The sequence below is a fragment of the Myxococcus eversor genome (assembly GCF_010894455.1).
Lineage (GTDB): Bacteria > Myxococcota > Myxococcia > Myxococcales > Myxococcaceae > Myxococcus > Myxococcus eversor.
In genome coordinates this window covers 512102-569349 of sequence record NZ_JAAIXY010000003.1, presented here as the reverse complement: position 1 = coordinate 569349, position 57248 = coordinate 512102, and the positions used below count along the sequence as shown (strand labels likewise).

Annotated in this window: 46 protein-coding genes (2 of these 46 running past the window's edge); 27 read left to right on the top strand and 19 right to left on the bottom strand. The window is 70.0% G+C overall.

Going from position 1 to position 57248, the window contains the following annotated elements; translation table 11 throughout:
- Both G4D83_RS09180 and G4D83_RS09175 read right to left on the bottom strand, forming a co-directional pair.
- Positions 1-964, bottom strand: partial view of a hypothetical protein gene (locus tag G4D83_RS09180; protein WP_176433324.1) — the 5' portion only. Its footprint begins 107 nt before the window's first position; 964 of the gene's 1071 nt are visible here — the first part of the coding sequence; it begins with the start codon at positions 962-964; its stop codon lies beyond the left edge, outside the window.
- Positions 965-1115: 151 nt separating this feature from the next.
- Positions 1116-2861 carry a GTPase domain-containing protein gene (locus tag G4D83_RS09175; RefSeq protein ID WP_163864293.1) on the bottom strand — a complete coding sequence of 582 codons (1746 nt, stop codon included), beginning with the start codon at positions 2859-2861 and terminating at the stop codon, positions 1116-1118.
- 107 nt (positions 2862-2968) lie between these two features.
- Between G4D83_RS09175 and G4D83_RS09170 the strand changes: the two genes are divergently transcribed.
- Entirely contained in the window at positions 2969-4336 is a 1368-nt protein-coding gene (locus G4D83_RS09170; RefSeq protein ID WP_163864292.1) for a thioredoxin family protein, read from the top strand.
- A gap of 9 nt (positions 4337-4345) precedes the next feature.
- Here G4D83_RS09170 and G4D83_RS09165 read toward each other — a convergent pair whose 3' ends face one another.
- Both G4D83_RS09165 and G4D83_RS09160 read right to left on the bottom strand, forming a co-directional pair.
- Positions 4346-5512, bottom strand: coding sequence for a metallophosphoesterase (locus G4D83_RS09165; protein ID WP_163864291.1), 1167 nt, complete (start codon positions 5510-5512; stop codon positions 4346-4348).
- Positions 5513-5527: 15 nt separating this feature from the next.
- The gene (locus G4D83_RS09160; protein ID WP_163864290.1) at positions 5528-6652 is read right to left on the bottom strand and encodes a response regulator transcription factor; all 1125 of its coding nucleotides are present in this window, start codon (positions 6650-6652) and stop codon (positions 5528-5530) included.
- A gap of 496 nt (positions 6653-7148) precedes the next feature.
- Here G4D83_RS09160 and G4D83_RS46780 point away from each other — a divergent pair, with 496 nt between their 5' ends.
- From G4D83_RS46780 to G4D83_RS09140, 3 genes are all read left to right on the top strand, one after another.
- Positions 7149-7970 carry a hypothetical protein gene (locus G4D83_RS46780; protein ID WP_275902357.1) on the top strand — a complete coding sequence of 274 codons (822 nt, stop codon included), beginning with the start codon at positions 7149-7151 and terminating at the stop codon, positions 7968-7970.
- A 479-nt stretch (positions 7971-8449) separates the two neighbouring features.
- Positions 8450-11176 carry an Lnb N-terminal periplasmic domain-containing protein gene (locus tag G4D83_RS09145; RefSeq protein WP_240356224.1) on the top strand — a complete coding sequence of 909 codons (2727 nt, stop codon included), beginning with the start codon at positions 8450-8452 and terminating at the stop codon, positions 11174-11176.
- 706 nt (positions 11177-11882) lie between these two features.
- A complete protein-coding gene (locus tag G4D83_RS09140; RefSeq protein WP_163864288.1) occupies positions 11883-12380 on the top strand; it encodes a YajG family lipoprotein in 498 nt (165 codons plus the stop codon).
- Between the two features lie 21 nt (positions 12381-12401).
- Here G4D83_RS09140 and G4D83_RS09135 read toward each other — a convergent pair whose 3' ends face one another.
- Positions 12402-13076, bottom strand: a complete 675-nt coding sequence (locus tag G4D83_RS09135) for a dienelactone hydrolase family protein (protein WP_163864287.1) — start codon at positions 13074-13076, stop codon at positions 12402-12404.
- Between the two features lie 80 nt (positions 13077-13156).
- Between G4D83_RS09135 and G4D83_RS09130 the strand changes: the two genes are divergently transcribed.
- Both G4D83_RS09130 and G4D83_RS09125 read left to right on the top strand, forming a co-directional pair.
- Complete coding sequence (locus G4D83_RS09130; protein ID WP_163864286.1) at positions 13157-13687, top strand: GreA/GreB family elongation factor; 531 nt, start codon at positions 13157-13159, stop codon at positions 13685-13687.
- Positions 13688-13696: 9 nt separating this feature from the next.
- Positions 13697-14602: an MBL fold metallo-hydrolase gene (locus G4D83_RS09125; RefSeq protein WP_163864285.1), complete on the top strand. Its 906-nt coding sequence runs from the start codon at positions 13697-13699 to the stop codon at positions 14600-14602.
- Here G4D83_RS09125 and G4D83_RS09120 read toward each other — a convergent pair whose 3' ends face one another.
- A complete protein-coding gene (locus tag G4D83_RS09120; protein ID WP_163864284.1) occupies positions 14603-15319 on the bottom strand; it encodes a class I SAM-dependent methyltransferase in 717 nt (238 codons plus the stop codon).
- 127 nt (positions 15320-15446) lie between these two features.
- On the opposite strand from G4D83_RS09120, the gene G4D83_RS09115 reads away from it, so the two are divergent.
- The 9 genes from G4D83_RS09115 (at position 15447) to G4D83_RS09075 (ending at position 26891) form a co-directional block, all read left to right on the top strand.
- Entirely contained in the window at positions 15447-16556 is a 1110-nt protein-coding gene (locus G4D83_RS09115) for a vWA domain-containing protein (RefSeq protein ID WP_163864283.1), read from the top strand.
- Complete coding sequence (locus G4D83_RS09110; RefSeq protein ID WP_163864282.1) at positions 16553-17998, top strand: choice-of-anchor D domain-containing protein; 1446 nt, start codon at positions 16553-16555, stop codon at positions 17996-17998. Before G4D83_RS09115 ends, G4D83_RS09110 begins: the two co-directional genes overlap by 4 nt.
- Before the next feature lie 2 nt (positions 17999-18000).
- Positions 18001-19458 (top strand): hypothetical protein, encoded by a 1458-nt coding sequence (locus G4D83_RS09105; protein WP_163864281.1) that lies wholly within the window; start codon positions 18001-18003, stop codon positions 19456-19458.
- Complete coding sequence (locus tag G4D83_RS09100; RefSeq protein WP_163864280.1) at positions 19455-22592, top strand: IPT/TIG domain-containing protein; 3138 nt, start codon at positions 19455-19457, stop codon at positions 22590-22592. Before G4D83_RS09105 ends, G4D83_RS09100 begins: the two co-directional genes overlap by 4 nt.
- Complete coding sequence (locus G4D83_RS09095) at positions 22589-23737, top strand: hypothetical protein (protein WP_163864279.1); 1149 nt, start codon at positions 22589-22591, stop codon at positions 23735-23737. Before G4D83_RS09100 ends, G4D83_RS09095 begins: the two co-directional genes overlap by 4 nt.
- A gap of 135 nt (positions 23738-23872) precedes the next feature.
- Positions 23873-24361 (top strand): hypothetical protein, encoded by a 489-nt coding sequence (locus tag G4D83_RS09090; protein ID WP_163864278.1) that lies wholly within the window; start codon positions 23873-23875, stop codon positions 24359-24361.
- Positions 24362-24484: 123 nt separating this feature from the next.
- Positions 24485-25210 (top strand): SDR family NAD(P)-dependent oxidoreductase, encoded by a 726-nt coding sequence (locus G4D83_RS09085; protein WP_163864277.1) that lies wholly within the window; start codon positions 24485-24487, stop codon positions 25208-25210.
- Complete coding sequence (locus G4D83_RS09080) at positions 25207-26052, top strand: dihydroneopterin aldolase (protein ID WP_163864276.1); 846 nt, start codon at positions 25207-25209, stop codon at positions 26050-26052. Before G4D83_RS09085 ends, G4D83_RS09080 begins: the two co-directional genes overlap by 4 nt.
- Before the next feature lie 89 nt (positions 26053-26141).
- Positions 26142-26891, top strand: coding sequence for a queuosine precursor transporter (locus G4D83_RS09075; RefSeq protein WP_163864275.1), 750 nt, complete (start codon positions 26142-26144; stop codon positions 26889-26891).
- A 6-nt stretch (positions 26892-26897) separates the two neighbouring features.
- Here G4D83_RS09075 and G4D83_RS09070 read toward each other — a convergent pair whose 3' ends face one another.
- The 6 genes from G4D83_RS09070 to G4D83_RS09045 form a co-directional block, all read right to left on the bottom strand.
- Positions 26898-28211: a hypothetical protein gene (locus G4D83_RS09070; protein WP_163864274.1), complete on the bottom strand. Its 1314-nt coding sequence runs from the start codon at positions 28209-28211 to the stop codon at positions 26898-26900.
- Between the two features lie 95 nt (positions 28212-28306).
- Positions 28307-29095, bottom strand: coding sequence for an ATP-grasp domain-containing protein (locus tag G4D83_RS09065; RefSeq protein ID WP_163864273.1), 789 nt, complete (start codon positions 29093-29095; stop codon positions 28307-28309).
- A complete protein-coding gene (locus G4D83_RS09060; protein ID WP_163864272.1) occupies positions 29092-30003 on the bottom strand; it encodes an alpha/beta fold hydrolase in 912 nt (303 codons plus the stop codon). Before G4D83_RS09060 ends, G4D83_RS09065 begins: the two co-directional genes overlap by 4 nt.
- Positions 30003-31127 carry an alpha/beta fold hydrolase gene (locus G4D83_RS09055; protein WP_163864271.1) on the bottom strand — a complete coding sequence of 375 codons (1125 nt, stop codon included), beginning with the start codon at positions 31125-31127 and terminating at the stop codon, positions 30003-30005. Before G4D83_RS09055 ends, G4D83_RS09060 begins: the two co-directional genes overlap by 1 nt.
- Positions 31128-31129: 2 nt before the next feature.
- Positions 31130-31558: a hypothetical protein gene (locus G4D83_RS09050; protein ID WP_163864270.1), complete on the bottom strand. Its 429-nt coding sequence runs from the start codon at positions 31556-31558 to the stop codon at positions 31130-31132.
- Positions 31559-31678: 120 nt separating this feature from the next.
- Positions 31679-32428 (bottom strand): SDR family NAD(P)-dependent oxidoreductase, encoded by a 750-nt coding sequence (locus G4D83_RS09045; RefSeq protein ID WP_163864269.1) that lies wholly within the window; start codon positions 32426-32428, stop codon positions 31679-31681.
- Positions 32429-32879: 451 nt separating this feature from the next.
- Here G4D83_RS09045 and G4D83_RS09040 point away from each other — a divergent pair, with 451 nt between their 5' ends.
- The 3 genes from G4D83_RS09040 to G4D83_RS09030 are packed head-to-tail and all read left to right on the top strand — an operon-like array spanning position 32880 to position 38503.
- Positions 32880-34559, top strand: coding sequence for a right-handed parallel beta-helix repeat-containing protein (locus tag G4D83_RS09040; protein WP_205522596.1), 1680 nt, complete (start codon positions 32880-32882; stop codon positions 34557-34559).
- A 55-nt stretch (positions 34560-34614) separates the two neighbouring features.
- The gene (locus tag G4D83_RS09035) at positions 34615-36594 is read left to right on the top strand and encodes a PAS domain S-box protein (RefSeq protein ID WP_163864267.1); all 1980 of its coding nucleotides are present in this window, start codon (positions 34615-34617) and stop codon (positions 36592-36594) included.
- Positions 36584-38503 carry an ATP-binding protein gene (locus G4D83_RS09030; RefSeq protein ID WP_163864266.1) on the top strand — a complete coding sequence of 640 codons (1920 nt, stop codon included), beginning with the start codon at positions 36584-36586 and terminating at the stop codon, positions 38501-38503. The genes G4D83_RS09035 and G4D83_RS09030 overlap by 11 nt, the downstream gene beginning before the upstream one ends.
- A gap of 18 nt (positions 38504-38521) precedes the next feature.
- Here G4D83_RS09030 and G4D83_RS09025 read toward each other — a convergent pair whose 3' ends face one another.
- The 3 genes from G4D83_RS09025 to G4D83_RS09015 form a co-directional block, all read right to left on the bottom strand.
- The gene (locus tag G4D83_RS09025; protein ID WP_163864265.1) at positions 38522-43537 is read right to left on the bottom strand and encodes a hypothetical protein; all 5016 of its coding nucleotides are present in this window, start codon (positions 43535-43537) and stop codon (positions 38522-38524) included.
- A gap of 159 nt (positions 43538-43696) precedes the next feature.
- The gene (locus tag G4D83_RS09020; RefSeq protein ID WP_205522595.1) at positions 43697-44794 is read right to left on the bottom strand and encodes a bifunctional methionine sulfoxide reductase B/A protein; all 1098 of its coding nucleotides are present in this window, start codon (positions 44792-44794) and stop codon (positions 43697-43699) included.
- A 231-nt stretch (positions 44795-45025) separates the two neighbouring features.
- Positions 45026-45919 (bottom strand): GspE/PulE/PilB domain-containing protein, encoded by an 894-nt coding sequence (locus G4D83_RS09015; RefSeq protein ID WP_163864263.1) that lies wholly within the window; start codon positions 45917-45919, stop codon positions 45026-45028.
- Between the two features lie 320 nt (positions 45920-46239).
- Here G4D83_RS09015 and G4D83_RS09010 point away from each other — a divergent pair, with 320 nt between their 5' ends.
- From G4D83_RS09010 to G4D83_RS08995, 4 genes are all read left to right on the top strand, one after another.
- Positions 46240-46980 (top strand): MotA/TolQ/ExbB proton channel family protein, encoded by a 741-nt coding sequence (locus G4D83_RS09010; protein ID WP_163864262.1) that lies wholly within the window; start codon positions 46240-46242, stop codon positions 46978-46980.
- 128 nt (positions 46981-47108) lie between these two features.
- Positions 47109-47597: an ExbD/TolR family protein gene (locus G4D83_RS09005; RefSeq protein ID WP_163864261.1), complete on the top strand. Its 489-nt coding sequence runs from the start codon at positions 47109-47111 to the stop codon at positions 47595-47597.
- 24 nt (positions 47598-47621) lie between these two features.
- Positions 47622-48203 (top strand): ExbD/TolR family protein, encoded by a 582-nt coding sequence (locus G4D83_RS09000; protein ID WP_163864260.1) that lies wholly within the window; start codon positions 47622-47624, stop codon positions 48201-48203.
- Positions 48204-48286: 83 nt separating this feature from the next.
- Positions 48287-48946: an HAD family hydrolase gene (locus G4D83_RS08995; RefSeq protein WP_163864259.1), complete on the top strand. Its 660-nt coding sequence runs from the start codon at positions 48287-48289 to the stop codon at positions 48944-48946.
- A 19-nt stretch (positions 48947-48965) separates the two neighbouring features.
- On the opposite strand, the gene G4D83_RS08990 is transcribed toward G4D83_RS08995, so the two are convergent.
- Positions 48966-49757: a helix-turn-helix transcriptional regulator gene (locus tag G4D83_RS08990; RefSeq protein ID WP_163864258.1), complete on the bottom strand. Its 792-nt coding sequence runs from the start codon at positions 49755-49757 to the stop codon at positions 48966-48968.
- 162 nt (positions 49758-49919) lie between these two features.
- Here G4D83_RS08990 and G4D83_RS08985 point away from each other — a divergent pair, with 162 nt between their 5' ends.
- The 3 genes from G4D83_RS08985 (at position 49920) to G4D83_RS08975 (ending at position 52162) form a co-directional block, all read left to right on the top strand.
- A complete protein-coding gene (locus tag G4D83_RS08985) occupies positions 49920-50534 on the top strand; it encodes a putative glycolipid-binding domain-containing protein (RefSeq protein WP_163864257.1) in 615 nt (204 codons plus the stop codon).
- An 89-nt stretch (positions 50535-50623) separates the two neighbouring features.
- Positions 50624-51175 carry a hypothetical protein gene (locus G4D83_RS08980; RefSeq protein WP_163864256.1) on the top strand — a complete coding sequence of 184 codons (552 nt, stop codon included), beginning with the start codon at positions 50624-50626 and terminating at the stop codon, positions 51173-51175.
- Between the two features lie 165 nt (positions 51176-51340).
- Complete coding sequence (locus tag G4D83_RS08975) at positions 51341-52162, top strand: hypothetical protein (RefSeq protein WP_163864255.1); 822 nt, start codon at positions 51341-51343, stop codon at positions 52160-52162.
- A 69-nt stretch (positions 52163-52231) separates the two neighbouring features.
- Here the strand turns inward: G4D83_RS08975 and G4D83_RS08970 are convergent, their stop codons facing one another.
- Positions 52232-52453 carry a DUF5683 domain-containing protein gene (locus tag G4D83_RS08970; RefSeq protein WP_163864254.1) on the bottom strand — a complete coding sequence of 74 codons (222 nt, stop codon included), beginning with the start codon at positions 52451-52453 and terminating at the stop codon, positions 52232-52234.
- Between the two features lie 261 nt (positions 52454-52714).
- On the opposite strand from G4D83_RS08970, the gene espC reads away from it, so the two are divergent.
- Positions 52715-55123 (top strand): serine histidine kinase EspC, encoded by a 2409-nt coding sequence (gene espC, locus G4D83_RS08965; RefSeq protein WP_240356231.1) that lies wholly within the window; start codon positions 52715-52717, stop codon positions 55121-55123.
- Between the two features lie 28 nt (positions 55124-55151).
- On the opposite strand, the gene G4D83_RS08960 is transcribed toward espC, so the two are convergent.
- The gene (locus tag G4D83_RS08960; RefSeq protein ID WP_163864252.1) at positions 55152-56135 is read right to left on the bottom strand and encodes a quinone oxidoreductase family protein; all 984 of its coding nucleotides are present in this window, start codon (positions 56133-56135) and stop codon (positions 55152-55154) included.
- Between the two features lie 98 nt (positions 56136-56233).
- Between G4D83_RS08960 and G4D83_RS08955 the strand changes: the two genes are divergently transcribed.
- The gene (locus G4D83_RS08955; protein ID WP_163864251.1) at positions 56234-57199 is read left to right on the top strand and encodes an AraC family transcriptional regulator; all 966 of its coding nucleotides are present in this window, start codon (positions 56234-56236) and stop codon (positions 57197-57199) included.
- Positions 57200-57213: 14 nt separating this feature from the next.
- On the opposite strand, the gene G4D83_RS08950 is transcribed toward G4D83_RS08955, so the two are convergent.
- Positions 57214-57248: the 3' portion of a serine hydrolase domain-containing protein gene (locus G4D83_RS08950; protein WP_163864250.1), read on the bottom strand. The gene runs 1252 nt beyond the window's last position; the window shows 35 of its 1287 coding nt (coding positions 1253-1287); its start codon lies beyond the right edge, outside the window — the gene reads right to left on this strand; it ends in the stop codon at positions 57214-57216.

The following is a 57248-nucleotide window of genomic DNA, read 5'->3' as shown; positions in this document are numbered from 1 at the left end:
CGCCGACGACCGAGGGCTGATGCGTGAGCGACTCCGGGTGTCGCACGAAGATGTTGTAGCCGACGATGCAGCCATCCGCGCGCAGCACGGTGATTCCGTCCGTCGCCATCATCCCGCGCAGCAACTGCCCGGTGGCGCGCACCGCCGTGGCCGCCGCGTCGGTGGGGTCCGCGTGATAGCGGTCCAGCAGCGCCACGATATCCAGCGGGCGCGGCAGGATGATGCCGTCCACGAAGAGCGTGGAGCCCGCGCGCTCCCGGGGCAGCACCGCCACCAGGGCCCCATGGGACGACTGCATCACTTCGAAGAGCACCCGCCGGAAGAACCCCCGCGCTCGCTCCAGGCTGGCGCTCGCCACGCCGTCGGTGATGGCCTCCGCCAGCTCGTTCAGCACCGCGGGAGGCGAAGCGCCCTCCACGCGAGCACCTGACAGGTACACGTGCCGGCACAGCCCGCCGCCCGCGCGCAGCTCCAGCATGTTGTCCGCGAGCTGGAGCACGCCCACCACACCCGCCTGAGGCTCCTCCGTCCGTCGCAGCCGCTCCAGCGGTGACTCCGCGAGCGGAAACGGGTCCGTGCGGAACACGCCGTAGGCGAAACCCTCCGGCACCCTCAGCAGATACAGCGCCCACCACCGGCCCTGTCCCAGCGGCGCGCACTGCTTGAGCGCCCGCTGGACGGTGGCCCGCGAACGAGGCCCGATTCCGATGGCGATGGGGTCATGCCCGCCCAGCAGCGCGAGCATCTGCCCCAGGTCGTCCCCGATGAACGCCATGGGGAACAGGGGCGCGCCTTCCTCGCGGTAGCGCGACAGCGTGACGATGAGCTCGCCGAGGGAGTCGGCCGTCTGCGCGCACGTCATCCCCGCTTCGTCCAGGAACGTACTGACAGCGTCGGTCAGCAGGTGGCGGAAGGAAAGGACGGGAGGTGGGGAGCCCGGTGCGCCGGAGTCCGAGCCATTCATGACGCTCCCAGCATGGCGCATTGTCGCCGCACACGCACGGGCCGAATATCGACCATCCTGATGGTCCGCGTGACCTCGCCTCGATGTCTCGGTGCGTACGCCTCACCGCTCACGGGGACGGGAAGACGACGGCTCGCCTCCCCGCCAGCCGTCAGGACAGCTCGGCTCGCGTCGCTTCCAGCCGCGCGGCGGTCCGGTTCCAATCCTCCGCCAGCCCGTCCAGTTGACCCAGCACGTCCGAGAAGAATCTCTTCTCCAGCGCATGGGCCAGCGTGGTGCCGTGGGCATCCGCCCACTTCCGGGTGACGCGGGCGCGCACCTGGGCACCCAGCAGGTCCACGAAGCGCTCCATCAGGGGCGTGGACAACAAGGTGCCCGCCCACACCACCGCGTCATGACCGAATCCACCCGTGGCCACCGTCACCACCGCCGCCGCGCCGGACGGCACTGAGTACACCAGCGTCGTCAGCGCCTGGAGCAGCTCCTCGCGCATGCCGCCCTGCAGCTCACCCGCCACCAATTCGCGGCAATAGGCGTACAGCGTGGCGCGGTCCGCCGAGTGGGCATGCAGGGACTCGAAGCCCAGCGGCTCCTCCAGCTTCGCCAGCGTCACGGGCCCGAAGGCCTCGGCCAGCTTCTCGCGCGTCTCGGCGTCTCCCCGCCACGCGGCGACTTCCGGCGCGAAGGCATCCACCAGCCGCCGCACCCCATCCGTCATCGTCGCGTCCACCGCGCGCGTGGGCGTCTCCGAGCCCTCCGGCTCAGGGCCCGTGAAGGACTGGCGCACCTTGCGACTCACGTACGTGAGCGCCGTGGCCAGCCCCCGGAAGGGCAGCCGCACCCACTTGTGGAACTGGCTGCGCGCATCCAGTTCATCGCGGAAGGCGTCGATGAGGATGTCCGCGGGCACCGCCTTGAGCGCCGCCGCGCTGCCCACGCCGTCCAGCTCGTGCCGCAGTCGCTGTCGCAGCCGCTCCGGCTCGCTCGCCGCGCGAGTGGACGCGCGCGCCACCGCCTCCAGCTCCGCGCGAGCGTCCGCGAGTGACGCCTCCAGCGCCCGGGCCTTCAACTCCCGCGCGTGTTCGGCCTCTCCCAGAAGCGAGTTGAGCGGAGGCCGCCCATCCAGCGGCTCCGTCGCGAGGGGACGCAGGCCCGCCTCGACGTCTGGCTGGTGCGGCGCCAGGTAGCGCGCGAGCGGTGGATGACCCACGTCGGAGGCCAACTTGTCCAGGTGCCCGCGCGCCACCTCCTCGCGAGACGCCTCGTTGTAGACGAGCAGGTACGGCCGGCCATGTCCCACCGCGGCGCGCAGGAAGTCCACCAGCGCCGCGTTCTGGTACGTCTGCCGGCTCACCACGAATACGAGCACGTCCACGGTGACGAGCAGCGCCTCCGCGCGCTCGCGATTCTCCCGGTACACGCTGTCGAAGTCCGGCGTGTCCATGACGAGCAACCCGCGAGGCACCGCGTCCGCGAGCACCAGGTACAGCCGCCCCGCCGGCCCCGGCTGGTCCACGGGCGCCAGCTCCCCCGGAGCGACGGGCACCGTGTCATAGCGGCGGGTGAGGAAGTCCTTCAGCGCCCCCGTCCATGTCTCCGGGTGGGCCGCCGCGAGGCACTGCTTCGTCAGTCCTCCCTCGGGCCTCGCGGGCGACAGCGGCGCGCCCACCAGCGCGTTGAACAGGGTGGACTTGCCCACGTTGTTGGGGCCGGCGATGGCCACCAGCAGCAGGGGCGCGTCGGCGGAGCCCAGGCGGGGGAGCAGGTCCCTGCGCAGCCGCTCGGCCAGACGACGGGCCAGGTCCGCGTCCGTGCCTTCCGGGAAGCGCTCGGGGGCGGGCAGGGCATCCAGGGCGGACGCGAGGGACTCGCGCAGGCTGTAGGGGTCTCTCGTCATCGGAGGTTCACTCACACCAGAGCATGTGCGGGGACGGGTTCCCAGTTGCTTGCGAGGTGGATGTCGCTGGGGGACAGAGTGGCGGTGGCGCGGTAGGGTCCCCCGCCATGCGCACCCACGCCGCCTGCCTGTTGTTGCTGGGGCTCGTTGCCTGCACCGCCGCGAACACGAACACCCCCGTGTCCGCGGACGCGACGCACGCCGGAGCTCCCCTGCCGTTCATCGAGGATGACTACGCTCGCGCCATCGCCGAGGCGAAGTCGAAGGGCATCCCCCTCTTCGTCGATGTCTGGGCGCCGTGGTGTCACACCTGTCGCTCCATGAAGGCGTATGTCCTGTCGGACAAGTCGCTGGCCCGCCACGCCGACCGCTACGTCTGGTTGGAGGTGAACACCGACCTGACCCAGAACGCGGCCTTCCAGGAGAAGTTCCCCATCGAGTTCTGGCCCACGCTGTACGTCATCGACCCGCGCGAGGAGAAGCCGCTCCTGCGCTTCGCCGGCAGCGCCACGGTGGAGCAGCTCGTGAAGCTCTTCGAGGACGGTGAGCGCGCCTACAAGGGTGGCATCACCGGCGCGGAGGCGCTCTTGGCGCGCGGTGACGCGCTCTATGGCGAGGGGCGCTCGGCGGAGGCGGCGGAGACGCTGACGGAGGCCCTGGCCGAGGCGCCCGCGGACTGGAACCGCCGGGGCCGTGCCGTGGAGTCGCTGATGACGGCGATGTATGGAGCGCAGCAGGTGGAGCCGTGCGCGAAGAAGGCGCTGGAGCTGCTGCCGGGCACGCCGCGCTCGCTGTCGTGGGCCAACGCCTCGATGATGGGCCTGATGTGCGCGCTGTCGATTCCGGACCAGGCCGCGAGCAAGGAGCTGCGCACGGCCCTGGAGGCCAAGGTGGTCGAGGCCATGGGGCCTCCGGTCATCGAGATGACGGCGGATGACCGCTCCGGCCTCTACGAGATGCGGGTGGGCGCGCGCGAGGCGGAGAAGGACGAGGCCGGCGTGAAGGCCCTCGCGGGCGAGTGGCTGGCGTTCCTGGAGGCCGAGGCCGCCAAGGCACCCAACCCCGAGGCGCGCGCCGTCTTCGACTCGCACCGCATGTCGGCGGCGATGAAGCTGGGCACGCCCGAGCGTGCCGTGGCCGCGCTGGAGCAGAGCGAGAAGGACCTGCCCCAGGACTACAACCCGCCCGCGAGGCTGGCCACGCTGTACCGGCTGCAGGGACGCCTGGATGACGCGCTCGCGGCGAGTGACCGTGCGCTGGAGCGCGTGAAGGGCGCCCGCCGCATCAACGTGCTGTCCAACCGCGTCGACATCCACGTCGCGCGCAAGGATGTCGCCAGCGCCACGAAGACGGTGGAGGACGCCGTCGCTTATGCCAAGACGCTGCCGGCCTCGCAGGTGTCGCCGCGCATGATGAAGGGCCTGGAGAAGAAGCTCGCCGGGCTCCAGGCGGAAGCGCAGCCCGCGCCGAGGTAGCCGTCGGGTTCAGCGCGCTGTTGCTCGCACGGCGGCGCGCTGCTCCAGGTCGAACAGCTCGTACGCGTCGACGGGACAGTGGCTCATCCCGCCGTCGACGAAGACGAGCACCGCCTCCGCCGCGCCCGTAGCCGGCGGGGCACCGTGCGCGCAGTCCACCCGCGCGCCGTCCGTCACCAGGTGGCGCACCACGCCGTCGAGCGCCGCGCCCGAGGTGACGCCCATCAACTCGCGGATACGCTTGTCGCGGGTGTGCCCCACCACCTGTGTGAGCCCTGGGGGAAGTCTCCGAGGGTCGAAGCGTCGGCGCGGCGTTTGTCGCGTGCGCTCGGCGTCCTCCGGCTTCGTGCTGGGGCGCTGGTAGAAGATGCCCGTGCCCTCGCCTCGCGCGGCGTCGCCCGGCTGGTGCAGTCCGGGCACCTCTATGCGCCCCCGCGTCCATGCCTCCACCGCCGCGTCCATCGTCGCGTTGAGCGCGTGGGCGACAGCGTCCGCATCCGCGCGGCGCTCGCGAGGCAGGCCCGTCACGTCCAGGTCCTCGTGCGTGACGCCCGCGTGCAGCACCAGCAGCCCGGGGCCCGCGGCGTGCGCGGTGCGAAAGCGACGGACGCGCAGGAGGTGCTCCACCCAGGCTCGCTGGGCCCGCAGGAAATTGCCGAAGTCGCGGGCCACCAGCTCCGCCGTGGGGACATCGGGCCAGCGCTCCAGGAAGGCGCGCTCCCCGGCCTCGTCCGTCTGCCCCTTCTGGTAGACGCGGTCCGCTTCCGCCTGGGCGGTGGCGAAGCGGGCGTCGTCGAAGTCGGCCAGCTCTCCCACCCGGCCCAGGTCATGGTTGCCCAGAATCAGGACGACCTGGTCTGCGGGATGCGCGGCGAGCCACGCCACCAGCGCCAGCGCGCTGTTCGCCGCGTGCATGCGCTCCTCGGGACGGCCCCAGTCGAAGTGGTCTCCCACCGAGACGAGCTGCACGTCGGGCTTCAGCCAGCCGTCGGCGCCCAGGAGCCCGTGGTGGTCGAGGATGGCGAGGACCTTGTCGAAGTCCGCCTGCGGGTCACCCAGCGCGAGCCGTCGCCCGCGGGGAACTCCGTCCGCGGGCGCGGAGCGGGGACCTGCCTCCACCGCCTGTCGGGCATGAGCGTGGGCGGCCTGGAGGCGGGCGTCTGGGGAGTCGTTCACCCGCCCATTCTAGGGTCAGGACGTCTGGAAGAAGCGGGCGATGAGCGCCGAGCGGCTCTCCACGTGCGCCTTGGCCAGCAGGTGCGTGACGTGGACCTCCACGGTGCGCTCCGCGCAGCCCAGTCGGCCGGCGATGGACTTGTTCGTCTCGCCCTGGACGATGTGCGTGAGGACCTCGGACTCGCGCGCGGTGAGCGACCAGCGCGCGGCCAGGGCCTGCACGCGCGCGGCGGCGCTGGAGGCGGTGCCCGTGTCGATGGCCAGGTAGTGCGCGGGAAGGCCCGTGGTGCGCAGCGGCGTGAGCGTCAGCGGGCCCGAACAGGGGATGCCCTGCGCGCCCCGGCGAAGTTGCTCTATCAGCTCCGGCTCGCCGCGCTCCAGCCACACTCGGCCGGCGCTGTTGGCGTGCACCACCCGGCCACTGCCGCTGACCACCCAGGCGGCGCGCCCGAGCGCCTCCATCGCCACTTCCAGCGCGGTGGACATCAGCCCGGACTCGCGCAGCCGCGTCTCCATGTTCAGCCGCCGCTGCAACGCTGGCGTCAGGGCCTGGAGCACCCGCTGCTCGCGTTCGGTGAAGGGCTCCTCGCGCGCCAACCCCAGCCAGCCCAGGAGCGACGGCCCCTCGCAGACCAGGGTGCGCAGGAAGGCCATGCGCTCCATGCCCAGCTGCCGGTACACCGCGCCGGAGCGGGTGTTGACCCTGTCGCGCTGGGCGTCCAACTCCGCCTCATTCAATCCCAGACGCCGCGCCACCTCGTATGCGGGCTGGTCATGCAAGGGCATCTGCCGCGCCTCCGACTCCTGCAACGAGCGGAAGTGCAGCGCCCGGTTGCGCTGGGCCGGTGCGGGGCGGGCTGGATCATACCAACCCCAAAGACTCTCCCGGTCCGACAGGAAGGTCTCCAGCGCGTCGAAGACCACCTCGGGCTGTTGGGGAAAGCCCGAGCTGAAGGAATAACTGACATGGAAGCGGTCAGGCCCCACATCCACGCCATAGGCCACCGCGCGCTCCGCCTTGAGCGTGTCGCGCAGTGCGCCCAGGACCGTGGGGAGGGACTCCGAGCTCGGCTCCGCTTCTGCGAGCAGGGCTTCCAGGTCCGCCAGGATACGCTGTTCCTCGGAATTCAAACGAATCACGATATCCTGAGTATAGGCTGGCAATGAGTGGCTTCCACTATCCTACCAGGACGTCGAAGTTGTGAGTTGTTTAGCATTTATCGGCGACATGCCCTGAAGTCTGAGGCGTCCGGGTGGAAGCCGACATCAGGGCTTCCCCGCATGGATTTCGCGATGCGCACAGCGCGACAATGAGGTGCAGGCCCACCGGGGGGGAGGGCCTTTCGCGGTAGGTTTCATGTGAGCGCGCGCCGGGGATCGACAGTCGATGCCCGGCGCGTCGCCCTTGAACCCCGCGATTTCCCTCACATTGGCGCGAAGCCCGCGACGCACCCCTGGCGCGTCCGCTTCGCGCTTTGACGCACGGCGTTGGTCGCAAGGCCGCGAAACAACACCCGTCCGCGCCCGGCACGTCGCTGGCTATAAGATTCATGACAAATGAATTCCTACCGTGTGATTGCGCGGTGTCTGTCCATGCGCTCGTGACGAACGAGTGCTCATTCAGGGGGTGTCTGAGATGACGTTGAAGCACACCGGGAAGATTGCGTTGGGAATGGCCGTGCTGCTGGGTGTGACGGGCTGTCGGACACCGGGGGCGATGGGGAGTGGAGGGATGAGCGCGTCGGAGGGGTCTTCCGACGGTTCGGGCTCGGGCTCGGATGGATCCGGGTCGGATGGCTCGTCGGATGGATCCGGGGACTCGTCGAACGGGTCGGGGGACTCCAGCAAGTCGGAGGCGGGCTCCAGTGGGGATTCGAACCACAGCTCCGAAGAGGGGGGCTCCAGCGAGTCGCGCTCCAGCAAGCAGAGCGACACGGGGAGCAGCGAGTCGGAGAGTGGTGGGGAGGGGAAGGACTCGCGCTCGGAGACGAGCAACAGCGAGAACAACGACGGGCGCGTGGTGTCGGCGACGACGGTGGCGGCCACGGTGATTGGGTTGGGGGTGGTCATCTGGCGCGTCGTGGCGGCGGCCGAGCGGCGGCGTCGGGCTCCGCCACCCCCGGAGGAGGTGGGGCGCGCGGCGCAGGTGTACTTGCGCTCTCGGACGCATCAGCTTCGGGAGGACCTGGCGCTGGGGGCGGGGCCCACGGTGGAGGACCTGGCGTCGGCGGCGAGCATCCGTCGGGAGAACCTGGGGACCTTCGGGCGGCTCCTGCGAGCGAACCGGCAGGAGCTGCTGGCGATGGCGGACACGCGCACCCTGACGCCCGAGCGGGCGCTGGCCTGGTTGGCGAGGGTGGGTGAATTGGCGCGCGCGGATCCGCGGCTCGACGAGGACCGACGTGCCTTCCTCGCGGCGCATGGTGACGAGGAGGCGACGGCGGGGGTGATGGAGTGAGCCGCCGGGCGGCGTGGCTGCTGAGTCTCGCGTTCACGCTGCCCGCGTGGGCGGCACCCGTCGATGTCGGAGCGCCGCCAGACAGGGCGCATGAAGTTCCTCCGCGAGGTACGACGCTCCAGGTCGCGGCGGTGCCGAGATACAACGCGCATGCGCTGATGCGCGCGGAGGCCGCACCGCAAGGCGCCGCGACAGAGGCTGATGAGGGGCCGCGAGATGACGCGCAGGCCCCTTCGCCTCAAGGGCCGGTGCCAGAGGTCGCACCTTCGCCACGTGAAGGCGCGCACGCCCCGATGCGCGTCGAGGCCTCATCTCGGGCGCCAGAGGTCGCCCCTTCGCCACGTGAAGGCGCGCAGGCCCCGATGCGAGTCGAGGCTTCATCTCGAGCGCCAGAGGTCGACCCAGCGCCAGGTGAAGACGAGCAAGCGACGACGCAGGTCGAGGCTCCCACGCGCGGTGAGACGGAGCGCTCTCGCTCCTTGAAGGAACGCGTGCACGCCCTGGAGCGGGCCGGAGTCCTGCTGCGAGGCGCCGCCTCGGACGACGCGTTTCTGGTGCGTGAGGTGGAGGCGGGCCTGGGCGCCTTGCCTCCGGCGATGCGCCGCTTTCCGGGAGGCCCGCTGGAGTTCGTCCTCCACCCGGAGCCCGCGCCCCTGGGACTGGGTGACGGAACCGCCGCGCGTCCAGACTGGTCCGAGGAGCGAGCCCGCTTCCACCTCTACCGGTACGCACCGTCCACGGAGCGTCGCGCGACGTTGCGCCTGTCGCGCCTGACGGATGACGAGTCGGAGCAACTGTGGCGCCGCCGCGCCGTGGTGCACGCGGTGGTGCAGCGCTGGGACGACGCCTGGCAGTGGAGCCAGTCCGCGAACTGGCGTCGCCTGTCGGGATGGATGAAGCCCTTCGAGCGGCCGTTGGTCTGGAAGGAGAAGGCACGCCTGCACTACGCCGGGGCCTTCAGTCGCGAGCGGGGCCAGAGGAGCGCATCTCTCGACCTGGTGACCTTCGCCGAGGAGTTCTTCCTCCCCGTGGAGTCCCTGCGTGACGACGCGCTCTCCGTGGATGAGCAGGTGCGCTGTCAGGAGTTCTCCAAGTCGCGTGCCCTCGCGGAGGCGGTGGAGGCCACGGGCCTCGGCGCGCCGAGCTCGCGCGGAGCCTGTCCCGCCTTCGATGCCTGGGCGGAGCTCGACCTCCTGTCCCACGTGGAGGTCCTCCTGGTCGCGGCCACGGGACGCCAGCCCGAGTCCCTCTTCGGTCACCTGCTCTTGCGCCCGGTCTGGAGCGAGGGCGCTCAAGTGCGAGGCCCCTCCTTCGAGCGCGTCGTGCAACTCGTGGCGCTCACGGGAATGGAGCCCAGGGGCCTGGGCTACGTGGTGAAGGGGATGACGGGCAGCTACGACACCGTCTTCCTCACCGGGACGATGGGCGACCTCACGCACGAGTCGTTGGAGTTGGAGCAACGCACCATCCGCCGCTTCCGGCTGCGCCTCACTCGCGGCGAGGAGGAGCGGATGCTGGAGCGCATCTGGGAACTCGAGCGACGCGGGTACATGGGCTACTACTTCTTCACCGACAACTGCGCGAGCGCGCTCCTCTTCCTCCTCAATGGAGTCCTGGAGCACGGGCGACAGGTGCGTCCCCCCGGCTTGATGTGGGTCCTGCCCACCGCGACGCTCGACGTGCTGGCGAAGCTGGAGGTGCTGGGCAAGGAAGGCGCCGCCGGCCCCCTGCTGGAGCTCATCCCCGATGCCTTCGAGTCCACCGGAGACCGCGCCGTCCGCGCGGACGCCCTGCGCAGAGAGACCCTCGAATCCCTCACGGGCCAGGTCGATGCCTCCCCATTGTCGCGGCTGCTCCACCTGCACGCGCGCCTCCAGTCACCCGAACCCGACACGAGACACGAGGCCTACGGAGCGTTGCCGGAGACGGTGCGCGCGGTGCTCGACTCCGCATCGCCCCAGGTCCGGGCCTCCGTGCGCGAGACGCTGCACGCCTACGTCGCCCATGCGGTGCGAGTGGAGCGAGCGGCGTTGGACCGGTTGGAGGGAGAGCGATTGCGCATCGAACGCCAGCGGTTGCTCGCGGTGAAGACGCCCCTGAAGGGCTCCGCGGAGGCGGGAATCCGCGAGCGTCAGCGGGTCTTCGAGCGAGAAGACGCGCTCCAGCGGAAGCTGGCGGTGCTGGACCGCACGGCGCTGTTCCAGGAGGCGCTGGCCACGGCGCCCCGCCGTCCGCCGACGCCGAGGGAGCTGAAGGTCCTGGTCCGCGCCGAGCGCACCGAGGCCGCCTTCATCCGGGCCACCGAGGCCCAGGGTGAGCTGAATGACGGCGTGTTCGCGGACGTCGACGCGGTGGCCTTCCTGGGCGCGGACCGTCGTCGCAAGGTGGAGGCCGAGACCCGGTGGGCGGACACCGCGCTGCGCGAGTCGGGCGCGGCGCGCACGGTGGTGAGCGTGGGCATGGACTTCCCCGACGTGGGCGCGGCGCGGCCCGTGGTGAGCGTGCGCACCGCGGGAATGGCGGAGGCGTTGGGTGACTCGCGCCTGCATGGCTTCCAGTCGAGCAGCGAGCTGCGCGTCCTGGACGGTGAGCTCTCACTGGAGCCGCGCTGGGGCCCTCCGCGCGTGGTGTCCACGGACATGACGCTGGTGGGCTACCGCACCTTGCAGCGGGACTTGCCCCAGTTCCGCCAGTCCGCGTGGGACTCGCTCGGGTGGGGCGCGGAGGCCCGCGTGGCCTCGGACACGGCGCGGGCCATGCCCTACCGGGCCACCGTGCAGGCGGAGGCGCTGGTGGTGCTGGATGCGGGGGCGCGCTTCTCGCGCTTCACGGCGGTGGGCGTGGGAGGGCTCGCGCGGATGCACTGGAGCGAGCAGGCCCTGACACCGGCGGCGGGGCCTCGGCTGTCGCTGACGCACCGCACGGGCCTTCCGGGCTCCGGCGCCAACGCGGTGAGACTGGAAGCGGCCTATGCCCCCACGTGGCGGATGGGCGATGCCCGCCTCACGCACGAGGCGGGCGCCTGGCTCCAGGTGGAGTGGTTCCTGGGCCGCGCGGGGCCCTTCGGCGTGCTGCTCACTCCTCGCGCACAGGCTCGCTGGGAGGGCTCACTCGCTCCACGCGCACTTCGCGAGTCACGGTCTCCGTCGTCGTGGTTGTCCGGTACGTTGGACCGTCGGCTGGCACTGGGTCTGGAGTTGCGCTGAAGTCCTCCGTCAACAACTCGCTGGAGTAGGGGCCCGTGGCGGCGCCGATGAACGTGCCGATGACGAAGAGGGCCGTCCACCCCCAGAACCCCAGCCCGCCGAAGATGCGCAGCTGGTGGGGGCCGGCGAGGAAGGAGAAGAGCGCGATGAACGCCGGCAGCGCGATGGAGGTGACGAGGGCCGCGCCAAGCGCACGCCTCATCGTCCGTGCGTGGAACCCGCCGAACGCACCGGCAATCAGGCCGTTGAAGAACGGCACGAAGAAGACGACGAAGCCGGTGACGAGCATCGTCGCCACGCTGACGATGAAGCGGTTGTTCTTGAAGTAGAACTCCTCGTTTCTCATGCCGATGCCCGCGGGCAGCTCGGAGTAGCGGAGTTCGCGATGCACATCCCGCACATAGGGGGGCGGGTTGGTGGTTCTGTCGGAGCGAGTCAATTCGACCATGGCTTTCGAGCCTCCCAGGGGCGGGCGCGGCACCTCCGCCGCCGTCCTTCAGGTGTGGGGTCGGCGACAGACATGTGGAAGGGCCGCTCCCTCCAAGGGAGAGCGGGCCGCCCTGCGGACCCCTGGTGCTTGCCTGGGACAAGCCAGGGAAAACAGGCGGAGCCACCCGAGAGGGCGGACGCCGTGGGGCTTGGCGGCTCGCCGTCTGCGGCTATGCTGCCGCGCCCGTTAGTCCCCTCACGTCCGTACGGAATTCCCATGAGCCTCCGCCGAGCCCTGCTGACCATCGTCCTGACCTCCACCTCGCTGCTGACGGCCTGTGCCCTGCGGCCGACCTACAAGGAGCTGGTGGCGCCGCCGAACGCCGCCAACATCACTCCCGGGCAGATGGTGGCGCTGCGCGTGGTGGACGGCTCCGGCAAGCCCGTGGAAGGGGCCCGGGTCCGCGCGGGCGAGGGCCGCACGCGCCTGAACGTCCTCAGCGACGCGGATGGTCTGGTGAAGCTGGAGGCGAACGAGGCGCTGCTGAAGGAGAACCCGTTGGTGGAGGTCGTGCTGCCCAAGGGCGTGACGTCGTACCGCCTGCAGCTTGCGCCCTCGGGTGAGGCGCCCGCCACTCTGGAGACCGCGCCCCAGGCGCCCGCCGCTCCGGAGCCGGCTCCCGCGACGGAGACCCCGGCCACCGACGCGCCCGCCACCACCCCGGAGGCCGCGCCGAGCCCCGTGCAGCAGCCGTCCGCGACGCCCGGCACCTGAGTCGAGCCCTCCGCGCGAGGCTCAGCCGAGCTTCGCGTGGAGGAAGTCCACGGTGCGCTTCCACGCCAGGCGCGCATCCTCGGGCGAGTGGACCTCCGGCCGCGTGTCGTTGAAGAACGCGTGGCTGGCGTCGTAGCGGTGAATCTCGGCGGGCACGCGGGCGGCCTTCAGCTTCTGCTCCAGCGCGTCCACGCGGTCCGGGGTGCACCAGTCGTCGTTCTTCGCGAAGTGGCCCAGCACCGGCGCGCGGATGCGCGTGACGTCCACGGCCTCCGGAGGAATCCCGTAGAAGGGGACCACGGCGTCGAGCCCCGGGTCATTGACTCCGGCCAGCAGCGTCAGCGCGCCGCCCATGCAGAAGCCGAGGACGGCGACCTTGGTGCCCGCTCCCCCGCGTTCGCGCAGCGCATCCGTGGCGGCGCGCAGCTCCGCGCTGGCCTGCCCCCAATCCATTTGCGTCAGCAGCCTGTCCGCCTCCGCCGCGTCCTTCGTCGTGCGGCCGTGGTAGAGGTCCACCGCGAACACGGTGAAGCCCTCCTTCGCGAGCCGGTCGGAGACGCCCTGGATGTGAGCGTTGAGGCCCCACCACTCGTGGACGAGGACCACCGCGCCCTGGGTTCCCGGGGCAGGGGCCTCGCTCAGATGGCCCGCCAGTGCCTGGCCCTGCTTGCCTGTCAGCCTTGCCTGCCCTGCCATGCGTGCACCCCTTGAGTGATGGAGAAAGCGGCGTAGCTTAATCTCGGGGCTTCGCGGTGCCTCGCGTCGTGGAGGCGGGAATGTCGAAGGCGTTCACGAAGGAAGACTCGGGTGGGGACGAGGCGCTGGTACCGCCGCGCCCGCGGTCCGCTTCGGGAGACAAGCGCTACATCACTCCAGAGGGCTACCGCGCGCTGCAGGAGGAGCTGGCGTCCACGCAGGGGCCCGACTCCGGCTCACGAGAGCTGACGCCGCTGGAGGCCGGGGTTCGGCGACAGGAGCGCGAGCGACGTGCGCGGCACCTCGCGGCGACGCTGGAGGAGGTGCGCGTGGTGGAGCCGGACCCGGCGCAGGCGGGCCGTGTCTTCTTCGGCGCGTGGGTGGAGCTGGAGGACGAGGAGGGCGAGCGGGTGCGTTACCGCATCGTCGGCCTGGATGAAGCGGACGTGAAGGCGGGGCGGCTCAGCGTGGAGTCTCCGCTGGCGCGGGCGCTGCTGGGAAAGGAAGTGGGGGAGTCCGTGCAGGTGGAGCGGCCCCGGGGCGCGGTGGAATACACGGTGGTCGCCGTGGACTATGGTGCACCGCCGTTTCCGACACCCCTGTCCGTGTGAGTTCCCGACATGCGAAGCCTCCTGGCGGTCCTGGCCGTGGTTCCCTCGCTGGCCCTGGCGCAGTCCAAGGATTTTGAGAAGGTGCCGGTGACGAGCAGTCCCGTCGCGGGCAACGTGCACATGCTGGTGGGCGCGGGCGGCAACATCGGCGTCTCGGTGGGGCCGGATGGATTGCTCATCGTCGATGACCAGTTCGAGCCCCTGGCGCCCAAGATTCACAAGGCCTTGGACAAGCTGAGCAAGGCGAAGATTGCCTATGTGCTGAACACGCACTGGCACGGCGACCACACGGGCGGCAACGCCATCTTCGGCCGCGAGGGTCGCATCGTGGCGCATCGCGAAGTGCGCACGCGCCTGGTCGTCGGACAGGACAGGGGGGAGCGCGGAGTCGTCCCTCCGGCGAAGAAGGAAGCGCTGCCGGTCATCACCTACGACACGGGCATGTCGCTGTACTTCAACGGCGAGGAGATTCGCCTGACGCACCTGCCGGCGGGCCATACGGATGGCGACACGCTGGTGCACTTCACGGGCTCCAACGTGGTGCACACCGGCGACCAGTTCTTCGTGGACGCCTTCCCGTACATCGATGTGAGCAGTGGCGGCTCGGTGGATGGGTACGTGCGCAACGTGGAGAAGCTGCTCCAGACGCTCCCGGCGGACGTGAAAATCATTCCGGGCCACGGGCCGCTGACGGACAAGGCGGGCCTGGAGCGCTTCGTGGCGGCGCTGCGCGAGTCGGTGGCCCTGGTGCGCACGAAGAAGGACGCCGGCAAGACGCTGGAGCAGGTGAAGACGGAGAGCCTGCCCGAGCACCTCAAGTCCTTCGGTATGGGCTACATCAAGACGGACGTGTGGCTGGAGACGGTGTTCCAGGGCCTGGAGAAGGGCGCGGCGAAGGCGGCGGACACCCAGTAGTCAGCGCTTCGTCGCGATGACGGTGGCCAGTGGTGTGAAGGGCTCGGGGAGGATGCCGTCGCGAACCTCGACGGTGAACCCCTGGGCCTCCAGCAGGGCCCGCGCGCGAGGCACCAGGAACGTCAGGTAGTACATGACGAAGGGTGGCTTCCAGAGCGCGTTGCGCACGCGCATGGCGGCGTTGAAGCCCTTGGCCACCCAGTAGCCGGGACGCAGCCGCGACGGTGGATGGCCGGTGACGAAGAGGAACCTGCCTCCGGGGCGCAGGGCGCGATGGATGCCTTGCACCAGCCGGGACTCGTCCTCTTCGAGGATGTGGCCGAACGCGCCGAAGCAGGTGACGACGTCGAACTCCGCCTCGAAGGTCATCGCCAGCGCGTCACCCCGGACGAACTGGAAGGCGGAGGTGCCGGGGGCGCCGGAGAGGCGACGGTCGGCCTCCTCGAGCATGCCCTGGCTCACGTCGATGCCGACGACGCGCTCCCGGGCGAGGGGCCGCAACAGGCGCATGGCGGCGCCGGTGCCGCAGCACACGTCCAGGGCGGAGTCGACGGAGCCGGCCGGGCCCAGGGCGTCGATGGCGGCCTGGACGACCGGGTCGGGCGTGCGGAAGGGCGTGTAGTCGAACTTGGGGGCCAGCAGGTCGTAGCCGTGTTCGACGGAGGTCATGGCCTGCTCGGCCAGCTCGAGGAGGGTGGGCCCTTGGCGGTGGAACATGGTGCCACCGGGTGTACCGCACCCGGAGGCTCGCCAGGACTGCTTCTCGCTGCCCATGTGTGCCATCAACGCTCTCGGGCAGGGCCTGCTCGATTCCCGAGGAGCGGTGGTAATAGGCTGCCCGCTCATGCGCCGTGCAGCCGTCGTCGCCTTCCTGGCGCTCTCCTCAGTGGCCTGTCGTGACGAGCGGCTCGTGCCGTCGCTTCCCGCGGGCTTTCACGTCGACACGTATGCGCAGCGCTCGGCCCCGGCGGTGGATGTGCTGTGGGTGGTGGATGATTCGGCGTCGATGGCGCCACGTCAGGAGTCGCTCGCGCGCAACTTCCAGGCGTTCATCTCGCTGTTTCGGGAAGGGCGCGTCGACTACCGGATGGGCGTGGCGACGACGGATGTCTTCACGCGGCCGGGGGCGCTGGTGGGGACGCCACGCATCCTGAGTCCGGACACGCCGGAGCTGGAGCAGGCCTTCGCGAACAGCGTGCGAGTGGGCACCCAGGGCAGCGCCTACGAGGCGGGCCTGGAGGCGGCGAACCTGGTGTTGGCGCAGGTATCCGAAGAGAACGCGCCGGTGCTGGAGGCTCGCGCGGCTTGTGTGTCGCGTTGCTCCACGCAGACCTGTCGCGAGGGCTGCGCGACGGAGCACTTCGTGGACTTCCTGCGTCCGGAGGCGTGGCTCTACCTGGCGTTCGTGACGGATGAGGATGACCGTTCGCCACATGACGTGCGCATGTACTGGCGCGCATTCGAGCAGGCGAAGGGGTTGGGGAATGACGGGACGGTGGTGGCCTCGGCCATCATCGGGGACGTGCCCTCGAATGGCTGTGGCGCGGAGCCAGGGAGTCGCTACGCGGAGCTGGTGACGCTGATGGGCGGCGAGCTGGGAAGCATCTGTGACCAGGACTTCGCGCGAGCGCTGCGCGCGCTGGCGACGAGCGCGGTGGGCTTGCGGCGAACGTTCGCGCTGGAGCGAGTCCCTCGCGCGGACTCATTGCGAGTCCGTGTGCGGTATCCCTGTGAAGCCACGGAGGATGCGCTGAGCGCCTGTGCCTCGGTGGACCGTGAGGGTTGCGCGAGTCAGTCGGCGGAGGCGCTGGAGGCCGTTTGCACGCCCAGGGCCGGAGCCGTGGACGGCTGGGTGTACCAGCCCGAGCGGAGGGCTGTGTTCTTCGCGGGGGACTCGGTGCCGGGGCTCGGGTCGCGAGTGGAGCTGGAGTATGTGGAGGAGGACGCGTCGTGAGGAAGGGGGCGGCTCGCGGAGGGTGGTGGCTCGTGGTGGGCTGCTTGCTGGCGGGAGGCTGTGGGAAGGACGCGCCCTCGCTGTCGGTGGTGCCTCGCTGGGTGGCGCCCGGGTCCACGCTCGACTTTGGAGCGGTGCCCGCGTTGAACGAGCGCGCGGTGTCCCTGCCCCTGGTGAACGCGGGGCGTGCGCCGCTGCGCGTGGTGGGGGTCTCGGTGCGAGAGGCGGACAGTCCGTTCCGAATCGTCTCCGCGCCGGAGGAGGTTCCCGCGCAGGCGGAGGCTCCCGTGTTGCTGGCCTTCGTCCCACCGCGCGAGTCTCCGTACACGGCGACCCTGGAGCTGCACACGGATGACCCGAGTCGTCCGTCTCTCGAGGTGAGCCTGCTGGGTGAGGGGCGCACAGCGGCGATGTTGGAGTTGGACACGGAGCGGCTCGACTTCGGACGCGTCGCGGAAGGTGATGCCGTGGTGCGCTCCTTCAAGGTGCGCGCGCTGGGAAACGCGCCGCTGGTGCTGGAGTCCCTCACGCTTGCTGGCGCATCTGCCTTCCAGCTCGTGGGCTCCACGAAGACTCCGGCGGTGTTGGACGTGTCGACCGAGGTGGAGCTGTCGGTGCGATACGCGGTGCCTCTGGGAGCGACGGCGGAAGCGGCGAGTGGAGGGCTCTTGCTGCGGACCACGGACCCGGACCGGCGAGAAGCACGCGTGTCACTGCATGGAGGAGTGAACCTGGCTCCGGTGCCGGTGGTGAGCCCGGTGGGGGACAGCGTCCCGGGTGCGGAGGTGGTGTTGGATGGCACGGCCTCGATGGACCCGGATGGGGATGGGCCGCTCGCGTACGAGTGGGTGCTGAAGGAGCGACCAGTCGGCGCGCGAGCCCAGGTGGTGGAGCCGGGTGCGGCGCGCACGGTGCTGCGGTTGGACCCGGTGGTGCCGGGAGCGTACGAGGTGGAGCTGGCGGTGATGGATGCGGCGGGTGCGCGAAGTCCGCGTCCCGCGAGCGCGCGTGTCGTCGCGGTGCCCGCGCAGCGGTTGTTGGTGGATGTGTCGTGGAACCACGCGGAGACGGACCTGGACCTGCATGTGTCACGGGGCGTGGACGCGGTGCCAGGCTCCGTGGACGACTGTCACTACGCGAATCCGCGTCCTGACTGGGGTGTGCCCGGCCTCGCGGAGGACCCGGAGTTGTTGAGGGACCGGCTGACGGGCTACGGCCCGGAGGTGTTCGGCTACGAGCTCCCGGCGTCCGGGACGTACCGTGTGGCGGTGGTGCTCGCGCGCGCGAATGGAGTGGTGGACCCGCGCAGCGAGGCGACGGTGCGCGTGTATGACCGAGGCGTGCTGAAGGGCGAGTTCCGTCACACCCTGTCGAGCCAGGGTGAGGTGTGGACGGTGGCGGACGTGCAGTGGCCCTCGGGCGTGGTCACGGAGGTCCCGTGACGATGCGGTGGTGGCTCCTCGCGATGGTGTGCTGTGTGCTGGCCTGCTCCAAGGAGCCAGTGCCGACTGTCCCGGATGCCGGACCGAGCCCCACGTCCTGTGCGAAGCGCGAGGACTGCGAGGGAGGACAGGTCTGCACGCTCGCGGGTGTCTGCGACGCCTGTGTGTCGAGCGGTCAGTGTCGGCTCAAGGAACGCTGTGACGCCGAGGTGAGCGCCTGTGTCCTCCGCGAAGGCTGGGGCACGGACTGCTCGACGAACGCTGATTGTGCGCTCGGGCAGTGGTGCAAGCAGGGGCTCTGCCTCGCGAGGACAGGAGTGGCGCTCTGTCCCTCGGGAGAGGGAGATGCGTGTCCCTCCGGGGAGCGATGCAATGGGGCCACGCTCGTCTGCGAGGAGGACCTGGGGTGTGTCGAGGACGCGGACTGTGGTGCCGAAGAGCGCTGCAATTCGGGGCTGCACGCGTGCGTGGCTCGCTGCATCGAGACGGCTTCATGCGGAGTAGGTGAGCACTGCGCGGACGGCCTCTGCGTCCAGTGTGACGAGGACACGGACTGCGCGGTGGGCTTCGTGTGCGACGCGGCGGGACGGTGCTCGTCGACGCCGCGTTGCTACTCGGACCGGGACTGCGAGGTGCCTCGGGTGTGCCATCTGGCGAGCGGAGCGTGCCTGCCCAGGCCGCCGCCGTGTGGCTCGGATGATGACTGCTCGGTGGACCAGCGCTGTGACCTGGGGACTGGAACCTGTGGCCCCAGGGCGTGTCAGCCGGATGCGCTGGAGCCCAACGACGCGGTGACCACGGCGTTTCCCGTGAGCGCGAGTCGCTATGTGAAGCTGACGCTGTGCCCGGACGATGTGGACCACTACTCGCTCACCCTGGAGCGAGGAGACCAGCTCGGTGTGAATGTGGAAGCGGAGGTGTTCGCGGAGCCGGTGTTCTCCACGGCCCTCCAGGACGCGAGGGGCCGGGTGCTCGCGACGGGACGTTTCCGCATGTCGCACGTCGTGGCGGAGCGAGGCGTCTACACCGTGCGCATCGCCTCGCGCGACGCGCTGCCACGCGCCTACGACGTGGGCTTCTTCCTCGCGAGAGGCACCCCCTGTGATGACGATATCCACGAACCCAATGACACCGTCGAAACGGCCACGGCGTTGCCGGAGGCGCTGTCGTTGGACGGGATGCTCTGCCCGGGAGAGCAGGACCACGTTCGCTTCACGGTGCCTTCGTCCCAGGGTGTGAAGGTGTCGCTGTCCGGCTACGCAGCGGACCGTGGCTTGCTGCGCCTGTGCGTATTGGGAGAAAGCGGGGGCGCGGAGCTGGGCTGCTCGGACGATGTGGAGGGAGCCACGGTGTCGCTGCCAGCGTCGGCGGTGGCGGGCCAGCGGCTCATCGCGAGAGTCGTGGGCGACGACGCGCGCACGACGAATGGTTACACGCTCCAGGTGGAGTGGCTCCCATGAGTGGTTCCTCCCGGCCCGAAGGCGCGAATCACCTGGAGAAACCTCGGCGTGGGTTCGTGCTGTGTCTGTTGGTCCTTGGCCTCGCGGCCTGCGAAGGCTCGTCGCGACCACCCGGTGACCCGCCGGATGCGGGTGCACGTGATGCGGGTGTGGAGGACGCAGGCAGCACGGATGCGGGGGCGCGGACCGACGCCGGCACCTCGGCTGCGCCCCTCATTCACTCGTCACTGCCCACGCGAGGCGAGAGTGGCGGCGGTACCTGGATGACGTTGAAGGGCCGTGGCTTCGTGGATGGCGTGGCCACGACGCCCTCGGAAGCAGCGCTTCTCACGGAGGTGTGGGTCGGCTCGCGCGTGGTTCGCGACTTTCAGCTCATCGACGACACCACACTCGACCTGCGCACGCCTCCGGGGGTCGAAGGCACGGCGGACCTCTCGGTGAAGAACCCGAACGGGACGACGCTCTGCACGGCGTGTTTCACGTACTTCGACATCTTCGACTTCCGCGCCGTCTCACCTGCGGAAGGCACACAGTCGGGCGGCGACACCGCGACGCTGATGGGCGCGGGCTTCCCCTCTGGCCCGGGGCTCCAGGTTCTCTTCGGCGATATGCAGAGTCCCTCTGTCACGCGGGTCTCCTCCTCGGAGTTGAGAGTCGTCGTTCCTCGGAACTCCACGGTCGGCCTTGTCGACGTGCGGGTGCAGGGACATGGCGTGGGAGACGTGCTGCGACGCGCGTACCGCTACGTCGAGGACACCCGTGTCACCAATATCGAACCGCTCACGGGGACGATGTTTGGAGGCACACCCGTCGTCTTCACGGGGCAGGGCTTCGAGGGTACGAGGGAGGTCTTCTTCGGAGAGACGCCCGTTCCCTCCTTCGAGGTGGAATCACCGACGCGCCTCGTGGTGACCTCGCCATGGCACATGGACATAGAGGCAGTCCCCGTGCGCATCGTCACCCCGCGCGGCTCCTGGACGGTGCGCCAGGGATTCACGTACGCGGACAGTCCACATGGCACCCTGTTCGGCGTGCTGGGAGTCTTTCCTCGTGTGGGGACGCGAGAGGACGGCACGGTGACGCTGACGGGGCTGGCATTCGATCTTCCAGACATCTCGGTCACCTTCGATGAAACCCCCGTCCAGATTGTCGCGGCGACCCCGACCACGCTCACGGTCCGCGTTCCCCCGCGAGGTGCACTTCCGCGCACAGTCCCCGTGACGGTCAGCCTGTCTTCGCTGCGCAGTCACCTCCCAGGGGGCTACACCTATCGCCTCGCACTCACGCGAGTGACACCTGGAGCGGGGACCTCGGGAGGTGGAACCCAGGCCCTCCTTGAAGGAGACGCACTGCCTCCGGATGCCGTGGTGCGAGTCGGCGCGCTCCAAGCTCCAGGGGTGACAGTGCAGGGCACGACAGAGCTCCGCTTCACCATGCCCCCAGGTGGCGCGGGTGCACACGCGCTTCATGTCTCCTCAGCGAGCGACCCGGAGAATGAAGCATTGCTGCCGAACGCCTTCACCTACGAACCCTCGCTCGTTCTCGCCCAGGTGGAGCCCGCGCGCGGCGCCATCGCGGGAGGCTCCCGAGTGACGGTGCGAGGGACCGGCTTCGTCGATGGCGTCCAAGTCACCTTCGGCGGCGAGCCCGCGAGCGACGTGCACGTGGAGGACACCCACACCCTTACGTGTCGAACCCCCGCGTCGCGAAGCCAGGGGCCCGTGGAGGTGGCCGTCATCCACGGCTCCGCGCGCTCGGCGCTCCCCGAGTCCTTCACGTACTTCGACCCGCGAGGCCCGGGAGGTCTCTCGGGAGCGCTGCTCACGGGCACGCTGGACGTCACGGTGCTCGACACGTCCTCGGGCGCCTATGGTCAGCCTGTCGTGGGCGCGAAGGTCCTGCTCGGCACGGACTCGACACCGCTCCTCCAGGGCGAGACGGACGCTCGCGGTCAGCTCACGCTGTCGGACTCTCGGATGGTGGGGGCGCAGGTGGCCACGGTCTTCAAGCCGGGACACGACGCGGTGACGGTGGCGGGCATCCGCTCGGAGAACCTGACGGTGTACCTGCGCCGTCTCGACAGCGAAGGCAACCCGGGCAATCCACCCGTGCCCGCGAGTGCTCGAATCACGGGCCGGGTGCGAGGCTTCAAGCCGCCCAGGCCGCTCCAGCCCGGCGAGGTGTTGGAGGCCCGCGTCTTCGTGGCGCAGCCGAGCCCCGCGTCGGGTCCTCCGTTCGTGGGGCCAGCAGACCGGCGCGCGGAGACGTGGCGCATTCGCGAAGAGGGCGGAGCCTTTCTCGTGCAGGCACAGCCCGGTCTGCGCGCGGTATACGCGGTGCTCGGCGTGCTGAAGGACGAGGTCGACTTCGAGCCATATCTGCTCGGTGTGCGTCGCGGCATCGCGGCGTCGGGCACGCGGGTGTCCGAGGGACAGGATGTGGTGTTCGACGTGCACCTCGACGTCGCCGCGCCGCTCTCGGTCGCGGGCCCCATCATCATCGCGGGCGAGGAAGCCCTGCATCAGGTCTACGCATGGCTGGACCTGGGCGCGGAGGGACTGGTGCCTCATCCCCACAACTGGGGCACGGGCTCGCGTCTCTTCTCCTCCGTCGAAGGGCCGGGCCCGCTGCTCACGTTCCCACAGCTCCCTCGCGTGGACGGAGCGAGCCTGCTCTTCCTCGACCTGCTTCGGGGCACCACGGCCTATCCTCAGAGCCTGCTGTATCACCGTCAGCCTGGAGCCCTGGATGCGGGCGTGACGCTCCCGCCGATGCTCCCGCTCCCTCTCTTCACCGAGCCCGCGAGGGATGCCCGATTCACGGGAGCGGTGGCCTGGACTCCGTCATTCTCCGGAGTCACATCGGACGTGCAACTCCTGACCCTCTCCGCACCCGGCACGACAGGCGGCATCCGCTGGACCGCAGTGCTTCCGGGAGGCCAGGCATGGGTGACTCTCCCGGAGGCCGCGCTCCAGACACTGCGCGCCGACCTTCCCGAAGGCGCACGCCTCCGCGCGGACCTCTCCCTCGCGCGAGTCCCTCGCTTCGAGTATTCGCAGTGGACCTACGACACGCTGTCCACCGCGACCTGGACGGCGTACGTCCTGGGGCGCTCGGAGGTCTTCGACCCGTGACGCGCCGCTGGCCCCAACTCGCCGTGACGTTGCTGCTCCTCCTCGTCGCCTGTCGCGGTGATGCTCCCGTGGAGGACGCGAGTTGTCGCGTGGACGCGGACTGCGGCACGCCGTCGGAGGCGTATCGCTGTGACGCGCGGACCAACGCCTGTCGGTGTCGCATGGATGGCGCCTGCGCGCCGGGAGAGCTGTGCAACGAAGCGGGCTTCTGCCAGGACCGCGCGGGCTGCGAGTCGAACGCGGACTGTGGAGAGGACTCGCTCTTCTGCGACACGAGCACGGGCACCTGCCTGACGCGGGGACGCTGCGCCACGGACCTGCATTGCCCGTTGGGCGAAGTCTGCGACACCGCGCGGACCACGTGCGTGGAAGGTTGTCGGTCGTCCGGAGACTGCGCGGGCACGGCCTGTCGCTGCGGTGATGCACCGTGCCTCTGCGACGCCACCACGCCGGAAGGGCGCGCCGCCTGTGCCCTGGGAGTCTGCGACGCGACCTTCTGCGCGGACACGCGTGACTGTGCCTTCGGCGAGTCCTGCGGCACGACGGCGGGCGAGGACGCGGGGACGTGCCTCAGCGACTTCGACCCGGTGCGACGTCCCTACTGCGCGAGCTGCACCTACGGTGGTGGCCTCCAGGTCTGCGGGCGCGGCGCGAACTTCTGTCTGCGCGAGACGGCGAGCCCGGGGAGCGCCTTCTGCGGCGCGGATTGCTCGGAGGGACAGCGCTGTCCCCATGGCTACCAGTGCTCGGACGTGGTGGTGGTCGCCAGTCGTGCGCGCTGTCGCTCGGATGCGGAGTGCGCGCCGTCGCCCTCGCTGCCGTGCCGTGAGGACGCGCACTGCGGGCGCGGCGGGCGCTGCGTGAAGCAGGACGGACAGCCCGAGGGCGCGTGCGCGGGACGTTGCTTCATCGCCGAAGGCGACGTGGAGGGCTTCTGCTCGTGCCAGCAGGACACCGACTGCGTGCAGGACGCCTGCAGCCAGGGCACGTGCACGGTGAGTCGTCGCGCGTGCGTCGGTGATGCGGACTGCCGGCCCATCCGCTGCGTGGAACATGAAGGCGCGGGAGGCTGTCTCGTGGGGCGCAACTGCGCGCCCGAGGAGGGCCTCACCTGCGCGGAGGTCGCCCCCCGTTTCGCTCGGTAAGCCCCTGCTTTTCCAGGGGGTTGGTGCCATGCCTACATCAGTGCCGAAGGTCCGCGAGAACGGGGCGAGTGCCCGGCGGTGAATGTTCTGGAGGGTGCCCCGTCAGTAGTTGCAACACGACGGAGGACGGACACCATGGCTTTCAAGACTGCTCTCACCACCCTGGCTCTCGGCACCCTGTTTCTTGGTTCCTCGACGGCACTGGCGGCGGACGGCAGCGTTCGCGACTGGGCTTCTCAGCAGGCCCGCCGCGGCGATGACCGGAACCATGACCGGAACGACAACCGCGGCCACCGCCCGGACCGCTACGAGGCGCATGTCCACAACGGCGGCTGCCACCACGCTCCGGCGCCCCGTCCTCCGGCCCGCGCTCAGGGCCGCTACGAGATGCAGACGGTGAGCCGCTGGGTCGAGGGCCGCTACGAGAAGGTGTGGGTGCCCCAGGTGTGCCAGGAGCGTCGTGGTCGTCATCACCACGTCTCCCGCTGCTCGGGCGGCTTCTATGAGAACCGCTGGGTGGAAGGCCGCTACGAGCAGTCCACCGAGTGGGTCTGGGTGTCCTACGAGCGCAACAACGGCGGCTGGAGCTCCAACCGTGTGCACGCGGCCAGCTATCACCCGTAATTTTCGCTGAAGAGGCTGGGGGTCGAGGGGCGGTGCCGGATACGGGGGTATCCGGCATCGCCCTTCGTGTTTCAGGTCCCCGGTGCCTTTTTCGCGTGCGGCCTGTTAGTCAGTGCGCCGCACATGGGTACCGCCTTCATCACCGGAGCAGGAATCCGCGTCGGACGCGCGGTGGCGAAAGCCCTGGCGCGCGCCGGCTATGACCTGGCGCTGCATGCCCACCGCTCCCTCGACGCGCTGGCCTCGCTGGCGGACGAGCTTCGCGCCGAGGGCCGCCGCGTCACCCTCCATGCCGCCGACCTGAGCCAGCCCGACGCCGTCGACGCCCTGGCCGCGAGCGTGCGCGAGGCCTGGCCCGCGCTGGACGTGGTGGTCCACAACGCGGGGCTCTACGAGCGGGTCGACTTCGCGGACATCTCGCGCGAGCAATACCGCACCATGCTCGCCGTCAACCTGGACGCGCCCTTCTTCCTCACCCAGGCGCTGTTGCCCGCGCTGCGCGCCGGCAAGGACCCGCTGGTGGTGCACGTGGGCGACATCGCGGGCGAGCGTCCGGAGAGCCACTTCGCGCACTACTCGGTGAGCAAGGCGGGGCTGTTGATGTTGACGCGCGCGCTGGCGGTGGAGCTGGCGCCGCACGTGCGCGTCAATGCCGTATCGCCCGGGGTGGCCGCGTTCCCGGAGAGCTTCGACGCCGCCGCGCGCGAGCAGGTGCTGCGACACATTCCCATGGGGCGCGAGGGCAGCGTGGAGGACGTGGCGCGCGCCATCGTCTTCCTCGCGCGCGAAGCCCCCTATGTCACCGGACAGGTCATCGCCGTCGATGGCGGCAGGAGCGCGAGACTATGAGCGCGGAGCTGGCTTTCCACCCGCCCGTCGTCAATGACAGCAAGGGCCGTCCGCTGGACGTCATCGAGCTGCGGGGGCTCACGGTGGACTGCATCGTGGGCGTGTACAACCGCGAGCGGGTCTCCGCGCAGCCGCTCCGCCTGGACGTGGCCCTCTTCCTGGACACGCGCAACGCGGCGACGGGCGGCAGGCTGGCGCACACGGTGAACTACGGGCGACTGGCCGGAGAGCTGCGCTTCCTCCTGGAGGCGTGCCGCTTCGAATTGCTGGAGTCCGCCGTCGAGGCCGTGAGTCGCTACCTCCTCGCCCCGCCCACCGTGGACGTGCCGCGCGCGCAGGTGCACGCGGCCACCGTGCGCGTCATCAAGCCCATGGCGCTGGGTGGGCTCGCGGTTCCCTCGCTCCAGGTGCATCGCACGGCGGAGGAGATGGGCTATGCCTCGGAGGAGCGCTCCTTCGGCCGCATGGACATCATCCACGAGGGCGCGGGCTACGGCGTGTATCGGCTGCGCGTGAAGCCGGGAGGCACCGTTCCCGCCAGCTCGAACGCGAGCATGGAGGAGAGCGAGCTGGTGCTGGGGCCCGGTTTGATGGCGCAGGGCCATCCCGTAGAGCGGGGCATGGCGTTCCACTGGCCCCGGGGCTTTCCGCGTCGCTACGACAACCCCACCGAGCAGGAGCAGACGGTGCTGACGGTGTATCGGCCCCGCTTCATGGAGCCGGAGGCGAAGGCGGTGGAGCCGAGCGCCCCCGCGTCCGTGCTCCTGTCCATCACCGGCACGTCCTATTACCCCCATGACGAGCCCGCAGCGCCCGGCTTGTCCGCCGACAAGCAGCCCTGAGCCCCAGGCACACTCCCAGTAGGGGGGACTGTTTCCCGGGCCACGAGGCACGGTATGACGCGACCTCGGAGCCCAGGGGAAACGACGGCATGAACCTCGACAGACGGATGCAGCTCTTCGTGGTGCTGGCGGCGGTGTTCATCACGTCGCTGGTGGTGGGAGACCTCATCGGCGTGAAGCTGTTCGAGGTCAACCTGGGCTTCGTGGTGGCGGTCATGTCCATTGGCATGCTGCCGTTCCCGGTGACGTTCCTGCTCACCGACATCCTCAACGAGTTCTACGGCAAGAAGGCCGCCCGCTTCGTCACGTGGGTGGGCTTCGGCATGGCCATCTTCGCCTTCACGGTGATTGCAATCGCGGTGGAGGTGCCCTTCGCTCCGCTGACGCGCGCGCCGGACTTCACGGGGACGGTCGAGGGCTCGTTCAACAACGTCTTCAGTGGCTCGCAGCGCATCCTGATGGCGTCGATGATCGCCTATCTGGTGGGCCAGTTCTGCGACATCTCCATCTTCAACCTGCTCAAGCGCGTCACGAACAACAAGATGCTGTGGCTGCGCGCGACGGGCTCCACGCTGGTCTCCCAGCTCATCGACACCACGGTGGTGCAGTTCGTCGCGTGGACGGGCGTGCTGCCCACCGCGGTCATCTTCAACATCATCGCCACGTCGTACATCGTGAAGCTGCTCATCGCGGTGGGCCTGACGCCGTTCGTCTACCTGGGCCACACGCTGGTGGAGCGCAAGCTGGGCATCAAGCCCGTGGTGCTGGGCGCGGATGGTGAACCGCTCCCCGAGTCCCCGACGGGTGTCGCTGTTCCGGCCGAGTCGCGCGCCGCCTGAGCAGCGCTACGGCACCAGGCGTTGGAGGAAGACGTCCGCGTCGTCGGAGGTGAAGGGCTCCTCGCCGCCCAGCGCGCGAGTGCCGGAGAACACCCCCGTGCCCAGCAGGTCTCCGCCCGACAGGAAGGTGATGTCCCGCAGGCGGAGGCTCTCGTCGCAGGGTTGGGTGACGTAGGGCGTCTGCCACGACAGCTCACCCAGGGGTGACAGCCGCGCCAGCTCCGAGCCGCAGCCGTGCCTCCAGAGCACCGCCGCGCCGCCGCCCTCATCAGCCGCGAGGCGCGCTCCCTGGGGCTCGCCCGTGGTGGGAGTGGCCAGCGCGTGTCCCCACAGCGGTCGCCCCGCCGCATCGGCCGCGAGCACGAGGGTCGCACGCGAGCAGCTCTCCGTGGCACAGGTCGGCTTCAGTACGGTGCCTCCCCAGTGGAGCGTGCCCTGGAAGTCACCCGCGAGCCTCAGACCGCCATCGGCCGCGAAAATCACCTGGGTGAAGGACGGCGCGGAGGGCCCCACCTCCAGCTCCCAGTACACCTCGCCGACGGGAGACAGCCGGGCGATGAACCCGATGCTCTCCACGGGCGACAGCGGACGTTGTCCCGCCAGCACCGCGCCACCATCCGAGTCCAGCGCGACGGCGGACGCGGAGGCGAGCGCGGGCATCTCCTGGGACCAGCGCGCCGTGCCCCGGGTGTCGTAGCGCGTCACCAGTCGGCCGTGTGCCACCAGGACTTCGCCCTCGATGTCCGGAGTCAGCGCCTTCACCGTGCCCGTCGCGCGCGCCCACCGAGGCGTGCCATCCGAGGCCAGCTTCGCCACGAAGTGGCTGTCGGTGATGAGTGTCTCTCCGAGGCGCAGCCGGCCCTCCAGCTTGCCCGCGATGAACAGCTCGCCCTCGGAAGAGACGGCGAGGAGCTGCGCGTGGGCTTGGGCCGTTCCACTCTCGGAGGGCTCGGGCACGAAGCTCCGCGTCCACAGCACCTGTCCCGCACCATCATGGTGGGTGAGGGTGAGTGCGGTGCCGCTGGTGTCCGTCGAGGACGCATCGGGTGTACTCGTCGGCCGGGTGCTTCCGAGCAGCACACTGCCGCCCAGGCCGTCCGAGGCCACGGCCACCGCGTCCTGAAGTCCCACGGTGCGCGAGTGAACAGTCCACCGCGCGTCCCCCGGCTCCAGCGTCGGAGGCGTGGGGGGGTGGGGCGTGGTGCCCGGGTCTTCTTCCTCGGGGAGAGGGTCCTCCGTGGACGCGCCGCTCCCGCCACAGCCGAGTGCTGTCCACACGCCCAGCACCAGCCCCGCAGCGCCTGACCGCCACCGTCCCATGTTCATTCTCCGCGAGTCCGCTCACCCTCCGGCCGGAGGCGAAGCTGGGGTGTGGTGCTCCCGGAGGCAAGGCCCGCGTCGAGGACTGAACGTTGTCAGGTGCTGGGTGGCCGTGGCTGGGAGAGCCCCGTCAGCTCACACCAGCGAGCGATGGTCAGCGCGGTATAGGGCTCCGCCTCCAGTCCATACGCGCCCAGCGAGAAGCCGTCATTCCACTCCACCAGCGCTGTTTCACCGGTGGACAGCACGCCGAAGTCGACGGAGTAGCCGGCGGTCGCCTCACCGGAAGATTCCAGGAGACCGAGCGCTTCGTGTACTCGCGCCTCGTCGAGGGACACCGTCACGTCGCCCGCATAGTGACGCGTGCCCACGGGCCTGTCGTGCACGACGAAGACGCGGTACTCACTCAGCCACCGCACCACCTCCGAGCAGATGAGCGGCGTGCCTTGCGAGGCCCGCTCCAGGTAGAGGAGGTCGCTGGCGTTCTGGAAGACCCGGCCCGTGAAACGTTTTCTGCGCCCCTGGGGCTTGGCGAACACGGGCGGACTCGCGACGTCGAGCAGGTGCGCGTTGAGCTGCCGCACGGTGCTCGTCCAGAGCCAGCGGTGGAGGAAGGGCGTGAGGCTGGGCGGGTAGTCGTTCGTCGGAGGAGGCTCGATGCCGAGCTGCTTCAGCGCGCCCAGCACCGTGGGCACGTAGCCCGCGACCAGCGTGTCCGGCGTCAACGGGAGCTGGCGCCGCTCCATGCGCTTGGCGGTGAAGCACTCGGTGGGGATGCCCTTCGCATGCAGGCCCTGGAGCAACAGCCGCATCTCCGGCTCCATCCGCCCGTGCGCCTCCTCCTCGATGAAGGCCCGTGAGGGCCACCGCGCGTCCTGGCTCATGCGCTTTGCCGTGCGAGCGGGGCGAGGATGTCGCGCCAGTGCGAGTAGATGGAGAAGTGTCCGCCCCCGGGGAGGAAGTGGGGCACGGTGCGCGGGATTCGCGAGGCGAGATAGCGCCCCATCTGCGGCGGGACGATGCTGTCGCCGTCCCAGTACCAGAGGTCCATCTCGCCGCGAATCTCCTCCAGCGGGACGTCCCACGGTGACGCCAGGATGTGGGCCTCGCGGCGCATGCCCGCCACGCCTCGGCGCGTGGCCTCGCGGCGCCAGCCCTGCACCTGCGCGGCGATGAGCGGATCCGACAGCACGTGCCGGTCATCCTTCGATGCATGCGCCAGCACCGCCGCCAGCGCACGCTCCGGATTCGCGCGCACCTGCCGGTCATGCATCGCCAGCAGCGGATGCAGGAGCCACTCGGGCCACGCGGCCATCGCGTAGGCGTTGCGGTAGTCGCGATTGACGCCCTCCATGCCACCGGGCCGCTTCAACGGCGAGGCACCGGAGACGATGGCGGAGCGGAGGATTCGCTCGCCCAGTCGCCACACGGAGGCGGCGACATAGGGGCCGCCCGCGGACACGCCGAAGAGGGAGAAGCGGCCAATCTTGAGCGCGTTGGCGAGCTGCTCCAGGTCCTCCGGGAAGTCCAACAGCGTGCGGTCGGACTGGTAGTCGGACAGCCCATAGCCGGGCCGGTCCGGGGTGATGAGGCGCACGCCGAGCCCATGCGTGAGCCGGTCATCCGGATGCCGCATGTAGCGCGAGCCCGGGTTGCCGTGGACGAAGAACACCGGGACTCCGTCCAGGTCTCCCGACTCCACATACGCGAGCCGTCGCCCGTCCTTCAACCGGAGCACACCCTCGCGGACCTGCACGCCCGTGCCCGAAGTGGATTCAGAAGCGGAGTGCATCACGGCTCCATCGCTCGCGAGCGCGCGGCAATCCACTCGGAGATGGAGGGCCAGACATGGGTGGGGGCCTTGCTGGAGGCGGACAGGCCGATGTGGCCCACCGGATAGCGCCGCGTCTCGGCGTCCTTCGTGCCCACCAGGTCGACGAGCGGCTCGCTCATGGCGGGGAAGGCGATGGTGTCGTGCTCGGCGATGACGTTGAGCACCGAGGCCTGGATGCGGCCCAGGTCCACGTTCTCTCCGCCGACCTTCATGCGGCCCTGGTGGAAGAGGTTCTGCTGGTAGCAGTCCTTGATGTACTGGCGATACACCTCGCCAGGGAAGGGCACGGGGTCGGAGCCCCAGCGCTCCATGGCGAGGAATGTGCTGACGAAGTCCGGGTCGTCGATGCGCCGGCACACCTCCAGCCAGCGCGTGAGCCGCTGCACCGGGGCCACCATGAGGAAGCCGCTCTCCAGCACGGGCGTGGGCACGTTGCCGTAGGCATCCACGAGCGAGTCCACGTCGAAGTGGTTGGCCGCGGTCCACAGCGTGTAGACACCGCCCTTGCTGAAGTCCACGGGCGTGGCCTGCGCGACGAGGTTGCGCACGCCCTCGGGATACAGCGACGTGTACGCGAGCGCGAGCGTGCCGCCCATGCAGTAGCCGTAGAGCGTGAGGTCCCGGCTCTTGCTGACCCGCAGCGTCCAGCGCACCGCCGTCTGGATGAGCCCGCCGAGCAGGTCCGACCAGGTGAGCCGCTCCTCCTCCTGGCCCGGCACGCCCCAGTCGATGGCGTACACGTCGAAGCCCTCTTGCGTGAGGTGCTCGATGAGGCTGCGGCCCGGCAGGAAGTCGAGGATGTACCAGCGATTGATGAGCGAGTAGACGAACAGGATGGGCGTGCGGTGGCGTCGACGGGGCGCGGCGTAGCGCAACAGCCGCATGCTGCCCCGCGTGTACACCACGGTGTGGGGCGTGGCGCTGATGGGCGGCTCACGCACTCCCGAAGCCCGCTCGATGAAGGGCTTGAGGTACGGGTAGGGATTGAAGGGGCGGGCCTTGAGCGCGTGCGCGACGGCGCGCGTGAGCTCGAACTGCCCGGTGACGAAGGAGCGGAGCCGCTGGGGCGTGGACGCGGTCATGTTCAGGCGCCGGACTTGTCGGTGGGAGGGGGCTCGGAAGCGTCGCGCTCGTCGGCGGCCTCCTGGCGATGGAGCAGGTCCACCACCACCTCGAGCTGGGAGCCGAGCGCCTCCACCTGGTCATTCACACGGCGGAGCTGGTCTCGGAGGTTCTCCACCTCGGACGTCGTGGGCAGGCGCAGCGTGTGGAGCGCGTTCTCCACGAAGCTGTTGCGGCGGATGCGCGCGTTGAGGCCCTGGCGCAGCACGGTGCCGCTGGCGCGCAGGTAGGTGGGGCTCTCGGAGACGCGCGTGAGGACGCGGGTGAGGCGCTGCTCGGCGCGGGTGAACACCTGGCCCGTGCGAGTCTCCGGGTGGGTGAGGTGGCCCAGGAGCTTCAGTCCCCGGGCGAGGAGTCCCTTGGGCGGAGGCGGGCGGTCCGAGTCGCTCATGTCTCCAACGTTAGCCCAGGCCGCCCCAGGGGCGCAGGGCCCCTTGTCCGAAAAGTGAATGGTGATTCATGTTTCGGGCAGACGGGGAAGCACCGCGTCATGGCGGGCCCACCGCGTGGCTCAGCCCTGCCGCTTCACTGGGAGCGGTCCGAAGGCCTGGGCCACCGGCATCAGCGACATGACGTTGATGTTCACGTGCGCCGGTCGCGACGCCACCCAGTGCACCGCGTCCGCGATGTCCTCGGGCGTCAGGGGCTGCGTGTTGGCGTAGGGGGCCGCGGCGCGAGCAGCATCCCCCTTGAACCGGATGCTGGAGAACTCCGTGCCGCCCACGAGTCCGGGCTCGATGTCCGTCACGCGCACCGCCGTGCCGAGCAGGTCCGCGCGCAGGTTGAGGCTGAACTGCTGCACGAAGGCCTTCGTCGCGCCGTACACGTTGCCACCCGGATACGGATAGTCCGCCGCCACCGAGCCCATGTTGATGATGTGGCCCCGGTTGCGCGCCACCATGCCGGGCAGCACCGCGTGCGTGCAGTAGAGGACGCCCTTCACGTTCGTGTCGACCATCACCTCCCAGTCGTCGAGGTGCGCCGACTGCGCCGCTTCCAACCCCAGCGCCAGCCCCGCGTTGTTGACCAGCACGTCCACCTCGGCGAAGTCCGCCGGCAGCGCGCCGAGCACCTTCGCCATCGCCTCGCGCTCCGTCACGTCGAGCGTCACCGGCAGCAGCCGCTCACCCAGCTCCGCGCGCAGCTTCTCCAACAACTCCGTCCTGCGCCCGGTGGCGATGACTCGCGCACCTTCGCGGATGAAGCGACGCGCGATGGCCAGGCCGAATCCGGCCGTGGCTCCCGTAACCAGCACGTTCATGGCGTTCCCTTTGAGTGCGATGCCCGCGCGCTAAATGGCACGGGGCCCGCGCCCGCGCACGGGGAAAGCCCTCCCTGCGAGGCGCCCTCCGCGCGGACCCGACAGTCCACCTCTCGTCGGAGACGCCTTCTCGACGCGCCCCCGACTGCACGCTCCTGCCCGGAGCGACCTTCTCTCCGAGTGAAGTCCGGCCTGTCTGAATCGGGAATGAAACCGCCTTCATCCGCACACCTGTACAGGCAACGGCGCGAATGCGTGGGTCCGCGTGCATCAGGCTGACTTCTTCGCGCTCAACGCAACCCCGCGAAATCCCATTTCCTGCTTCCTTGCCCTGCGGCCTGGCGAGTCTGGGTTGCCATTGAGCCGGGGAATGAACACGCCGCGCGCCCCGATTGGCGGCCGTCCTCGCGAGCGCCCCACACGCCGCGACCCACACATGGAGTCTGACAGGATGCGCCAACGCTCACCGCTGCTGACGGCCTACTGCTCCGCTGCCCTGCTCGCCCTGCTTGCCTGCAACGGCAAGAGCGAGCTGACCCAGAACACGGGCTCGCGTCCGTCCCCCGATGAAGCGCCATCCACGGGCTCACCGTCGTCGCCCTCCCCCACGACACCGTCGACTCCCACGCCGGCGCCCACGGACCCCGACGACACCGAGCAGCCGTCGGAGCCCACGCCGACCCCGGCGCCCGACCCCGACCCCACGCCGACTCCGGAGCCTGAACCGGAACCCGAACCCGAGCCTGTTCCGGTGCCGCCGAAGCCGACCTACACGCGCATCCTCTGGGTGGCCCCGTCGGGCAGTGACGGCGCCTCCGGCACGGAGAGCGCGCCGCTGCGCACGGTGACTCGGGCGCTGACGCTCATCGCGCCGGGCGAGGCCATCTATCTGAAGACGGGCAACTACGCGGAGCGCCTCAAGCTGGAGGAGCGCGGCGGCACGGAGGCGAAGCCGCTCACGGTGAAGGCCGCGCCTGGCAGCTCGCCCGTGGTGAAGCCCAGCGGCGAGTCCGCGCTGGTGGACGTGCGCGGCGCCTACTGGAACGTCGAGGGAATCACGCTGGATGCCGCGGGCTCCGCCGCCTTCGCCGTGCTGTGGCGAGGCACCGGCGCGCACCATGGCGTGCTGCGCGACTGCGTGGCGAAGAACGGCACGGCGGGCGCGGGGCTCAACGTGTCGGAGAAGGCCCACGACATCCTCATCGAGGGCAACACGATTTCGAACTTCAACCGGGGCAGCAGCGACAGCCACGGCATCATCGTGCAGACCACGTCGAAGAACGTGGTGGTGCGCGGCAATGACATCCATCACAACTCCGGAGACGCGGTGCAGTGCATCGGCCCCGAGGCCGGCGCCACCGTGTCCGGTACGCCCTTCGACAACCTGCTCGTGGAGGACAACGAGCTGCATGAGAACCGGGAGAACGGCGTGGACGTGAAGACCTGCACCCACGTCACCCTGCGCGGCAACATCATCTGGGGCCACAAGGCCACGTCCTCCTCGCGGGGCGAGGGGGTCGTCGTGCACCTCTCCGCGGCGGACGTCACCCTGGAGGACAACGTCTTCTATGGGAACGGCCGGGCCATCAACATCGGCGGCAACCGGGTGAACGGTCCGCCCACCCGCATCGTCATCCGTCGCAACCTCATCCGGGATGGTCTGGGGGGTAGCGAGGATGGCGGTGGCATCCGCGTGGACACGTCCACGGACGTGAAGGTGCAGCACAACACGGTGTGGAACATGCCGGGGCCCTGCCTCACCTTCGGGCACGGCGACACGGGGCCGAGCGCGAGCCTGGACGTGCGCAACAACGTCTTCGCCGGCTGCGGCGTGTCGACTCGTGCTGGCACGGCGCGTTCCAGCACGGTGATGGATGGCAACCTCTTCTTCCGCGCCTCCGGCTCCGCCTCCTTCCTGTTGAATGGGGAGAGCGTGAACCTGACGGAGTGGCGCTCGCGCAGCGGGCTGGACAAACGCTCGCTGGAGAAGTCGCCCGGGTTCGTCAACATCGACACCGGGGACTTCCGGCTGGGGTCGGGCTCGGTGGGTCGCAACGCGGGCCTGGGGTTGGGTCTGACCTTCTGCGGCGTGGCCCCGGACCTGGGGGCATTCGAGTCGGACTGCCCCTGAGGCGTCGGGGCGTGTAGAGTGGGCTGGCTCCCCCCCTTTCGCCCCGACCCTCCACGTGCCGTCATCGCTGGAATTCGCTCTCGGCATCACCCTGGTGCCTCCGGCCTCGCCCGCCCGTGAGCTCCTCGCGGCGGCGGCCGCGCGCGCGGGCTTGCGCGTGGTGGATGGCGTGGAGGGCGCCGCGCTGGCGTTGGTGGACCTCACCTCGCCGGACAGCGGCCCCGCGCTTCGCACCCTGCTCGACTCGCCTCGCGCTTCGCACATCACGCTGGTGGCGCTGGTGGAGCCGACCGAGCAGGGCCTCTCCTCCGCGGAGCCGCTGCGCCCCGCGGACGTCCTCACCACCCCGGTGTCGCCGCACGAGCTGGTGTTCCGGCTCCACCGCGCCGCCGGGCGTCACCTGGAGCGCGAGGGCCAGGAGCGCGGTCAGGAAGACCTGGCGCTCCTGCTGGAGCTGACGGCGGACTACGCGGAGACCTCCGACGTGGAGGCGCTGCTCCACGGCGTCACGCGCCGGCTGGCGGAGAAGCTGGACATCGCGCGGGCCACGCTGGTGATGCTCGGTCGCAACGCGGACGAGGGCATCATCGTCGCGGCCAGCGATGACCCGACGCTCAAGGACCTGCGCATCGAGCTGTCGCGCTACCCGGAGATCCGCGAAGTGATGCGCACGGGTCGCCCGGTGGTGATGGAGGAGGCGCCCACGCATCCCCTGTTGGGTGACGTGGAGCGCAGGGCCGTGGCGGCGCGAGGCATCCACGCCATCGCCGCGCTGCCCCTGCCCATCCGAGGTCAGGTGCGCGGCGTGTTGCTGCTGCGCGCGGCGGGGCGGCGGCGCACGTTCACCTCGCGGGAAATCGACTTCCTCACCACGGTGGCGCATGCCACGGCGGTGGCGCTGCGCAACGCCTCGGTGCTCCAGTCGGTGCGGGGCCAGACGGAGGCGGAGAAGACGGCGCGCCTGGCGGCCGAGGAGCAGGCGGCCTCCTTCAAGCCCTACCAGCTCTTCTTCGCGCACGTCAGCGAGGGCGTGGCCATCCTCGACGACAAGGCGAGCGTCCTGTCGCTGAATCCTTCCGGCGCGGCGATGCTGGACCTGCCGGCGCCCGAGGCCCGGGGGCGGCATCTGCATCAGGTGACGCAGCCGGTGGATGACGGCGTGCTGATGGAGCTGGTGACGGCGGCCTCGCGGGGCGAGGCGCGCTCGGGCGTGGACGTGGAGGTCCGCACGGCGAAGGGCCGTCGGCTGACGTTGTCCATGTCCGCCGCGCCGCTGCGTGACGAGGACGCGGCCACCATCCTGTCCTTCCGGGACGTCACCGACGCGCGGCGGATGGAGGATGAGCTCCGCCAGACAAAGGACTTCCTGGAGCGGCTCATCGACTCGTCGGTGGACGCCATCATCGCCGCCGACCTGAAGGGGCGCATCATCCTCTTCAACAAGGGCGCGGAGGCACTGGTGGGCTACACCGCGCAGGAGGCGATGGCGGGCGTCACCGTGGAGCAGCTCTATCCCCAAGGCGTCGCGCGGCGAATCATGGCCACGCTCCGGGGGGCGGAGCACGGTGGCAAGGGACGCATGTCGCTCACGCGCGAGGAGTTGGTGAATCGCGCGGGGGAGCGGGTGCCGGTCAACATGACGGCATCGCTCGTGTACGAGGGCGGGCGCGAGGTCTTCAGCGTCGGCATCTTCACGGACATGCGCGACCGGATGAAGCTGGAGCGCAAGCTGTCGGACGCGGAGACTCGGCTGGAGGAGAGCGAGAAGAGCGCCGTCATCGTCGCGCTCGCCGGCACCGCGGCGCATGAGCTCAACCAGCCTCTCACGTCGGTGATGGGCTACGCGGAGCTGCTCAAGCGCAAGCTGAAGGAAGAAGACTTCGCCTGGAAGCCGGTGGACATCATCTACCGGGAGGCGGAGCGCATGGCGGAGATCGTCCGGAAGATTGGGAAGATCACCCGCTACGAGACGAAGTCGTACATGGGGGAGCAGCAGATTCTCGACCTGGACAAGGCGACCTCCCATGAAGACTGACACCCGCGTCGTGCGAATCCCCGGTGGCCCGGGGCCCGAGGCGTTCCAGGCCTTCTTCGAGGCGCTCGACACGCCCGCGGCCCTGTGTGACACGTCGCTGCGATTGGTGGCGGTCAACGAGGCCTTTCACCGCTTCTGCGCGGACCATCAGGCGACGATGGAGGATGTCGCGCACGCGCTGGCCGCCGCGCGGGTGCCCGTGGAGAGCTCCAGCTGCGACCTGGAGCTGCCGCTCGCGGGCAAGCCGGGCGCCGTGCTGACGATGTCGCGCCGGGGTGACGTGATAGCCGTGCGGGCACGGAACGACCCGGAGCTGGCACGCAGCCGGCTGATGATGGCGGAGCGGGCGCTGCTGGAGCAGGCGCGCACCGAGGGCGTGCTGCTCGACCTGGGCCGCAGCGTGGCGGAGGCGGGCGGCGAGGAGGAGCTGGTGGCGGCGGTGGCGCGCGGGGTGAAGGAGCTGTTCCCCGGGCGCTCGTTCTGCATCCGCATCACCGACTCGCGCACCGGCGGGCTGACGTCGCTCTACGCGGAAGGCCGGCTGAAGGAGGGCGCGCACGAGCCGCTGGTGCTGTTGCAGCGCGCGGTGGAGAAGCTGAACCTGGGACGCTCGGCGCTGCCGGCGGGTCGGGTGACGGTGCTGGGCGAGGTGCCGCTCCTGTTCCTGGGCAGCACGCACGGCGTGAGCGCGCCGCTGGTGGCGAGCGGGCAGCTCTTCGGCGCCATCAACATGGAGTATCCGGAGGGGCTGGACGCGGACGTGCAGCACGACGAGCGCGTGTTGCTCCAACTGGCGAGCCAGGTCGCGGTCGCGGTGAAGAACGCGAAGCTCATCGATGAGCTGACGTTCGTGCGCAAGTACCTGGAGGACCTGCTGGAGAAGGCGAACGCGCTCATCCTCGTCGCCAATCGGGACCAGCAGGTGGTGGTGTTCAACCAGGCGCTCAGCGCGCTGACGGGCTTCCGGAAGGAAGACGTGCTGGGCAAGGACCTCTTCTGGCTGGTGCCGGAGAGCGAGCACCTGCGGCTGTCCCAGGTCATCGCCGCCGCGATTCGCGGTGAGGCGGTGAACAGCTTCGAGACCCGACTGTTGTCGCGCGACGGCAACGAGGTGCGGGTGTCGTTCGCCACGTCCTCGATGCTGGCGCCCCATGGCGAAGTGGAGGGCGTCATCGCCATCGGCCAGGACATCACGGTGGTGAAGGAGCTGGAGAAGCGCATCATCCACGCGGAGAAGCTGGCGTCGATTGGCCAGCTCGCGGCCAGCGTGGTGCATGAAATCAACAACCCGATGACGGCGGTGGCCACGTACGCGGATGCGCTGCTCCAGCGCTCGCGGACGACGCCGGGCGCGAATCCCGCGGACCAGGAGAAGCTGCGGAAGATCCTGGAGAGCAGCCACCGAATCCTTCGCTTCACCCGGGATTTGGTGAGCTACGCGCGACCGGCGCAGGACAGGCCGGAGCGGGTGCAGCTCAACGCCGTGGTGGACATGGCGGTGGGCTTCTGTGAGCACGTCGTCTCGCAGGCGCGGGTCAGCGTGCACCGTGAGTATTCCGAGCTGCCGCCGCTGTCGGCCGTGCGCGCCAACCTGGTGCAGGTGTTCGTCAACCTCATCACCAACGCGTGCCACGCGATGCAGCCGGGCGGCTCGGTGTTCCTGGCGACGCGGCGAGAAGGGCAGGAGGCGGTGGTGTCGGTGCGGGACTCGGGGACGGGAATCGACCCCAAGCACCTCCAGCGCATCTTCGAGCCCTTCTTCACCACGAAGCCGGAGGGCAAGGGCACCGGCCTGGGGCTCTCCATCTGCCAGGGAATCGTGGAGAACCACGGCGGCCGGCTCACGGTGACGAGCACCGTGGGCGCGGGCACCACCTTCTCCGTGCGCCTGCCGCTGTCGTTGGACTGACAGCGGCGAGGCGTCAGTTCAGTCCCAGCCCCGGAGCTGCACGCGCACCCTTCGCACGAGCAGGTCCCACTCCTGGCGCTTCAGCGTCGTCAGGACACGGCCGCCGATGACGGTGAGTCCGGTGAGCGTCATCACCAGGAAGCCGATGCGGTGGTCCCTCAGGCCCGCGTCGAGCAGGTTGGCCACCACGTCCAGTGTGAGGAACAGCGTACCCAGCGCGAGGTACGCGCGAATCTGCAGCGCCATCCCCAGCGCGACACCCAGCAGGCAGACGCCGCCGAAGATGAGCGCATACGTGCCGTCTGGTGACTCGCCCACCCGCATCGCCAGCTTCGCCGCGGCGGGCACGTACAGCAGCATGCCTCCGAGGATTCGCACCGTGTTGCGAGCCGCGTGCGGCAGGCTCTCCGTGAAGAGCTGCCCCAGCATCAACAGCAGCAGGCCCAGCGGCGCCAGGTAGATTTCCAGCCCTTCCAATCCGAAGGCCAGCGCGGCGATGAGCAGCGCCAGGTTGCACGCCGCCGCCGCGAAGGCGCCGAACATCCGGCTCCGCTCCACCGCCCCCAGCGCCGCGTACAGGAGTCCGGAGCCACCCGCGAGCAACGCCGCCTCCTGCGTCGCCTCGCCCGGCAACACGAGCGCCATGCCGATGGGCAACAGCGCCGCGAAGCGTCGGGTCGCCGCCTCCACCGGACGCACTCCCGCTCGACGCGCCATCACCGTCACGCCGACGAGCGTGAAGCCCAGCGCCAGCGCGAAGAGGGCGTCATGCTCGGCCCGCAGGCCGGGCGCATACAGGCCGCGCACCAGCGCGTAGACGCCCACCACCGCGAGCTGCACGAAGTACACGTGCCGCCCCGTGTGCTCCACCCAGGCGCAGTGCAGCGCCACCAGCACCGCCAGGCCGATGGCCGCGATGGCCGTCGTCAACGACTCCTGGGGCGCATTGCCGCTCACGGCCAGCGCGGCGAGCATCACTCCCGTCGCCACGAGCCACGCATCCCGCCCCCACGTCATCCCCACCGCGATGTCCGCCCGCCGCGCGCGAGTCCACCGCTGCGCGGTCTGCAGGGCCACCACGGCCCCCGCGGACGCCAGGGCCAGCACCGCGCCATGGACGATGAAGAGGTCCCCATAGCGCAGCCAGGGGCCCGTGAGGCTCGCGCGAATCGTGAACCCGGCCATGAACGAGGCCAGCACCGCGCTGCCCGCCACCCAGGTGCCCGCCGACGCCATGAGCGAGGCGAACGTGCCCTTCCACCGGAACGCCGCCACCAGCAACGAGGCCGCGATGAGCACCAGCGTCACCGGGAAGGCCGGCGACACCATCCAGTTGCCGCCCAGTCCGGTGAGCATCTCCGCGAGCAGGTTGAGCGCCGCGAGCGTCGACGACGTGTTGCCGTTCACCGCCAGCGCGTACACCGTGGCCACGATGAGATAGACGGCCATCGCCTGCTGGATGCGGACGCGCGTCGCGCCCTCGGACAGGCCGCGCTTGTTCGCAATCCACGGGCCCACTGTCACCACCGCGAGTCCCACCATCGCGAGCACGGGGCCCGGCCATGCCTCCAGGATGTCCACCTGGTGCGCCAACGCGTGCACCAACAGGAGGATGCTCGCGCCCAGCACGCCGCGCCCCTGTGCCCGGGCTCCACCGACGAACAGCGCCACGCCCGTCGCGCAGACGAGGCCCGCCGCCGTGAGTCCGGGCTGGAAGAGCGCCGCGAGCCCCACAATCCACACCGCCGTGATGGAGCGACGGTGCAACAGGTGCCGGAACTGCTCGGGCAGACCCCGGACCGAGGCCACGGCATAGACGAGCCCCGCGGCGGCGATGCCCGCGAAGGCCCGCTGCCACAGGAGGAACACGGTGTCGCCGGGCGCGAGCCACGCCGCTTCCGAGAGCCAGTGATAGCCCTCGGCGCCCACGCGCACCCACTGGCCATCCGGCGGCGCCAGCGAGACGAGCGAAGGGCCGAACAGCGACTGCCTCGCGGCCCAGAGCGCCGCGCCGGGCAGCCCCAGGTACAACCCGAGGCTCGCCAGCGGCACCGCGCGGAACGAAGCGGCGAGTAGCAGCACCAGTACCGCAGCGCCCAGCACCAGCAGCGGAGGGGTGATTCCCAGCGCGTGTGACGGAGACGGCAGGCCGACCAGGACCGCGCCCTTCAGGAGCACGAGCGCCAGCGCCGCCACGCCCACGTGAGGCACCGCGTGGTACAGCGGGCCATGACTGGGGCGCTCCAGCCACTTCGCCAGCCACGGGCCGAAGCGCCTCGTCGCCAGCGCGACACCCCAGAGCGCGACGCCGATGAGCGGAAGCCGCATCGCCACGACGTCCGGCGGGAGGGGACGGCCCGCGCGATTGATGACCGCCGTCAGCGCGATGAACCCGCCCATGGCCGCGAGCGTCACCACCGAGCCCCGGAGCTCCCAGTCCACGAAGCCGCGCGTCAGGAACGTCAGGAGCGCGGTCAGGACGAGCAGTCCGCCCGCGAGCAGGCACATGCCTCGCTCGGCATCGGTGGGGAAGGGGAGCCACTGGACCAGCGTGAGTGTCGCGATGAGGGCCTGCACCAGCGCGGCCGTGGCGAAGCCGTCCGTGTAGAGCGACAGCCCACGTGCCCCGAGCGGCAACCGGAAGAGGGCGAACACCCCCCGACCCCAGAGGCCGCGCGGCGGGACAGGGGCCGCGGCCGGGTCGACGACGGGAGGACGCGGGCGCAGTGTCGCGAAGAGCGCGAAGCCGAACGCCACGGCCGCCGAGCCCAGCGCTGAACGCGCCGACGAGAAGTCGGAGACGGTGCCCAGCACCTGGGACACGACGAGCGCCACGCCCGTGGCCGCGATGAGACTCACGAGGCGAGTGCTGTCCCTGCGCGTCCTCAACAACAACGCCAGCGACACCAGCGCAGTGGGAAGCGCGACGAGGACACCACCCGGCAACGCGACTGCGATGGACGTGAGCAGCTCCGGCGGCACGGGCGCGACGCCGATGGCCAGGAACACGCCCGCCGAGGCCATCACCAGGGACAGGTCATCCAGAGGCAACAGCGCGTCCTGGGGCGAGGCCGGCCTGGCCCACGCGGCCTGCACGAGCCCCGCGACACCGTACAGCCCGCTCACGAGCGCGAAGACCGCGAGGCGACTCCAATCACCCGAGAGCCACGGAGTCCCATCGACGAAGGCCAGGGCGCCGAAGAGCGCGGCGGCTCCGCCCACGTAGTGCAGTCCTCGAAAGCGCCAGCCTCCAGAGACGTGCGCGGCCACCGCGAAGGCCAGACCCGTGAAGACTCGGGGCCACGGAGAAGCGTCGCCCTCCATCCAGGAGACGAGCGGCATCGACACCACCGCGCTGACGATGCTCCACGCCAGCAGCCGGATGCGCAGCATCCCCGAGTCGCTTCCGCGCGCCGCGAGCATCAGCAGAGAGGCCGCCGCCGCGCCTCCGAACACCCACCAGCCCTGCTCGTCTGGCGACAGCGTCCGCGCGAGCAGTGCTCCCGCGAGGAGCGTGGCCATGGCCCCGGGGTGCACAAGGGCGCGGCGTCGCGACTCCAGCAGGAAGAAGACTCCGGCGGCGAGCACCGGCGCGAGCGCCGACGCGCCATCGACCTGGAGGTCTCCATTTGTCCCCACCGAGAACGCGGTGATGGCTCCCGCGAGCGCACCGGCCGCGAGCACCGCGTGCGCCACGGTCTCCAGCACCGCGCTCGCCCGAGGAAGCGTCTCGCGTGCGGAGTGCGTGGTCGCCGCCACCGCGAGGACCGTGGCGATGGCCTGCGCCCAGAGCGTCATCCCCGCGAACAACGCGCCGCCCGGCTCCAAATCATCGAACCCCGAGGGCCCGCTCGACACGGCGAAGACCGCGAGCCAGAGCGCCCCGTACAGCGCCGCGCTCGCCCCGACGAGCAGCACGTTCGCGGACGTCTCCTTGCGCGAGCGCCACAACGTGGCCCCCAGCGCCACCACACCCGCGAAGGCGCAGAGCACGCGCAGCCACGGCGCCTCATCCAGCCCCATCAGCGGCAGGCCCGCGAGCAGCGACGGGAACAGCGCCAACCCGAGCGCCGTCGCGGGCGTCCCGTGCAGCAGCCTGCCCGCGGACTTCAGCGGCACCATCCCCAACGCGGTGAGCCCCAGCGCGACGGGAAGGCCCCAGAGCGGTGACAGCGCCACCAGTGAGGACAGCGCGACGAACGCGACGGGAAGCAGCGCCAGGCCGATGCCCGACAGGACGCGGCCCACGGGCATCGAGCGGCGGGACAGGAACACGCCGAGCCCGATGAAGCCCGCGTGGTAACCCCACAAGGCTCCCGTTACGAGGAGCTGGCGCGGAACGCCGCCCAACGCGTTCCATGCCTCGCGGACGCCCATGAGCGAGCCGCCGAGCACCAGCACCGCGCCGAGGAACCACCAGATGAAGTCGTTCAGCCGGGCCGTGCTCGCCTCGGGCTGCGCGTCGAGCGCGACGACCGCTTCCAGTCCACCACCGAGCACACCCGAGGCATCCCGGGCGAACAGCGACTGTCCCGAGCCCAGCGCGGAGCCGAGGTCGTCCTCGCTCGCGTCCCGGTCATGTCGGGAGCCACGGGGCGCGCGTGCCGTCTGCTCACGCTCCTCCTTCGCGGCCTCCTCCAGTGAGCGCGCGAGCGCCGCGCCCCAACCGAAGAGACTCCAGCCTCCCCCACGACGCGCCGAAGCGGCGACGCCATCCGCCCAGGCCTCCACGCGCGCGGCGGAGTCCAGCGGCTGCGTGATGACCTCAGGCGAGTCATGGCCCACGGCCCGCGCGCTCTCAACGGACGGAGCCTCGACGGGCACCGCTATCGCATTGAGGGACTGTTCGAGCCGGAGCGCCGTCGCCTCATCGAGGAGCGCGTCGGAGCGCCAATCCTGGATGCGTCGCCAGAGTGTCTTCGTGACGAGTGCATCGAAGTGCGGCTCGGTGACGGGCAGGAGGGTGGCGCCGCACTCCAGACATACGCCCCCCGATGCCGTGTCGCGAAACCGCGCGCAGACTGGGCAGATCATCCGCGCAGCATAGCCGCACACCGCCCACGCCCGCCTTGAGTCCACTTCACCCCTGCGAGACGCGCCCCGGTTTCGAGGCTCGACGTCCCGCGCCAGGGCTTGCTCACCCGCCTTCCCAGGGAGGTGAGACTTGTATCACCCGGATAAAGCCCGGGTTTCTCAGTCCCTCATGTAATGGCAGGTGTAGCCGCCCGGATTCTTCACGAGGTAGTCCTGGTGATAGCCCTCGGCGGGGGTGAACTCGCCTGCCTGGACGACCTGGGTGACGACGGGCTTCTTCCACTTTCCGGAGGCGTTGACGCGCGCCTTCACCTCCTCGGCGACGCGGCGCTGCTCGTCGGACAGCACGAAGATGGCGGAGCGATACTGCGTCCCCACGTCGTTGCCCTGGCGGTTGAGCGTCGTCGGGTCGTGCATGCGGAAGAACCAGTCCTCCAGCAGCGTCGCGAAGCTCAGCACCTTCGGGTCGAACACGACGCGCACCGACTCCGCGTGCCCCGTCCGTCCACCGCTCACGTCTTGATACGAGGGCTTCTCCAGATTGCCGCCCGTGTAGCCGACGTCTGTCTGGAGCACGCCCGGAATCTTGCGGAGCAGGTCCTCCATGCCCCAGAAGCAGCCTCCCGCGAGCAGCGCCGTCTCGGTGACACCCGACGCGGCCAGCGCCTTGCCCACGTCCACCTTCGCGGGCGTCGCGCTCGCGGGCTTGCGGCCGAACAGCGTCAACCACTCGCCGTACCCCTGCTTCTCCATGTCGTTCACCGGGACGAAGCGCAGCGACGCGGAGTTGATGCAGTAGCGCTGCCCCGTGGGCTGGGGCCCGTCGTCGAACAGATGGCCCAGGTGGGAATCCCCCGCCTTCGAGCGGACCTCGACGCGCGTCATGCCCAGGCTTTCGTCCCGCTTCTCCACCACGTGCGAGGACTCCACCGGACGCGTGAAGCTGGGCCAGCCGGTGCCGGAGTCGAACTTGTCCTTGGAGGAGAACAGCGGCTCGCCCGTGACGACGTCGACGTAGAGCCCCTCCTCGTGTTGGTTCCAGTACGCGTTGCGGAACGGGGGCTCGGTCGCCGCCCGCTGCGTCACCTCGTACGCCGTGGGCGAGAGGGTGCGGCGCAGCTCCGCGTCCGAGGGCTTCTCGTAGCGGCGGGAGTCTCCCACCGCGGGCCGCGTCCCGGCTTCGAGCGCGCCTCCGGCCGCGGCGGCGCTGCTCGCCTGGGTGCACGCCGCGAGCACCGCGAAGAGCAGTGATAACAACAGACGTCTGGTTGCGCTCCAGGAACGGGAGCGGGCGGAGCGTGAGCTGACGATGACGGACGACATGGGCTGGAGCCTCTCTCCGGACACGCCCGACGCGCGGGGGTTCTGCTTCCCTTACGCGCGAGGCCCGAAGTCGGTTTCAGCGAAGGCGCCCGAGCGTCCAGGTACCCCGGGAAGCCAGCGGACGACCAGGCCACCGGTTCATGCCGGCGGCCGGGAGCGCACGGCTCACCCCTTGTCCTCGCCCTCGTCGTCCAGCTCGCGGCGGAACTCCTCGCTGGAGAGCAGTCCCTTGCGCGCCATGATGCGCATCAGCGCCCAGAACTTGCGCTCCAGCTCCTCGACGCGGTCCGGGTCCTCGCGGGCCTGCCCGAAGAGATAGTCCAGGTCATCGAGCACTCCGCCGCCCGAGGGGGGCTTCGGCTTCGCCGTGGCCTGCTCGCGCTTCTGCTTGCGCTGCTCCTCGCGCGTGCGGATCAGCTCCGCCAGCGACGTGCGCTGCGTCGTCTCACCCGGGGGCAGCTCCTCGCCGACGATGACCTCGTCCTCGTCATCGTCATCGGCCGCGTCGCTCGGCGGAGGCTGGGTCGGCGGCGCGGGCTTCGCGGGCACGGCGGCGGGCCTCGCGCGGGCCGTAGGAGCGGCGGGCTTCGCGCTCGCCCCACCCGCCGGCGTGACGGGAACCTTGTGGTAGTAGCGCAGGATGGCGCCCCGCACGGCGGACAGCGCCGCCACGCGCACGCTCACCTTGAGTCCGGTGGTGAACTCAATCTCCTCCACCGCCGGAAGGTTGAGTGGATCACTCATCGCGACGACGAGCTGACGCCGTCCGCCCACGCTCTCCAACGCGATGGGGAACAGGTCATGCTGCTCGCAGAAACGCGGGCGCAGCATGTGCACCGCGGCCCACTCCGGCGTCACCGCCGGGAGATCCACCTGCGGCATCCCGAGCGCCTGACTCAGCGCGCCCGCGAGCGTCGTCTCGGTGATCGCTCCCTGGGCGATGAGTGTCGCCCCCAACCGCTGCCCTGACTTCCGGTGGGCCGCGAGCCCCGCCTCGAGCTGGGCGACGCTGATCGCCCTCTGCTCCAGCAGCAGCTCGCCAATGCGCTTCCTCGCCATGCGCCGGCATTAGCATGCGTTCCCTGGGCTCGGAAGCGCGCGCTGACACAACCAGGCCGGGTTGGGAAGCCCCCGCGAAGGCCCGCACTGCTGCCTGGAGTCCATGCTGGCAAGGGGTACTCCAGCGCAAAATTCCTGTGAGATTTCAGCACTTAACGCCTGGGCCCCTGCCTTGACACCCCAGACAGCCATTCCTAAAGTCGGCACCACCGTTTTCAACATCCATACCTGCCGCCCATCTCTGGGGCGCACGCCCGGGGGGGCGACAGGTTCTGGAAGGTCCGGAGCGCCGGGCCAAGCTGCCGTGGAGGCAAGACGCGATGAACCTGGGGTTTTTGACGAATCTGGCCGTGCTCGCGAACGCTGGTGGTCCCGAGCGGGGCTTCTTCGAAGAGGTCGCCAGGCGATGGGAGGCCGGTCAGTGGGGTATGTATCCCATCGCGGCCTGTCTCGTGGTGGCCCTCTCCATCATGGTCGAACGGGCCATCGTTCTGTTCGGCAAGGCGTCCATCAACAAGGAAGCCTTCCTCCGTGGACTCAAGAAGCACATCTACGCCGGTGACCTGGACAAGGCCATCAACTACGTGGCGGGCCAGAAGGCGACGCCGCTGACGAGCGTCATCAAGGCCGGTCTGATGAACGTTCCCAAGGGCCAGGACGAAGTGCAGGCGGCGCTGGACGAGGCCACCCTGCGCGAGACGCCCCGCCTGGAGGCCCGCAGTGGCTACCTGGCGATGCTCGGCAACGCGGCGATGCTCGCCGGTCTGCTCGGCACCGTGTCGGGTCTCATCTCCTGCTTCGAGGCCGTGGCGAACGTGAACCCGGCCGACAAGGCGACCATTCTCGCCAACGGTATTTCCGAAGCCATGAACTGCACGGGCTTCGGGCTGGTGACGGCCATTCCGTGCCTCATCGCCTTCTCCGTGCTGATGGGCCGCACCCAGTCGCTGATCAACGACATCAACGAGACCAGCGTCTCCGTGCTGAACCTCATCGTGGCGAACAAGGACAAGTTCAAGAACCTGAACGTCCCCGCCGCCCGGGACCACCACGACGACTGATTCGGGCTCCCGCAGGGAACCCGGAACCCGGGCGCGCTGTCCTGTCCCCACGTGACGTGGGGACAACGGCGCGCCCCTTTCAGTCTCTTGCCGCGCCTCACCGCGCGGGGCCTTAGGAGGACAACGCCATGGCCGGCGGAATGGACACAGGAGGTGGTGGGAAAGGCGGCAAGAAGTCGCTCGATGCTCCCATCAACCTGACCGCATTCATCGACCTGATGGCAGTGACCATCAGCTTCCTCATCATGACGGCGGTCTGGACCCAGATTGGCCGACTTCAAGTTTCCCAGGCGGGAGGCCCCTCCACGGAGGAGGAGCAGCCGCCGACGGAGACCAAGACGGTGCAGCTGACCCTGCTCATCACCCCGACGGAGCTTCGGCTCTCGGCGGACCAGAGCACGTTCGACCCCATCCCCCTCACCAAAGACGGCAAGGGCAAGACGGACCTGTCCAAGCTGGTGGCGCGCTTCAAGGAGTTGAAGGCGCAGCTTCCGGACCAGACAGCCATCACCCTTCAGCCCGAAGACAAGGTCCGCTACGAGGACCTGGTCCGCATCATCGACGAGTGCATCGGCTCTGGGTTGCCCCAGGTGTCGGTGTCCGCGGCGATGGGCTAGCCGAGCACGGAGCCACACCCAGTCATGGCCATCAAGGTTCCAGGCAAGCGGTACGGCAAGCGACTCGAGCACTCCAAGGTGTTCGGGCACGGCGCCGCCCACGCGAAGCGCAGCGGCTACTCCGACCTGCTCATCACCCCGCTGGTCGACATGTTCGTCATCATCGTGCTCTTCCTCATCGCGAACTTCTCCGCGACGGGCGAGGTGCTGATGATGACCAAGGACATCCAGCTCCCGGAAGCAGTCCACATCCAGGAAGTGGAGATGCACCCGGTCGTCATGGTGTCCGGCGAGCAGGTGAGCGTGTCCGGCACCATCGTCGGTCGCGTGGAGGACTTCTCCAAGGACGAGTACCTCAACATCCCCGCGCTGGAAGAGAAGCTGCGGGACATGAAGAAGCAGTTCGAGGACCTGCACGCGATGGCGAACGACGACGCCAACACGTTCAAGGGCGACATCAACATCCAGGCTCACAAGGATGTGGAGTACGCCATCATCAAGCGGGTGATGTTCAGCTGCGCCACGGCCGGCTACAACAACATCAACTTCGCGGTGCTGACCGTCGCTGGAGCGGACGACGCCACCACGGCGGCCGTCACTCCCTAGGGACGGCTGAGCGGGCCTCGACGCCCTGAACGCCCTGGCCCTGTTGGCCGGGGCGTTTTTGTTTTCACTGGAGAGCTCATCACATGCAGCTTCGTGCCGTCTTCTTCGACCTGGATGGGACATTGGTGGATTCGCTGGGGGACATCGCGGACGCGATGAACCACGCGCTGGCACACCACGGCCTGCCCACGCACCAGGAGCCCGCCTACCGCCGCTTCGTCGGTGAGGGGGTGAGGGAGCTGGCGCGCAGGGCGGTGCCCGCGGGCCGTGAGGACCTGGCCGCGCCGGTGCTGGAGACGTATCGCGCGTACTACGACGAGCACCTCTTCGACCGGACCGCGTCCTACCCCGGCATCCCCGCGCTGCTGGCGACGCTGGCGGAGCAACAGGTGGTGATGGGGGTGCTGAGCAACAAGTCGGACAGCTTCGTGAAGCGGCTGGTGGAGCGGCTGTTGCCTGGCGTGGCCTTCGCTCGGGTGTATGGCGAGCGGCCCGGGGTGCCTCGCAAGCCGGACCCGACGGCGGTGCTGGGGATGGCGGCGGAGCTGGAGCTCGTCCCCGGCGTGTGTGGCTTCGTGGGTGACACGGCCGTGGACATGGAGACGGCGCGCGCGGCGGGCATGTACGGCGTGGGCGTGACGTGGGGCTTCCGGGACGCGGAGGAGCTGCATGCGCACGGCGCGCGCGCGGTGGCCACCACGGCCGATGAGCTGCTCGCGGCGCTGCGCTCGGCGCGCTTCTGAGTCGAAGCGGCCTTGAGTCTCAGGCTCCGGGGTGCGTCAGGGTCTTCCTGACGGCGCCCGGTGTCTTGCCGTAGAGACGCTGGAAGGCGTTGCCCAGGTGGCCCTGGTTGGCGAAGCCCGCCTCCAGCGCCACCTCGGCCAGGGGCAGGTGTGTGTCCAGGAGCAGCGCGAGCGCATGGCGCAGCCGCACTTCCTGGAGGTGCTGATGGATGCCGGTGCCCATCACCTTGCGGAAGACGCGGCACGCGTGGAAGGCGGACACGCCGGCGCCCCGGGCCAGGACCTCCACGGAGGCTCGCGCGTCGAAGTGGAGTGCCGCCTCGTGGGCGATGGCCTCGGCGATATCGCGCTCGCGTCGGCTCACCGAGGTGTCAGGCCGCTCAGTGGGGGAGAGGACGAGGGCCAGGGTCTCCTCCAGCTTGACGCGGTCCACGGGCTCGCCCCGTGTCGCGTGGGCCAGCAGGGACTGGAGTCGCACGTACGCTTCGGTGCTGACCGGGAACGTCGTCGCCTCCGCCTGGGGACATTGGCTCAGCCACGAGCCACGCACGGAGAGACATGCGTCGCCTCCTCCGTGCGGATGGCGGATTTCACAGGGCCGGCGCGGGTGCATGCGCAGGCCGACACCCGGGGCCACCACGGCGCGCGTCCGCGCATCGCGAAACTGGAAGCGACCGTGGAGCGCGAGGATGACGCGCTCGCTCTCCACGCCTTCCTCCTTCGGCCGGGGGCCGTCGTGCCCGTCGCAAGTCACTCGGGCGAGCTGGAGGTCCGGTGCGCTGAACAGGAGCGAGGCGTGCAGGCGCGGCATGTCGTCAGGATGGCGCGGCGACGCGGGACTCGGCAAGCAAGACGAGGGTGTGCTCTCGGACAGTGGGAGCAAGGATGTGTAAGACGGCCCCGCTCGTGTTGCCTAGGGTTCGCTCCATTGTGGCGAAGCGCCGACGCGCTTCTTTCTTCCGCGAGCACCCTCATGACCTCTCCCCAGCGTGATGTGAACTCCGACCCGGGCTCGGCGCGGCGGTGTCTGCGCGCGTGGCAATGGACGCGACAGGACCAGCCGGGGAGCGAGTACGCCGAGCTGCGGGAGCTCGATGGCGGTTGGGAGTTCGCGGGCTCCGTGGTGGTGACGGAGGAAGGGGTGCCCTACCTCGCGGAGTACACCATCCAATGTGATTCGCGGTGGATGACGAGGGAGGCGCGCATCCTGATGCGGGGCGGTGGCGCGCCCCGGTCGCTCGTCCTGCGGGTGGACGCGCGGCAGCGGTGGTGGCAGGGCGACGAGGAAGTCCCACGGTTCCGTGGCTGCATGGACGTGGACCTGGGCTTCACACCCTCCACGAACACGCTGCCCATGCGTCGGCTGGCGCTGCCGGTGGGCGCGTCGAGCGAGGTGACGGCGGCGTGGGTGCGCATGCCGGACCTGGCGCTGCTGACCCTGCCGCAGCGCTACACGCGGCTTGCTCCCACGCGCTTTCGTTATGAGAGCCGGGGCGGGAGCTTCGTCGCCGAGCTGGAGACGGATGAGCTGTGCCTGGTGACGCGCTACCCGCCCGCATGGGAGCGCGTCGCCGTCACGTCGCGCTGAGCCGCCGGCTCGGAGTCCCCCTTCAACCACGCAGCGCCAGTCATGACGCGGCTCGAGCTTCCTCGGGCCGCGAATGGGAGACGTGCATCATGTCGCATCATCAATCCCCGCTCTCGCGGCGGGCCCTGGAGTTGCTCCACGCGGATGGGCCGGTGCCCGCGCACGCCGAGTCGCTCGCGTTGTTCGGGCGCTTCGTCGGCGCCTGGGACATGGACGTCGCGTTCTTCGACGCGGCGGGGAAGGAGGTCTTCCGTCAGCCCGGAGAGTGGTCCTTCTCCTGGGTGCTGGACGGACGCGTCATCCAGGACGTGCTCAGCTATCCGAATCCGGAGGGGCTGAGCGCCGCCGTGGGGGAGCGTCGCATCGGCACGTCGTTGCGCCACTTCGACCCGAAGACGGGCACGTGGCGCGTCATCTGGCTGGGGGCCACCGCGGGGTATCTCGTCGTGCTCACCGGCAAGGCCGTGGGCGACGAAATCCACATCGAGGGCCCGGACCCGGACGGCAAGGCGCTGCGCTGGATGTTCACCGCGATTGCCGAGGACTCCTTCACGTGGAGGGGCTTCCTCTCGGCGGATGGTGGCGTCACGTGGCGGCTCACCCAGGAGATGAAGGCCCGTCGCCGTGTCCATCGCCCTTGAGTGCTAGCCCGCGAGGGTGGCCGGATGGGACGGGCCTCTCGGGTGGGGCAGGGGCGTGTCCCTGCTTCGCGTTGGACCCATCGCCCAGGCCTGGCTCCGCGTACACGGGCGGTGGCTTTCACGGGCGGCTCGCGGCTCTTACGATGGGGCCGTGAGGTTCATCACTTGAGCACCCAGGGCCCCGTGCCCGGTGTGGATGTCGTTCGGCCGTTGTCGACGGTGCCCGAGCCGAACGCGCTGGCCGAAGCTCCTCCCACGAGCAATCGCCGCGTCATGAAGGGCGTGGCGCGCGCGAGCCTGCGAATGCTCGTGGGCGTGGTGCCCGCGCTCGTGGGCTCGGGGCTGTGGGGCGCGGTGAAGGGGTTCTTCCTCTTCGGCACCCTCGGGCTCGCCCTGGCGGGGACCTTCCTCCTGGTGCCGCGCCTGCTCGACATGCCACCGACGCCCGGATGGCTGGAGGCCCTCAGCCTGGGGCTCACACCTTTCGCCCTGGCCCTGGGGGGAGGGTATGCGCTGATGCTCAATGGCATCGGCTCCCGGCTCGCCGAGGAGGCTCAGGCGCGCGGCTGGATGGGGGACGCCTACGCCGTGCTCAAGCCCGCGGCACTCCAGGTCGCCCAGCGCCTGAGGGGCACGGGCCCGCTCGGTCGCAAGGAGCTGATCCACGCCATCGAGTCCTCCGTGGCGGAGCGGCTGCGCGAGCCTCCCGAGGAGGACACCGGGCCACCGTCGCGCACGAAGTGGCTGGAGCGCTTCCTCATGGAGCAGTCCTACCGCGTCCTGGGCGCCGTCGCCCTGCGCACGGTGCTCACCGCGCCCGACACCGAGACGGCGGTGCGCGAGCTGGAGACGCTGGCCGTGGACCGGCTGGAGGTCTCCCTGGTGGAGAGGCTGGAGGACCTGTTCTTCGTCCAGCAGGTGCTCGCGCTCGTCGTCGGCTTGCTCGTCGCGGCGATTCCGACCTTCATCCTGCTGTTCTCGCGCTGAGCGGCGCGGTGAAAAAAAGCGCGGGCCGACTACCCCTGAGAGCCGGCCCGCGCCCCGCGAGTGCCGTCGCTATACGACGGTGACGCGGTATTTCTCTTGGTCCTCCGCCCGGTTGTGCGCGGTGGCGGCGGCGATGATGTGGCACACCCAGCCCAGACACCCTCCGGTGCCAATCCAGAAGCCCGGGGTGACGATGAGCCAGAAGACACCGCGCAGAATGTCGCCGTTGTAGATCTGCCCCACACCGGGGATGAGAAAGGACAACAGGGCTGCGATTCCGGGACGCGACATCGTCTGGGTACCTCCTCTTGTCCTTCCCTACGCGGCACCCCCGAAGCCATTGCATGCGCGAGGTGTTTCCGACCTATCGGCTCCTGGACGCTTGCCTGCCCTGCGCGGCGGGGGGAAGGTGCAATACCGAGCCTGGCCCGCTACCATGGACTCCACTTTTGTGAACCCGTCGGGTCGGCGGACGGGTCTTCCGGGGGGATGGTCATCATCGGGCTGCTTCGAGCCAGCGCACGCGCGCTTCGCGGACGGCATCTCTTGGAGATGCTGGTCCTGGCCGGCGTGTATCTCGCCGTGGCTCGGCTGGGCCTCTCCATGTCCACCGTGGGAGGAAATGTCAGCCCCGTCTGGCCGCCCACCGGGGTGGCGCTCGCGGCGCTGGTGCTGCGCGGTCCGCTGCTGTGGCCGGGCATCTACCTGGGGGCCTTCCTGGCGACCGCTTCCACGGGCGTGCCGCTGTCGGTGGCGCTGGGCGTAGCCACGGGCAACACCCTGGCCACGGTGCTGGGCGCGCTGCTGACGCGACGGCTGCGCATGGACGCGGACCTGTCACGCATCCGTGACGTCGTCGTGCTGTGCGTGGGGGCGGGTGCGGTCTGCACCGGGGTCAGTTCGCTGGTGGGGCCGTTGTGCCTGCTGCTGGGTGGCGTGCTGCCCGCGGAGGTCCTGGGCCGCGCGGTCTGGGTGTGGTGGGTGGGGGACTTGATGGGCGTGCTCGTGGTGGCGCCGCCGCTGCTGCTGCTGAGCCGACCCACCTGGCCGCACCGGGCAGGCGAGGCGCTGGCGCTGGCGGGGCTGACCACCGTGCTGGGCGCGAGCATCTTCCTCTTCCGGAACCTTCAGCCCGGCTTCGCGCACGCGGCCAGCTTCCTGCTGTTCCCGATGTCTGCGCTGGCGGCGCTGCGCTTCGGTCCTCGGGGCGCGGCGATGGCCACCCTGGCCATCTCCATGGTCGCCATCACCGGCACGGTGCGAGGCCAGGGCCCGTTCTCCTCGGGCAACGTGGAGCAGGACCTGCTCGTGCTCCAGCTCTTCGTCGTCGTCAACGCGGTGACGGGCCAGTTGCTGGCGGCGGCGAGCGAGGAGCGACGGCGCGCGGTGGAGAAGCTCCAGTTGCTCGCCACCACCGTGAGGGGTGTGCACGAGGGCGTCTTCATCGCGGAGGTGGAGGGCCCCGGCAAGCTGCGGACCGTCTTCGCCAACGAGGCGCTGGGCCTGTTGTTGGGACGGGCTCCGGAAGAGCTGGTGGAGCAGGACCCGTGCAAGCTGTACGGCGACCAGGACCCCCGGCTGTGTCATCGCTTGAACGCGGCGTTGCTGGCGGGCGAGTCGCTCTGCGTGGAGACGACGGTGCCGCGCAAGGATGGCCGGGTCGTCTCGACGGAGGTGCTGCTGTCGCCGGTGCGCGCCACGGGAGGGGACGTGTCGCACTTCGTGGCCACGCACCGGGACATCACCGCCACCAAGGAGCTGCAGGCGCGGCTGGTGGCCGCCGAGCGTGTCGCCGCGGTGGGGACGCTGGCGGCCGGGGTGGGGCACGAAATCAACAACCCGCTGGCCTACCTGGTGTTGAACCTGGAGTCCGCGACGCGCGCGCTCACGGAAGGCGGGATGTTGGGGCAGCGGGACGCGCAGGTGAGCGTGCGCAGCGCGCTGGAAGGCGCCGAGCGCATCCGCCTCATCGTCCGCGACCTCCAGGTGTTCAGCCGTCAGGGGGACCAGGACCGGACGCTGGTGGACCTCAACGCGCTGGTGCCTCCGGCGGTGCGCATCATCAGCCATGCGCTGCGCCACCGCGCGCGGTTGGTGGAGGAGTTCGGCCCGGTGCCGAAGGTGCTGGGCAGCGAGGCGCGGCTGGGACAGGTGCTGCTCAACCTGCTCGTCAACGCGATGCAGGCGGTGCCCGAGGGCAACCCGAGCCTGCACGAGGTGCGCGTGCGCACCAGCACGGACGTGTCGGGCCGGGCCCGCGTGGACGTGGTGGACACGGGCATGGGCATCTCCGCGCAGGTGATGTCGCGCATCTTCGAACCCTTCTTCACCACCAAGCCCACCGGCGAAGGCACCGGACTGGGGCTGGCCATCTGTCAGCAGATTGTCCGCACGCACGGGGGTGAGCTGGAGGTGCGCAGCGAGGAGGGCAAGGGCTCCATCTTCACCATGCTTCTGCCCGCGGCGCCGGTGCAGGTGGAGGTGCCGCCCCGGCCCGTGGCGCGAGGCAAGCCGGTGGTGCCCTCCACGGGGCGACGGGGACGCGTGCTGGTGGTGGACGACGAGCCCCGGCTGGCGCAGTCGATGCGGCTGTTGCTGGAGCCCTACCACGACGTGGTGATGACGACGCGAGGCAGCGAGGCCCTGGCGCTGGTGTCCGCGGGGCATCGCTTCGACGTCATCCTGTGTGACTTGCAGATGCCGGAGGTGGATGGCGCCACGCTCTACCGGCGCCTGGGTGTGATGGCGCCGGAGCTGACGCGGCGGGTGGTGTTCATCTCCGGCGGGGCGTACACGGCGGAGATGCGGGACTTCATCGAGACGGTGCCGAACGTGGTGCTGGAGAAGCCCGTGCGGCCGGAGGTGCTGATGGCCTCGGTGGATGCGGCGCTGGATGTGCTCGACGCACAGGGCGAGGACGACGAGCCCGCGGTCGCCCGCGTGAGCGGCGCACGCCACTGAGGGCCTGGCTCGGCGTGGGCCTGGGCGTTCAGTCCACGCGGATGACGACCTTGCCGGTGGTGCTCCGCTCGGCCATCTCGCGATGGGCCTGGGACACGGCTTCGAGCGGGAAGGTCTGCCCGATGACCGTCTGGAGTTGCCCGCGCTCGACGAGCGACAGCGCCTCGCGGAGCGCCGCCTGACGTTGCTCGAAGGGCAGGGTGAAGGTGGCGAAGCCGACGATGGACTGGTTCTGGGCCAGCACCCCGGTCATCTGCTCACGGCTCCACTGCGTGTCGAACATGCTCTCCGCGCCGAAGAGCACCAGTCGTCCCCGGAAGGCGAGGGCCTGAAGACTCCGGGCGGGGAGCTCTCCTCCACCCGCGACGAAGACGACGTCCGCGCCGAGCCCACCGGTGGCCTCGCGAACACGCGCGGGCCAGTCCGCATGGGATGTGTCCACGGCGGCGTCCGCACCCAGGCGCAGGACGAGGTCTCTCTTGGCTTCCGTGCTCGCGCCGCCGATGACGCGCGAGGCACCCATCCGCTTCGCGAGCTGCACCAGGAACGTCCCCACGCCCCCAGCGGCGGACGGAATGTAGACGGATTCGCCCTCGCGCAGCCGCGCGCCTTCGCGCAGCCCGAGCAGCGCGGTGGGGGCCTGCGCGGGAAGACAGACAGCCTGCTCGAAGGAGACCGGGTCGGGGAGGGCGAGCACGGTGGCTGTCGGCGCGATGGCGTATCCCGCGAAGGCGCCTTGATTCGGGAGGATGGCGACGACTCGGGCTCCCTTCGTGAGTCCCTGGACGCCGGGGCCGAGTGAGTCCACGACTCCCGCGGCCTCCAGTCCCGGGACGAAGGGGAGTGGAGGCGTGCCGGGCATGCGGCCCTCGCGCTGGCCCAGGTCGGTGAAGTTGAGCCCGGAGGCGTGCACCCGGATTCGGACCTCGCCGTCCCCAGGCGTGGGCGTGGGCACGTCGTCGAGGCGCAGCTCTTCCGGACCGCCGAACCTGTGCAGTCGAATCGCTTTCATGATGTCTGTCTCCCGGATGGCGGGCCGTGGGACGAGGAGGCTCGCGCTTCCACGCCCGCCGCGTGAGTGGACCTATAGTCCCGGGCGAAAGGACGAACATGCGCCAGAAGTCCGTTTCTCTCGTCCAACCGTCCGGCGAAAAGCCCGGGCTCGATGTCCTCGCGGAGGTGCTCCAGGGCGTGCACCTGCGCAGCCGCGTGCACGCTCGCTACGAGCTGACGGCACCGTGGGGCATGCGCATCGACGGCTCTCCCTTCCCGCTGTTCTACGCGGTGATGCGCGGCAACTGCCTGCTGTCCACGGGCGAGCGGGAGCTGTGCCTGGCGGGCGGTGACTTCGTGTTCATCCCCGCCAACGTGAAGTTCACGTTGAAGGACCGGCGTGGCACCCGGGCGCTGCCCATCGCGGAGGTCTATGCGACGCGCCAGCCCATCCGCTGCGGCGGCGTGCTCCACTACGGAGGGGACGGTGAGGCGGTGACGCTGGTGGTGGGCTCCTTCATCTTCGAGGGCGAGACGCTGAGCCCCCTGGTGAAGCACCTGCCGACGCTGCTCCATGTCCGGGCGGATGACCCCAAGTCCCCTCGGTGGTTGGAGTCGACGCTGCGCTTCGTGGCCTCCGAAATCGAAGCGAAGCAGCCTGGACACGAGACGGTGGTGAGCCGACTCGCGGATGTCCTCTTCGTGCAGGCGCTGAGGGCGCATCTGGAGTCGTCCTCCGGGGAGAACGGTTGGCTGCGCGCGCTGGTGGACCCGCGCATCGGCACGGTGCTCCAGCGTGTCCACGAGAAGCCCGAGGCACCGTGGACACTGGAGGGGCTCGCTCGGCTCGCGGGCATGTCGCGCTCGGTGTTCGCGGAGCGCTTCAAGTCACTCGTGGGCGAGGCGCCGCTGGCGTACATCGGCCGGTGGCGCATGCACCGGGCGATGGCGCTGATGCGCGGCCGCGACGTCGCGCTGGCGGAGGTGGCGCGCGCCGTGGGCTACGAGACGGAGAGCTCCTTCGGCAAGGCGTTCCGGCGCTGGGTGGGCGTGACGCCGGGCGCGTTTCGTCGACAGGCCTGAAGGAGCAGTCATTCCTACTGCTTCTTCGCGGGAGTCACCGCGGGTGCCT

Bases quoted from the DNA above. Each gene is read 5' to 3' on its own strand.
- G4D83_RS09125 (WP_163864285.1), top strand. From the start codon at position 13,697: ATGCGAAGCCTCCTGGCGGTCCTGGCCGTGGTTCCCTCGCTGGCCCTG.
- G4D83_RS09080 (WP_163864276.1), top strand. From the start codon at position 25,207: ATGAGCGCGGAGCTGGCTTTCCACCCGCCCGTCGTCAATGACAGCAAG.
- G4D83_RS09140 (WP_163864288.1), top strand. From the start codon at position 11,883: ATGAGCCTCCGCCGAGCCCTGCTGACCATCGTCCTGACCTCCACCTCG.
- G4D83_RS09025 (WP_163864265.1), bottom strand. From the start codon at position 43,537: ATGATCTGCCCAGTCTGCGCGCGGTTTCGCGACACGGCATCGGGGGGC.
- G4D83_RS46780 (WP_275902357.1), top strand. From the start codon at position 7,149: ATGACGTTGAAGCACACCGGGAAGATTGCGTTGGGAATGGCCGTGCTG.
- G4D83_RS09120 (WP_163864284.1), bottom strand. From the start codon at position 15,319: ATGTTCCACCGCCAAGGGCCCACCCTCCTCGAGCTGGCCGAGCAGGCC.
- G4D83_RS08980 (WP_163864256.1), top strand. From the start codon at position 50,624: ATGTCGCATCATCAATCCCCGCTCTCGCGGCGGGCCCTGGAGTTGCTC.
- G4D83_RS08995 (WP_163864259.1), top strand. From the start codon at position 48,287: ATGCAGCTTCGTGCCGTCTTCTTCGACCTGGATGGGACATTGGTGGAT.
- G4D83_RS09105 (WP_163864281.1), top strand. From the start codon at position 18,001: ATGCGGTGGTGGCTCCTCGCGATGGTGTGCTGTGTGCTGGCCTGCTCC.
- G4D83_RS09050 (WP_163864270.1), bottom strand. From the start codon at position 31,558: ATGAGCGACTCGGACCGCCCGCCTCCGCCCAAGGGACTCCTCGCCCGG.
- G4D83_RS09085 (WP_163864277.1), top strand. From the start codon at position 24,485: ATGGGTACCGCCTTCATCACCGGAGCAGGAATCCGCGTCGGACGCGCG.
- G4D83_RS09100 (WP_163864280.1), top strand. From the start codon at position 19,455: ATGAGTGGTTCCTCCCGGCCCGAAGGCGCGAATCACCTGGAGAAACCT.
- G4D83_RS09170 (WP_163864292.1), top strand. From the start codon at position 2,969: ATGCGCACCCACGCCGCCTGCCTGTTGTTGCTGGGGCTCGTTGCCTGC.
- G4D83_RS09070 (WP_163864274.1), bottom strand. From the start codon at position 28,211: ATGGGACGGTGGCGGTCAGGCGCTGCGGGGCTGGTGCTGGGCGTGTGG.
- G4D83_RS08985 (WP_163864257.1), top strand. From the start codon at position 49,920: ATGACCTCTCCCCAGCGTGATGTGAACTCCGACCCGGGCTCGGCGCGG.
- G4D83_RS09175 (WP_163864293.1), bottom strand. From the start codon at position 2,861: ATGACGAGAGACCCCTACAGCCTGCGCGAGTCCCTCGCGTCCGCCCTG.
- G4D83_RS09075 (WP_163864275.1), top strand. From the start codon at position 26,142: ATGAACCTCGACAGACGGATGCAGCTCTTCGTGGTGCTGGCGGCGGTG.
- G4D83_RS08955 (WP_163864251.1), top strand. From the start codon at position 56,234: ATGCGCCAGAAGTCCGTTTCTCTCGTCCAACCGTCCGGCGAAAAGCCC.
- G4D83_RS09135 (WP_163864287.1), bottom strand. From the start codon at position 13,076: ATGGCAGGGCAGGCAAGGCTGACAGGCAAGCAGGGCCAGGCACTGGCG.
- G4D83_RS09130 (WP_163864286.1), top strand. From the start codon at position 13,157: ATGTCGAAGGCGTTCACGAAGGAAGACTCGGGTGGGGACGAGGCGCTG.
- G4D83_RS09115 (WP_163864283.1), top strand. From the start codon at position 15,447: ATGCGCCGTGCAGCCGTCGTCGCCTTCCTGGCGCTCTCCTCAGTGGCC.
- G4D83_RS09010 (WP_163864262.1), top strand. From the start codon at position 46,240: ATGAACCTGGGGTTTTTGACGAATCTGGCCGTGCTCGCGAACGCTGGT.
- G4D83_RS08970 (WP_163864254.1), bottom strand. From the start codon at position 52,453: ATGTCGCGTCCCGGAATCGCAGCCCTGTTGTCCTTTCTCATCCCCGGT.
- espC (WP_240356231.1), top strand. From the start codon at position 52,715: ATGCTGGTCCTGGCCGGCGTGTATCTCGCCGTGGCTCGGCTGGGCCTC.
- G4D83_RS09000 (WP_163864260.1), top strand. From the start codon at position 47,622: ATGGCCATCAAGGTTCCAGGCAAGCGGTACGGCAAGCGACTCGAGCAC.
- G4D83_RS09065 (WP_163864273.1), bottom strand. From the start codon at position 29,095: ATGAGCCAGGACGCGCGGTGGCCCTCACGGGCCTTCATCGAGGAGGAG.
- G4D83_RS08960 (WP_163864252.1), bottom strand. From the start codon at position 56,135: ATGAAAGCGATTCGACTGCACAGGTTCGGCGGTCCGGAAGAGCTGCGC.
- G4D83_RS09040 (WP_205522596.1), top strand. From the start codon at position 32,880: ATGCGCCAACGCTCACCGCTGCTGACGGCCTACTGCTCCGCTGCCCTG.
- G4D83_RS09045 (WP_163864269.1), bottom strand. From the start codon at position 32,428: ATGAACGTGCTGGTTACGGGAGCCACGGCCGGATTCGGCCTGGCCATC.
- G4D83_RS09055 (WP_163864271.1), bottom strand. From the start codon at position 31,127: ATGACCGCGTCCACGCCCCAGCGGCTCCGCTCCTTCGTCACCGGGCAG.
- G4D83_RS08990 (WP_163864258.1), bottom strand. From the start codon at position 49,757: ATGCCGCGCCTGCACGCCTCGCTCCTGTTCAGCGCACCGGACCTCCAG.
- G4D83_RS09015 (WP_163864263.1), bottom strand. From the start codon at position 45,919: ATGGCGAGGAAGCGCATTGGCGAGCTGCTGCTGGAGCAGAGGGCGATC.
- G4D83_RS09030 (WP_163864266.1), top strand. From the start codon at position 36,584: ATGAAGACTGACACCCGCGTCGTGCGAATCCCCGGTGGCCCGGGGCCC.
- G4D83_RS09060 (WP_163864272.1), bottom strand. From the start codon at position 30,003: ATGCACTCCGCTTCTGAATCCACTTCGGGCACGGGCGTGCAGGTCCGC.
- G4D83_RS09090 (WP_163864278.1), top strand. From the start codon at position 23,873: ATGGCTTTCAAGACTGCTCTCACCACCCTGGCTCTCGGCACCCTGTTT.
- G4D83_RS09005 (WP_163864261.1), top strand. From the start codon at position 47,109: ATGGCCGGCGGAATGGACACAGGAGGTGGTGGGAAAGGCGGCAAGAAG.